Genomic DNA, 44,418 nt, shown 5'->3' on the forward strand with positions numbered 1-44,418 from the left:
ACGATGCCGAAGATTAAATCCAACAGCGGTGCAAAAAAACGTTTTTCCCGCACGGCCTCTGGGCGGCTAAAGCGTGCGCATGCGTACAAGAGTCATATCCTGACCAAAAAGAGCCGTAAGCGTAAGCGGGAGCTAGGGAAAAAGACGTTGATCGATAAAAGTGATGAACCGCGCATCAATCGCCTGTTAGGATCCTCCTAGTGATCGAAACATTCTTGAATTATGCCACGCGCACGTAATAGGGTCGCCTCCCGCCAGCGAAGAAAAAAAGTCCTTGGTATGGCCAAGGGATACTGGGGGAGTCGAAGTAAAGTATATACCGTAGCAAAACATGCGGTTGATAAAGGACTGGAGTATTCCTACAGGGATCGTCGTAAGCGTAAGCAGCAGTTCAGGCGACTCTGGATTGCTCGTATTAATGCAGCCGCACGCCTCCACGGTACAACCTACTCACGCCTGTCCGGTGCACTTCGTAAACAGGAAATTGCCCTGAATCGAAAGGTTCTCGCGGATCTGGCCATGAACGAGCCTGCAGCCTTTGCACGCGTTGTGCAGGAAGCCCATCAAGCGGATGACGCAATACCTGCCTAACGCATTTTTCTTTTTCGGTACCTTACCTGGCTAGGGGCCGAATGTATGAAGGTGAGCACATTCCCGCCCCTGTGAATGCAGGCATGGCGGGTTTTTTTTTGCAGTAAAATGGATACAAATTTAGAAAAGCTCAAAACAGCTGCTGCAAACATAACAGAGGAAATCTCCAGCGCCAAGCTTACGACGGCTTCAGACAGGGAGGCATTCCGGATCCGTTTCCTCGGACAAAAGCGTGGGTTGATTACCCATCTCTTTAAAGAAATTCCGCATTTACCAAAAGAGGATCGCCGCTTTGCAGGACAGCTTTTGAACGCACTGCGGAAAGAAGCACAAACTACACTTGACTCCGCCAATCAAAATCCCCCCCTAGATCCGATTAATCTCTCCGAAATCGATCTTACACTTCCTGGCCGGCGGAATCAATGGCCGGGATCCCGACATCCCATCACGCTTGCCCTGTCGAAAATCACGGACATCTTCCATCGCATGGGATTTACCATTGCAGAGGGCCCTGAAATGGAAGACGACTGGCATAATTTCACCGCGCTGAATTTTCCCAAGGATCATCCTGCGAGAGACATGCAGGATACGCTCTTCATTGATGAAAAGAGTCCCGATCAACCTCGGATCATGATGCGGACTCATACCTCACCTGTACAGATCCGTACGATGATGGCCGGAGAGCCTCCATTTCGGTTGATTGCTCCGGGCCGGGTCTACCGTAATGAAACGATTACGTACAAGTCCTATTGCCTTTTTCATCAGGTTGAAGGGTTGGTCGTTGATGAGGGGATCACAATGGCCGACCTGAAGGACACGCTTTACCGGTTTGCCCGTGCATTCTTTGGCGAAGATGTGAAATTACGCTATCGCTCCAGCTTTTTCCCATTTACCGAACCTAGCGCAGAACTGGATATCTGGTGGGATCTGCCCGACCACCCGGACGGAGGTCGCTGGATGGAAATCCTTGGCAGTGGCATGGTGCACCCCAATGTCTTGAAAGCTGTGGGGATTGACCCTGAGCGTTACACTGGATATGCCTTTGGCATGGGAGTTGAACGTCCCGCCATGCTTCACTACGATATCAAGGACATACGACTCTTTTATGAAAATGACGTGCGCTTCCTAGCACAGTTTCAGGGAATTCCAGGATGAAGATCTCATATAACTGGCTGTCTGAATACGTAGATCACGGATTACCCCCCGGAGAGCTTGCAGACTCCCTGACCATGTCCGGGCTGGAGGTTGAACATATAGAACAAAGTGACCTCTCTCTGGATGGTATCATTGTCGGACATGTGGTATCCGTCCGCTCCCACCCAGAAGCGGATCGCCTGAGGCTTTGTGATGTTGATCTTGGAGATGGTGAAACCAAACAAATTGTCTGTGGTGCTCCCAATGTTGCTGCGAATCAACGGGTTCCCGTTGCAACCGTCGGTACTAAACTGACCATCAACGAAAAAACCGTCAAAATCAAGAAGTCACAAATCCGCGGGCAGGTGTCTATGGGGATGATTTGCGCAGAAGACGAACTAGGGCTATCTGAGGACCATCGTGGCATTATGGTCCTCACCGGCACTTCCACCGTCGGCGAGTCCCTGAAAGATTATCTACGTCGGGAGCATAGTCTTACCGGTGACACCACACTTGATTTGGCTATCACGCCAAACCGCCCCGATGCGATATGCCATTTTGGAGTTGCCCGAGACCTCTCTGCACTACAGAATGCACCCCTGAAATTTCCTGACATCACTACTCCACCTTCTGGGGCTGAGGCTGAAAAACACATTGATATCCAGATCCAGTGTCCGGAAGTATGTTGCCGATACACTGCAATGATCGTTCGGGGAGTCACGGTTGGACCTTCTCCTGTATGGCTAAAACAACGTCTGGAGTCGGTTGGACTGCGATCCATTAACAATATCGTAGATGTGACGAATTTCGTGATGTATGAGTGCGGTCAGCCGCTGCATGCATTCGACTATGATCGTATCGCTCAAAAAAAGATCGTCGTTCGCGAATCTATGGAGGGCGAAAATTTTGTCACGCTTGATGAAAAAGAGCACACCTTAGGGAGTGGAGTTGTACTAATTTGTGACGGAGAGCAACCAGTGGCCATTGGGGGACTGATGGGGGGAAAAAACTCTGAAGTCGATGACTCGACCACGAATGTATTGATTGAAAGTGCCTGGTTTGATCCAACGCGCACAAGACGTTCTTCCAAAGTACTGGGCATTTCGACTGATGCATCCTACCGATTCGAACGCGGAGTAGACACCGCACTCCAACCATGGGCAGCTATGCGCACAGCCATGCTTATTGCAGAATTGGCTGGAGGATCCATCGTCCCAGGGATGGTTGATGCACACCCAAAACCGATCCCTCCTTCTACCATTGATCTAAGGATCTCCCGCATAAGCAAAATTCTTGGTATCCAGATTGAGCGCCGGAGAATCCTTCAAATTCTCGAATCCCTAGGGTTTGCACCACGTGAGACTGCGGAGGGGATAGTTTCCTGCGTCATCCCCACGTACCGTCCCGACGTTCATCTGGAAGTTGACCTGATTGAGGAGATTGCACGAATTTATGGTCTCGAAAATATTGCCTTGCCTAAACAGACCTTGCTACAGTTATCTATTCCCCTACCCCGCCCGGCCGATCTGTTGCGAGAACATGCACACGCCCATTTGACCGGTCATGGATTCCGGGAGATCTATACCAACAGTCTGTTACCGAATGATGTAGCCACGCAGTTCAGCCAGCCAGTACTTGATTCTGATGATCCTCCGGCTCGTACCCTGAACGCAGTTTCCAAATCTATGGCAACCCTACGACCCTCGCTACTGCCTGGTATGCTGATGGCCATGCAGCGGAATGTGAACCATTCGCAACGGGTATTGCGGTTTTACGAGTTTGGCCATGTCTTTCATCACAGCAAGCGTGCAGCGGCATACATTGAAAATTTTTCAGAATATGACGTACTTCTGTTAGGGATCTGCGGTGCAGTCCGTCCCATAGGTTGGGATAGCGATCCGCGTGCCGCAGATTTTTTTGACCTAAAGGGGGATGTGAGTCAGCTACTCGGTGCATTGCAGCTCGACACTTTGAACATGCAACCCAACTATGACCCGACAGAGATCACTGACTATCACATTATCCTCCACTCTGACAGCGCCCGCATCGGAATCATTGCAAAACTATCTGGAGCGATCCAGGAATCCTTTGATCTTCCCGACCCCGTCTTCTTTGCGGAATTCAACTGGACCCGACTCCTTCTTTTGCATGAAAAAAATCCTCATCAAACCTATACTCACATCTTGCCCTTTCCTGCTGTGGAGCGAGATCTTGCAGTGTCTGTAGACCAGTCACAACCCGTTGGACCCATGATCACCACATTGCGTGAAATAGGTCAACCACTTCTAAGGAATGTGGATGTCTTTGACATATACACAGGAGATCGAGTCTCTGCGGGCAAAAAAAGTATTGCCTTTGCGCTCCGCTTTGGAGGAAATCGAACCCTGCGCGACAAAGAAATTGATCATGTGATGGGAGCTATTGTTAATGCTTTTTCTGAACAATTTGGTGCCACCTTGCGCAGTTGATCCATAGTTGATAATCTTAAATTGAACCTTTACCTTACCTTGGGTAGTTCAAAGTCGCTCAGGAATACTGCATCATGCCCGCCGAAAGAAAAGGTCAGCCCCAGGAACCTGGATCGCGTCAACTTGAGCACGAGTTTGATATTCCCTCGTCTATTGTTTTGCGGGGATCCGTATCCTTAAGGCAGTTGCGCGATCGTGTACAAGCTGTGGTGAAAGAGCTTGACCACCTCAGAGAGAAAAATCGAAAGCTTGCAAAACAAATTTCTGATCTTGAATCTGCTCCGAGCCAGACTTCCAAGACAACGAATCTTACGTTTGAAGAAAACAAAGAACAGTTGCTTAAAAAGGTCAACTCCTTCATAGAAACAATTGACCATTACTTGAGCATTAATGAAGAAAGGGCCGATTAAATGAAGCATGAATCCATTACAGTGCGAATTCTAGATCGGGACTATCCCCTCTTGGTACAGAGCAGTGACGTTTCGACGATCTACAGCGTTGCTGAAAATGTAAATCAGCGGATGAAGTCCTTCAAGGAAAAACATCCAGAGCAACCCGATTTGGTGGCTGCTGTATTCACAGCCATGGAATTATCTGAAGAACTGCTTGGTGCAAAAGAAACATCTAATGTTCTATTGAACGCGATCGATCGGGAGGCAGATTATCTTGGCAGGGAGCTCACAAAGGCCCTAAAACACCCCGATACCTCCGAGCAATAGCGGAACCGCAGCACTCCAACACTGTATCCCCTACCCGCGGGCACCCGTAGCGGTCCAGGCACGTGAACCGTCAATTTTATTCATAGGGAGTTGACTTCAATTCTGGACGCTAGGCCTCAACCTCTATTGGTCGTGTTTCGCGCAGAGGATCGTGGAAGGGTTTGAGCAGCACCCAATCGTATGAAAAAGGGTTCACACCCGCCGCTGCGGACGCTCGCGCCCCGTAAAAGGAACCCTTGCGGGGTGAGGTGGTATCGCTATTCTAACGAAACTGTAATAATATGGACGGCATGCAAGCCGTCCTGTTGTTGTCGACATTTGGGGTGGGACTAAGCGTTGCTTGGTTAATCTCTCGCTTGAATGCTCGGAGTACGCTAAATCGGGCACGCCAAAAGGCATCGTCGATCTTAACCTTGGCGGAGGAAGAATCTGAATCTCTAAGAGAGAAGGTTATAATTGATGCTAAATCAACACTCGATCATGAACGCCGTGAACTTGACTCCAATAAAGCTGCACTCAATCAGGAGCGGGAGGCTCTAGAGCGGGACAAACGACGGCTCAAGCTAAAAAGTGACCGCCAGCGAAAAAAACTCAACAACAGGAATCGGCGCTTAACAAAAAAACAGGACGTACTACTTGAAGCAACTCAGATAATTGAGCTTCTTCAGAAAGAAAGTGAGAGGGTCAACCGTCAGGCTGAGAAGCTGCATACGGAGGTTGCGAGGTTGTCCAAGGACGCATCTCAGCGTCTTGACAGGTTGGATGCCCAAAAGCGAGGGCTGGATTCCCGGGAGTCGCGCGTCAAGGCTCTCACCCATGAACTAGTCCATAAACTGGAAGGAGTTGCCGATCTAACGCAGGACGAGGCCCGTCAACACCTGCGCGAAGAACTCCTCGAGAAAGCACGGGAAGATATCTCACTGGAATTAGTGGAATTGCGAGATCAGGCACAGATCACTGCAAAAGAGGAGGCGTGCAAGGTTATCCTCACCACCATGCAGCGCCTCGCGTCTGATGAAGCCGAATCCCATTCCGTATCCGTTGTCCCCATCACTTCTGAAGATATTAAAGGACGTGTAATCGGCCGGGAAGGTAGGAATGTCATTGCGTTCGAGGCTGCCACGGGAGTTGACCTGCTTGTTGACGATACCCCAGGTGCCATCGTCGTCAGTTCATTTGATCCCTATCGACGTGAAGTTGCGCGAACCGCCCTGTCCAATCTCATACGGGATGGGCGTATTCATCCTGCCAGTATTGAGCGCTTTGTTGCGAAGGCTGAGGAGACCCTCACAGATGAGATCCATAGAACCGGAGAACGTACACTCCTTGACCTGAAATTACGCGGGATGCACAAGGAGCTCGTATCCATCGTTGGGAAAATGAAGTATCGCACGAGCTACGGCCAAAATCTGCTCAATCATAGTATTCAGGTTGCGAACCTTTGCTCCATCATGGCTTCCGAGATGGGGCTCGATTCCCGGATGGCTCGGCGTTCAGGCCTATTGCATGACATTGGGAAGGTGCTCCAGGAATCAAATGATCAGCCCCATGCACTCGTGGGGATGGAGTATTGTAAACGGTACGGAGAACATCACCTGATCTGTAATGCCGTAGGGTCTCACCATGACGAGACCGAAATGACTTCCCTTTATGCCCCAATCGTGCAAGTGTGTGATGCAATCAGTGGGGCACGTCCGGGGGCGCGACATATACGCCGCGACGAATACATTGAACGCTTGCAGGATATGGAAGCGATTGCAATGTCCTTTGACGGGGTCACCATGGCATATGCGATCCAAGGCGGGCGAGAACTCCGTGTGATTGTCCAGTATTCCAAAGTATCCGACGAAAGGACACGAGAACTCGCGGTAAATATTTCCACCCGGATCCAGGACGAACTCACCTATCCGGGCCAGGTCAATGTTACGGTGATTCGTGAACTTCGAAAAACATCCGTTGCCCGATAATAATGAATCGACTCTTCCTTCTTTTTATTTTTCTACTTTTTCCTGTGAGCTGTACTCAGGATACAACTATGGACCATGCCCACAGATTGGCCCAGGAGCATCTTATCATTGACGGTCATATTGATGTCCCATATCGCTTATCGACGTACATGGAAGATATCAGCCAAGAAACCGTAGGCGGAGATTTTGACTACCCCAAGGCAGTGGCCGGTGGACTCAACGCGCCGTTCATATCAATTTATATTCCGAGCGTACGCCAAGACATTCCGGGATCGGCAAAATCACTGGCGGACTCGTTGATTGATATGGTCGAAGGGTTTGTGACCCACGCACCCGACAAATTCGCCATCGCGACTCGATCATCTGACTTGGCCGAGCACAAGGACGCTGGCTTAGTCTCGCTTCCTATGGGCATGGAGAATGGTGCACCGATTGAGAGTGTGGAAGATCTGGAACATTACTACGAACGCGGGATCCGCTACATCACACTCACACATGGCAGAGATAATCATATTTCTGATTCTTCCTATGACTCTACTCAGACTTGGGGAGGTCTCAGTCCATTTGGTGTGGAGGTCGTTGATCATATGAACCGAATGGGAATCATCGTGGACATTTCGCATTTGACTGACAGTGCGATCGAACAGGTATTACAACACACCGCAGCACCTGTACTCGCCACCCACTCTTCCGCCCGACACTTTACTCCCGGCTGGCAACGCAACATCAGTGATAATCTGATTAAAGCAACCGCCGCCAACGGTGGTGTGATCATGGTCAGCTTTGGCTCCTTGTTTGTGCGTGGAGAATACTATGTCCAAAACCAAGCCTTAAGTGCTGCGATTAACGCCTATTTAGAAGAAAACAATATTGACCCTGAAAGTGAAGAGGGCTTTCTTTACCGCGAAAGACAGCGAAAATCAAATCCAATAGGCACAGTGGGTGATCTCGTTGACCACATTGATCATATCGTTGATCTTGTTGGGATTGACCATGTAGGCCTTGGTAGTGATTATGACGGAGTCACCGGACTTCCAGAAGGTCTAGAAGATGTTTCTACGTACCCCAATCTGATTGCCGAGTTGATACGCCGCGACTACACTGATGAAGATGTTGCCAAAATTCTTGGAGGAAATGCACTCAGGGTCTGGCAACAGGTGGAGGAGGTGGCTGCAAATTATGCTCCCCGAACAAACTCTGAGACGAACGCCGACACCTGATCATCAGCAACCCGCACCTGCTCCAATGTGTCCCGGTTACGAATCGTAACCCCTGCCCCGCCAAGAGTCTCACTGTCAATGGTGATGCATAGTGGCGTACCTGCTTCGTCCATTCTGCGATAACGCTTGCCGATTGAGCCCTTTTCGTCGTAAAACACATTCCATTCACGGCGAAGGTCAGCCGTGATAGTACGTGCACGCTCTGGCATCCCATCCTTGCGTAGAAGTGGAAAGATCCCCACCTTGATGGGAGCAATGGACGGTGCAAATGACATGACTGTACGGCTCTGCCCCTCAATCTCGTCCTGTCGGTAGGCCTCACAAAGTAGCATTAGAACCGTTCGATCCAGACCAACCGAAGTTTCCACCACAAATGGAATAAACCTGCTGCCGGATTGTTGGTGGAAAATCTGCATCTTTTTCCCGGAGTATTCCTGATGCCTTCTAAGATCATAGTCGGTACGTGAATGGATTCCTTCAACCTCCTGCCATCCGATCGGAAACTCATACTGGATATCCACAGCGGCATCTGCATAATGGGCTGGCTTTTCATGGACATGCCAACGTAATTTGGATTCTGGGATTCCATTCTGGACGTGCCAGTCCCATCTTCGTGAGCGCCATAGTTCATACGCCTCCGCCTGTGTTCCCGGCTGGACGAAGTACTGCATTTCCATTTGTTCAAACTCACGCATCCGGAAAATGAATTGCCGTGCTACAATTTCATTGCGGAATGCTTTGCCAATCTGGGCAATCCCGAACGGAATCTGTACGCGTGAGGTTGCCAGTACATTCTGGAAATTAACGAAGATGCCCTGGGCCGTTTCTGGACGCAGAAATATAGAGGAATCTTCACCTGCCAGCGCTCCCACTTTCGTTTCAAACATCATATTGAACTGGCGAACATCTGTCCAGTCAAATGCACCTGAATCTGGCCCACGAATTTCTTCAGCCAGGATAAGTGCGTGAAGTGCTTTCGGCATGTCGTCCGCATTGAGTGCCTGCGTGAACTGCTCATGCACAGCATCCGCTCGCTCCGTGTTTCCTTTTGCCCTCAAACGATCAATATGCTGTTCAATTAACTGATCCGCCCGGTAACGCCGTTTAGAAGCCTTGTCATCAATGAGCGGATCATGGAATGCATCTACGTGCCCGGACGCTTTCCACACCTTCGGATGCATCAGGATTGCGGCATCTACCCCTTCAATATTATCGTTGGCATAGACCATATCATGCCACCAACGTTCCTGTACATTTCGCTTCAACTCTACGCCCAGCGGACCGTAGTCGTAAGTTGCCCCCAGCCCACCATAAATCTCCGAAGACTGGAATACAAAACCGCGACGCTTACATAGCGCCGTAATCTCATCAAATCGCTTGCTGCTCATGAGGCATAAATTTATTCGCGCAGTAAACCCCTAGAACCCGTCAATGATCAATCCAGTCAGACCTGGCAACCAGTGGCATTGATCACCATTCTCACAAAATACGGAACGTTGCAGATCGAGCTGTCCTGGGAAATGCCGGGCCATGGGAACCCCTGCCTCCATTTCAAGAACTCTTCACATGTCAATAGTCACGCACCAGGGCAGTGAGAAGCGCATCATTGGTTGGAAAAGTCCGCATGTGACGGGTGAGCGCCTGCATAGCCTCCATGGGACGACGACTGTTGAGTACCTGGAAGAGTCGATTATGCTTCTCCGCTGAGCTGCCCAAAAGCAAATCCTCGTTGCGCGTTCTTGATTTTCGAAGATTGATCGCCGGCCATACACGACGATGAGCCATCTCCCGATCTAGGACAATCTCCGCATTCCCCGTGCCTTTGAACTCTTCGAAGATCACCTCATCCATTCGGCTGCCTGTTTCAATCAAAGCCGTAGCGATCAATGTCAGTGATCCTCCATCTTCGATATTGCGAGCACTGCCGAACAATCGCCGAGGAATTCGCATCGCCCCGGAATCTAGGCCTCCAGACATCGTTCGCCCCGTACCTTCCCCCCAAAGATTAAACGTACGCCCGAGACGTGTGAGTGAATCCAAAAGAAGAACGACATCGTCTCCCAATTCAACAAGACGCTTTGCATACTCAAATGCCAGTACGGATACACGTACATGATTGAACTCCTCCTGGTCGCTGGAACTCGCGAATACCGTCGCTTTTGTGCTACGCCGGAAATCCGTTACCTCTTCGGGCCGCTCATCAACCAAAAGAGCCACCAAGTGAATGTCGGGATGATTCTGGGTTAATGACGCAGCAATTTCCTTAAGGATTAATGTTTTTCCTGTTCGAGGCGGAGCCACAATTAATGCCCGCTGCCCCTTCCCAATTGGACACGCAAGATCCACAACCCGCATGGTAATATCATTCGGGGTTTTGACTAAATCAAGCTTTGTGTCTGGATAAATAATCCGCCCCTCTTCAAACTCGTGCAGGCGTGACCATGCTTCTGGCGCAATATTCATCACCTTGGTCAAGCGAGAGACCTGTAAATCTCCTTTCTTGCCTGGACGCAGAAATCCCTCCAGAACAACACCATCACGTAACCTATACCGACTGATCAGGGACGGTGGGCAAAATGGATCACCGTCATTTTTCGGCATACCTGATCGTAATTCTCGAATAAAACCGAACTTACGATCTCCAATAATTTCAAGCATCCCTTTGAAGGGCTGCTCAGGCAACTTCGATCTTGAAGCCGCAACTCGCCGTTTTGGCATCACTGCCACACAGAAATGCGTTTTAGGTGTGAAAGATGCGCACCGAGGAACGACTGTGCGCGTAAGAGAGGATTACTACCTGCGAGTCCTACTGAATGCCGTACCCTCCTGTTCCCATCAACGCGTCATGCTAAAATTTGAAACGATTTTATGGAATCAGAGGCTGATGCATGTTGCTGGAATCGATGAAGTTGGTCGTGGTGCATTAGCCGGTCCGGTTGTAGCTGCAGCCGTAATATTTCCCCCCAATCTAATCATTGATGGCGTTCGTGACAGTAAACTGTTGCGCAAACACGCGCGTGAGGATATCCTGAAAAAAATTCGGGAGAAGGCCGTTGATCTCGGAATCGGATACGCGAGTCCGAGCGAAATTGATGCGCTTAACATTGTTCAAGCATCTCTACTTGCCATGCAACGTGCATTGGATGCCTTGAACTGCACGCCGCAGGCCCTCCTAATCGATGGCAAACAATATCTACCCAATGCGTCCTGTACACAACTGGTACTTGTGAAAGGGGACAGACGGAGTCATTCTATCGCTGCAGCATCCATCGCTGCAAAGGTGACCCGGGATCACTTGATGCAAGAGCTTCACTTTGAATGTCCTGAATACGGATGGGACCGTAACGTTGGATATCCAACCAACGGGCATTACACAGCACTTCGCGAAACCGGATCCAGTATGCATCACCGTCAAACATTTCGACTCCGATAAGCCTCCCAGCATTTTGCTGCCGCAACCTCTGGTGTCAACCCATCAAGGTCGAAGGTTTGGTGTGCCTGATTATATATCGGCTCACGTTGTCCGAGCAAATCACGGACACGTATCTCCATCTGAATCGGGGAAAGCATGCTACCATCACGGTCCTGTAACAATGGCCGCACCGTCTTGTCCTCCTGGAGCCTGCGTACCAGTTCCGTCAACCCTACCCGTAGATAAACCATCCAGGATTCTCTCAGCGCCCAAGCCAAATTCGCAGGTCTCACCAGTGTACCGCCTCCCAACGCACAGACAACGTTGTTCGGCAGCGACCTCAAAGCCCTAGATTCCAGTTCCCGAAAGGCATCTTCCCCCTGTTGTGAAAAAATCTGCTCTACGGTCATCCCAGCTAGATTGACAATGCGATCATCCAGGTCAATGAAATCAACCGAGAGCCGGGTAGCCAACCTTGCTCCGATTGTACTCTTGCCGCACCCCATAAAACCTGTAAGCAAAACTCTGGACATGATCAACTACACAATAAAAACCAGAACGTAAGCATGAGCAACTTTTGACGCAAAATACATCAGGATAAGCTCCAATAAATTTGGCAATGAGAAATTTCACTTCGTCCCTTCAAGGTACAGAGTAGTATTTCGCTGTTGGTATGGGGGATATTAGTAGGCCATGACCTGCCACCTATTTATTACAAATTTTGACAATTATGATCCGACGACTATACCTTCCTCTAAACGACTGCATCCGTGTGTAGGTGTGTACAAACTTTACGAAGCACATCGCAGATCATGAAGATCTCCGGGCATATGGATGTTTACGTGCAACCACTGTTTCGGAACCAACAACCACATTTTTCTCCAGTGGATGCAGTAATTTGCCATCACTATACCTGAACCCAATCTGCCCCAAACTAGTTTCGGGACGATAATTGATCATTATTTGAAGGCCCCGTCAGTGTCTGCCGACAAATCCCCCCAGCTTCTCAAGGTATCCGTAGTCATCGTTAATTACAACGTAAGGGACTTACTACGCCAATCCCTTCGAAGCATTGAACGGTCCTTGGCAGGTATTCCATCCGAGGTGATTGTAGTGGATAACAACTCGGTGGACGGGTCCGTGGGGATGTTGGCCAAGGAATTTCCGAATATCACCGTGATCGCCAATCGTGCAAACATTGGATTCTCTGCTGCCAACAACCAGGCCATGCGTCTGGCAACTGGAAAATATTTCTTTATCCTGAATCCAGACACTATTGTCGAAGAGGAAACGATCAAGGTATTAATAGACTTCATGGATACCCATCCTGACTCTGGAGCCGTAGGATGCCGAATCCTGAATCCTGACGGAACTTTCGCGCTGGAAAGTCGCAGATCATTCCCAACCCCCGCAGTTGCATTTTACCGGATGACGGGGCTGAGTCGACTATTTCCGCGTAGCCGAATCTTCGGCCACTACAACCTTACATTTCTGCCCGAGAATCAGGTTGCGACCGTTGATGCTCTGAGTGGCTCTTGCATGTTTTTGCGAAGTGCTGCACTGATCGCCTCTAAAGACACTGACGCAGGCCGCGGTAAAGCCGGCCTCTTTGATGAAGACTTTTTTATGTATGGCGAGGATCTTGATTTGTGTTATCGAATCCAAAAAGCCGGCTGGTTGATCTACTATACTCCAGATACTCAAATCATACACTACAAAGGAGAGAGTACCAAGAAAGGGGATCTCAGGTACGTACGGCTCTTCTATGGAGCAATGGTCCGATTCGCACAGAAACACCTGAGCGAAGAGTATCCAAAAGTCTTTCTGTGGATTTTACACCTGGCAGTAATTGTACGCGGGTCCATGACTATACTGGGCAACGCGCTGCAACATCCAGCCGCGCGTGACTTGGTGACTTGCTTCGGGGTGATGACTGCACTGGGACTTTTCCGGTCATTTCAGACTGGATTACAGTTCCCTCCTGTCTTCTACTGGGGCCTGGCTCCACTCTTTGCAATCATTGTTACCGTGGTGATTGCAGCTTGGAACGGGTACCGGGGCAGCGGACCCCGCCTAGGACTGGTATTTCTGGGATCCCTAGTTGCCGTGACAGCGCTCTCAGCACTGTCATTCTTTGTCAAGCAAATCGCATTTTCACGTATGGTCGTGATTGCAAGCCTGCCTGCATGCTTACTGCTTCTTTCTGCCGTGCGCCTGATCCCTAAAGCCAGCAAACGTCTGGGAAGAAGAACTCTCGTGGTCGGTGACCTCCATGATACAAATGTGCTTGCCCCGCAGCAGCTGTCGCAACATGTGGTCGTAGGAATCGCAACGCACACTTACAATCACGATGCCCCATCGAACCTTCCTCATCTGGGGACCTATGACCAATTGCGCGATATTGCGCGCGTCCATGACATCGAATCCGTGATTTTTGTGTCCTCCAGCCTGACCAACAAGGAGATTTTTGCACTCATGCAAAAACTTGCAGGAACCCCGGTGCATACGTACATCCTGGCAGAAGAAAAAGATCACTTGATCGGAAAAGCATCCATTGAAAACCTGGGCAGCCGAATGCTGCTGGAAGCGGAAGACGTCATTGGCACATTGCGGTCGCATACCGCCCGGCGCGTGTCCGATATTGTTGCAGCCCTTGTGGGAGCTCTCATTCATCCAGGTGTTCTGCTGATCTCCAAAATTGCGGGGCCACACTCTAGATGGGCACGCAGATATGAGCGCATCCGTCAGTGGACTACCGTTCTACTTGGCAAACGATCCCTGATCGGCTTTGACGAAAGGGATGAGTTTGTCCCGGCGCCTGAATGGAAACTGCAAACGGGCGTCTTTGCAGCCAGCGAAATGCTGGGACCCCGCCTCAAACGCCCGCCTGAAGAAATTGAGCAGGCGTACTGGTACTACGTACGAAACCAGTCAGCCGTGATGGATTGGCTGATCGCCGTACGTGCGCTGCGTGGACTGGTGTAGGAACCGTCTCTCGATGCACTTGTTGACTCGCTCCCCCCTTACAAGGATAAGGCACGTATGACCAAGAAGTCGGATAAATTTCTGCTGGATTTTGAAAAACCGATTATCGAATTGGAAGATAAGCTTGACGAATTGCGCGAAATTGACGCAGGCGAGATTGATCTTTCTTCTGAAATCGACGCGCTCTCCGCACGGATTGAAGGTCTCCGTAAATCCATCTACGGCAGCCTGACCCGCTGGCAGCGGGTACAGATCGCCCGGCATCCACTTAGACCCTACACGAACGACTATATCGGTGCCCTTACAGAAGGGTTCGTCGAGCTGCATGGGGATCGATGTTATGGAGATGATCCTGCCATCGTCAGTGGATTTGCCACTCTGCGTGGGGACCATTACGGATATAAAGATCGTACGGTACTGATCCTGGGACACCAAAAGGGGCGAGATACAAAGGCACGCCGGCATCGTCGCTTTGGTATGCCCAATCCTGAGGGATACCGTAAGGCCCGACGGCACATGGAACTGGCTGCAAAGTTTGGCAAACCAATTATCTGCCTTCTTGATACACCCGGTGCCTATCCCGGTATGGAAGCAGAAGAGCGAGGGCAGGCGGAGGCAATCGCCCGAAACCTGTTTATCATGGCACGGCTTCCAGTTCCGATCATCGTGGTTGTGATTGGAGAAGGAGCATCTGGAGGGGCGCTTGGGATTGGAGTTGGTGATCAGATGCTGATGCTGGAAAATGCTTGGTATTCTGTTATCTCTCCAGAAAGCTGCTCCTCAATACTGTGGAGATCCTGGGACTATAAAGAGGAGGCCGCACGGGCCCTGAAACTCTCTGCATCTGATCTCACCGAGATCGGCATTGTTGATCAGATTATCGAAGAACCCTTGGGAGGGGCCCACCACGATCCAAGTGCAACCTTTGACCTAGTCGGCCAAGCGATTTGTGATACGCTGCAAGATCTGGCCCAATTGCGTAAAGATGCCCTTCTCAGTCAACGCGTGAAGCGTCTCGACCGCATTGGTGAGTTCAGCGCAGCCGCATAAACCCCCATGTCTGATCATGAGCAACTGCCCCACTATCTGCCATCCAAGCAGTTAGAGCAGATCCTTCAAGGTGCTCTACAAGAGGATATTGGCGCAGGAGATATTACCTCACAAATACTCGTGCCGGAGCATCAACAAGGCCGGGCAACTCTGCTGACGCGAGAAAGTGGCGTGATCGCCGGCCTTGCCGCCGCCCGGCGTGTATTTCACTTGGTCGATCCAGCGATACAATGCAACTGGACTGTAAACGACGGTGATCACGTACCAGCTGATTCAATCATTGGTGTGGTGGCTGGGGCCATGCGCTCTATCCTGACCGCAGAGCGTCTGGCATTGAACCTGCTGCAGCGAATGAGCGGAATCGCGACTGCAACCGCCAAAATGGTTGCCAGTGTAAAAGACTATCCAGTACGTGTTCGGGACACGCGAAAAACCGCCCCTGGATTGCGTCTCCTGGATAAATGGTCTGTCCTGCTGGGAGGTGGCACGAACCATCGAATTGGGCTGTTTGACCGGATACTGATTAAAGACAATCACATTGAAGTGGTGGGAGGACTTGCTGAATCCGTCCAACGCGCCGCGAATCAATTACCCGGCTATCTAATTGATGTGGAAGCCCGAACCATGGCAGAAGTAACCGAGGCATTATCAGTTGCGTCAATGATTGACGTACTCCTTCTTGATAATATGACAACCACCCGCCCTGACGGCTCCTATGATTGCTCGCGCCTGAAACAGGCCATAGATTGCATTGCCGGCCGCATCACGACCGAGGCAACCGGTGGGATCACGCTGGAATCAGCACCATTCATCGCTGCAACAGGAGTCAACTATCTCTCCTGTGGTGCCCTCACGCACTCCTCGCATGCGACTGATATCTCGTTGTCCGTGGACCCACTCTGAAGAATTGAGCGTACATCCGATCACGTTTGAACCGAATCTGCTACATCGCTGTACTTGGGGGATACTGTCGCATAAAATATGACGTTTTCTGAGAGTACCTTACGGGTAAACGAGGCCAGATTCCGGGAGGATTACGAGCGCTTAACCTTGGATGGAGCTACGTCAGACGGTGGACTCAACCGACCCGCTCTCAGTGAAGCGCACTTGGCTGCGCGGGAGACATTCCGGGGTATGATCCGACAACGAGATCTCACGATCCGAGAAGATGATGCAGGAAACCTTTCTGCCTGTCATTCCCCTTCGGGCAAAACGAAACCGGTACTGCTCCTGGGATCTCATCTCGACTCCGTGGCGAATGGCGGGCGCTTTGATGGGACGCTGGGCATCGCAGCGGCCTTTGAAGTGATCCAGGTTCTACGTGAACACTACCCGGATATACCGCTCGAGGTCATTGATTTTACCGATGAAGAAGGAACATGGGTGTCGCTTCTTGGGAGCCGTGCTGCATCTGGACAGCTCACTCAAAAAGATCTTGACCATCCGAGAGGAGATCCTGAAGCTTTCCAGAGAGCACTCGAAGGAGCGGGGCTCACAAGCGAAGGGATCTTGTCCGCTACACGGAATTCAAAGGATCTACATGCCTATCTCGAACTTCATATTGAACAAGGTACCCGGCTTGAGAAAAGCCAAACAGATATTGGAATCGTAACCGGTATGGTCGGTATTCACATGTACCTCGTTACCTTCAGCGGGCAGGCCAACCACGCCGGAACCACCCCGATGAACGAGCGGCATGATGCAGCACTGGGAGCCAGTAAATTTTGCCTGATGGTCCAGGAGACGATCACCGAACAATTCCCCGATTGTGTCGCCACCGTAGGGCGGATGGACTTTTCACCGGGTGCCTTCAATATCGTGGCCGGTCAGGTAACCGCATTCATGGAGCTGCGTACTGAAGATTCTGGTCGTGCCGCACAGTTACAGCAAGCACTGTACGAGATGGCAGAGCGTTCTGCAAAAGAATTTGGTCTGAATGTTAACTTTCAATACCTCGAGTCCGTAATTGAACGTAAGATGGATTCTTCTATCATCGAAGCACTTGAGTCAGGAGCACTTGCTCTTGGGTTGACCAGTCGGCGCCTCCCCTCGCTGGCAGGGCATGATGCACAGTCTATGGCACTGCTTTGCCCTTCTGGCTTAATTTTTGTCCCCTCCGTGGGAGGATTCAGTCATTCTTCGCGGGAGTATACCCACTGGAATGACTGTGTGAGGGGAGCGAATGTGCTCCTGAATGCCGCAAAACAACTTGCTGCGTCTTTGAAGTAATGTCTCGCTCTGTGACCCGGCACCAAACTCATCTGATCTAAACTCCGTCATGCTGCAGGAACAGAGTAGATTTTATCAGCAATTGCTATTCCTTGCGGATATGATCCTCGTGGGGAGTGCCTGGATTGCTGCATACTATCTCCGTTTTGAAGTATTTGATACCTGGCCAATCCCCCTCCCTGAATGGGAGCCGCTGAGCAGATATCTGACCTTTTTCCCGTGGATACTGATCTCTGCCGCTCTCACGTTCTGGGCATCAGGGCTTTATGTGCCTGACCGGGCACAGCGGTGGACCAGTCTCATCCGAAGTGTTGCAAAATCCGTCGGACTAGCTCTGATCATTTCCATGGCATTTTTGTCATTCTATCGCGATTTTAATGTTTCACGACTGACCATCATACTCTTTGCCGCACTCACACCACTCTCCATGCTGGGTTTGCGGCTCTGTATCTACTTTTACGTACGCAATGCCCGCAAACGTGGACGTAATCTGCGCCGCGTCCTCATTGTTGGGGCTGGTCATGCAGGTCGGCGTTTGGCAAAATCCTTTGAGCTGTATCCGTGGATGGGTTTTCAGGTGGTTGGATTTCTGGACGACCATAAGACCGATGAGCCGGATGTCCTGGGCAAAGTCGATGAGATACTACCGCTTCTAGACTCAGCATCCAATCCGATCCATTACGTGTACATTGCTCTGCCCCTCCATGCTGTAGGAAAGATTGAGCAGCTCATCAGCTCGCTTTCCTCACGTCTGGTACATGTCTGCCTCGTGCCCGACCTCCTGCAGCATGATATCATCAACAGCCGAATTACGGATGTAGATGGGCTCCCTGTCCTGCACATCATCGACGAGGCACCCATGGATTTTCGCCGATTTGTCAAACGAAGCCTGGATGTTGTGTTCTCCCTCATGGTTCTGATTCTCTTGTCACCTCTGCTGCTCATTATTGCTCTGTTGGTCCTTCTATCCTCCAAGGGACCGGTTCTTTACCGGCAGGAACGTATGGGGCTCAATGGTAAATGCTTCCACATGCTGAAATTTCGTTCCATGCCGATCACCGCGGAGCAGGAATCGGGAGCTGTCTGGGCAAAAAAAGGTGAAAACCGGGCAACCCCGGTCGGAAGAATCCTCCGGCGTACATCTCTGGACGAACTGCCCCAGTTCATCAATGTACTCAAAGGGGATATGTCTGTGGTTGGCCCACGGCCCGAAAGACCGGTATTCATTAAAGATTTCAAGGACCGTATCCCCCGCTATATGCTCCGTCATAAAATGAAAGCAGGCATTACCGGTTGGGCACAGGTCAATGGATGGCGCGGAAATACCTCCCTGGAAAAACGGATCCAGCACGATATCTACTATATTCAAAACTGGTCTCTGCGTCTGGATGTGAAGATTATGATCCTAACAGTCTGGAAAGGATTTATCAATCGCAACGCATATTGATTTAGGGCCTTGATTCAGTTACAGAACATTGCAATTACGCTCGGGGGAAACCCGATTCTTGAGGGACTCACCTGGACCGTTGGCGATGGGAAGCGTATTGGATTGATTGGCCCCAACGGTGCCGGAAAGACAACCCTGTTACGGGTGATTGGAGGGTATTTGGAAACCGATGGCGGCGAAATTGCCCACTCCAGCTCCGTCGGTTATCTGGCACAGGATGTGCAGGAGATGAGCTCCGGCCGATCCGTCATAGAGGAAACCCTGACCGCATTTGAAGCCATCGAGGCACTCCAAGAACGGGAAGAAGAATTGACCCGTGCCCTTGAAACCCCTGGAGCCGATCAGGAAAAAATTTTGTTGGAGTTGGACCTCATCCATGAACGTCTCGCCGTTCAGGGAGCACATTCCGCACAAGCACGTGCAGAAGCAGTCCTTGAAGGCCTGGGATTTGTCTCCGACGACCTTGATCACCCCATCGATACGCTCTCCGGAGGGTATCGGATGCGGGTAGCACTTGCACGCATTTTGCTGCAAAATCCAGATGTACTACTCCTTGATGAACCCACCAATCATCTCGATATTCTCAGCATTGACTGGTTGGAGAAATACCTGAAAAACTATGCCGGCACGGTTATTCTAGTGTCCCATGACCGCTACTTTCTGAATCGCATGATTGACACGGTCGCTCATCTATACCGTGGACGGGTTACGGAATACGCGGGGAACTATGACTACTTCCTAGTGGAGCGGGAAAAACGACGTGTACTTGAACAGGCTGCCTACGAAAATCAACAGCGCGAAATCCAACAAGCTCAGCGGTTCATTGAACGCTTTCGATACAAGGCCTCAAAGGCGCGACAAGTCCAAAGTCGAATTAAACACCTGGATAAACTTGAGCATCTTCCACCGCCGGAATCCCCGGATGCACAAATCCGAATCCGATTCCCTTCGCCCAACCCGTCTGGACGGACGGTCTTGTCACTCACCACGTTCTCAAAGGTATACACTAGTGCGGATACACCTGCAGTGCGCGTGTTCAACCAAGCCGGTCCCTTGCAAATCAGCCGCGGGCAAAAAATTGCTCTCATCGGTAAAAACGGCGCCGGCAAATCCACTCTGGCACGGATCCTCTTTGGAAGCGAAGCGATTGAGGGCGAGCGCAAGGAGGGGCATAATGTAAATGTACGGCTTTTCGCTCAACACCAGGCAGATGCATTGACTGAAACCGATACCGTACTGGAATCCTTGAACCGGGAAGCCGTCGGACGTGAAGAGGTCTACCTCCGCACGCTGCTGGGGGCATTCCTGTTCACCGGAGACGATGTATTTAAACCGGTCAGTGCACTCTCAGGAGGTGAGAAGAGTCGTTTGGCACTCGCCCGAACCCTCGTAAACCCAGCTAATTTTCTGATCTTGGACGAACCAACCAACCACCTGGATATTCAGTCCATCAAAGTGCTCATTGAAGCACTCCGTCAGTACGATGGCACATTTGTGGTGGTGAGTCATGACCGTCATTTCCTCGACCATGTAGCCAATGTCATCTGGCATGTTGGGAACCAGAAAGTACGTACCTATGAGGGAACCTACTCTGAATACCAATGGGCTTTGGATCATGGCTCTCTCAAACAGGTCAGCCGCGTTCGGCAGACTCCATCCAAGTCAACTGCCAAAACACGCTCCCGATCTGGTGGCCCCAAAACGAAAGATGAAAAGCGACGCGAAGCGGAGGCACGTAACCGGGCCTATCGTGAAGCGAAAATAAATGGCCATTCAAAACCGGATAAACTCACCCCTCACCAGCGAAAACAGCTCTGCGACCAAGCGGAAGCAGCCATCGCGGAGGCAGAAGCACGGAAACTCGTTGCTGAAAAGGCTTTGGCCGACCCGGACACCTATTCAGATCCAGTACGTTCCCAGGAAGCAACCAGTGCCTATGCAACCATTAAGAAAGAGTTGGATGAGCTGTATGCAAATTGGGAGACACTCATGGAGTCATTGCAATGAAAGATTCTCGTATGCGCACCTGCCTAAGATTCGGCGCAGTACTTTTCTGGGGGTTTAGCCTCACATTCTGTGTACAGGGGCAGATCACGAAGCTGCCGCACGCCGACACAACCAGTGGAAATTACTTTGGAACTGCCGTCGCACTGGATGGGAAGCGGGCAATTGTTGGGGCCAGCGGTGAAAAATCCTGCGGTGATGGAGGTGGAGCCGCTTATATCTTCGAACTGACCGATTCTACCGGGTATTGGGAGAAAACTGCACGGCTTCTGCCCAGGGACTGTGTGGCGGGACTTACTTTTGGACGAAAAGTGGCGATTGACGGTCGCGTAGCTCTCGTCGCTGCCAGCCAAGAATACTTTGCAACCGAGCGCTCGAATGCAGTCTACGTGTATGAGGAAAATGACGCAGGTGAATGGAACCAAACTGCACGCCTGACTGGTGGAGAGAGCCGGGGGGCTGTCGGTGCGGCCGTCGCCATCCACAACAACCGTGCACTCCTTACCACTGCCGGAGACCCGACACCCGGCAGCCAAAAGGATGGCGCTGCCTACGTCTACGAGAAAGAAAACGAACGCTGGGGACTGGAACATCAATTAACCGGCTCCGGAAATATCCGACGAGGCGTTTTTGGAGGGAATGCAGCACTTCATGATAATATTCTGGCCGTAGCAAGCAGTGCCTATTTCAGTCGGCGGGCCGGATCCGTATATATCTTTGAGCTCGATCAGAATGGATCCTGGTCTGAGTCCGCCCGGCTGGAGGGGATTGAGGACTTTTATATTTCGTTGGACCTCTATGGGAATGAACTACTCGTCGGGCAAGCTAGGGCTGGTTCTCGCGAGTCTGGGCAAGCGACACTCTTTACACGGGATTCGACAGGGGCCTGGCTGAAGACGGCCACTTTGGAACCTCCGACCCCCTACCGAAAAGGAGCTTTCGGCACCGAGGTAGCACTTTATGAGGATCGTGCGCTGGTGGTCGGCTACGATGAACAGTTGCGGCTGAATTTCAATGTTGATCGTGTGGTGTACATCTACGCCCGCCACGATGGGCAATGGACCTACCAGGGAATTATTGATATTGGAGAAGCCACATTTGGCAACTCTATTGACCTTTATGAAAATACCGCACTCGTCGGTGCCGCAGGGAGCTCCGGCGCGGGTAGAGCCTATGTCATCAGAATCCCATGAACCCAGATATGCTACTTGAGAGCGTTGCTGTCCTGACAGGTATCCTGTGCGTATGGCTGAACGTTCGGCAGAATATCTGGACATGGCCGACTGCCATCATCAGCAGCATCCTTTTTGGAATTGTGTTCTTTGAAGCACGGCTCTATACCACAATGCTCCTGCAAGGGCTCTTCATTGGAATATCGGTCTATGGATGGAAATCCTGGTTAACCGGTGGCCCAGGGGGCGGAATCCTGTTCGTGACCCGACTTCGCCAAATAACGGGATTAACCCTGCTTCTGCTCACGCTAGTGGGGACTACGGGACTTGCCCTGGCCCTCAACTACATCACCGCATCCGACTATCCGATCCTTGAAGGCCTCACCACTACGCTGAGTGTGATCGCCAGTTGGATGGCGGCCCGGAAAATTCTTGAAAGCTGGGTGATCTGGATCGTCACCGACACGATTTATGTTGGGTTGTACCTCGCAACCGGGCTCTATCTCACGCTTCTCTTATACCTATTGTACCTGGGTTTGGCAACCGCAGGATTTATCGCCTGGCGTGATTCTTACCGCAACAACACCATCCTTCGCGAGGCGACCTGATGCCCCGCGCGTAGCTGGTAGAGATAAGTCCCGCCTGGGAGACCATTTGCATGAAACCTGATCGTGTGTTTCCCGGCAGGTAGATGTTGATCCACCAGCGTGCGTACCAATCGACCAGCTACGTCAAATACATGAAGGGTAACCGAACTGCTTTCATTGAGCTGATACTCAATGACTGTTGCCGGATTAAATGGATTTGGATAATTCTGGTGCAGCACCAGCGTGCTGGGAATTTCATCTAGGCGCTCAGTGCTAGTATACACCGGATCAGCCGGGCTTGCAATGATATCAAGCAGATCAAATGATTGTCCCAGGATTTGTGAGTTGACGGATTCTGCAAATCCAAACCAGTGCTGCAATACGCTAGCATAAACTGCGCGGAAATCAATCCCATGCTTAAGATTGCCATGTTCGTCCAGATCCTTCAGCGAAGGGGATTGTCCAAATAAACCCCCTTTTGCCCCCGGACCAAACAGAAATAGTGGTGCAGCAGTGCCATGGTCCGTTCCATCAGAGCCATTTTCGTGCACCCTGCGACCAAATTCGGAGAATGTCATAATCAAGACATTCTGGCTGAGTTCGCCCAAATCTCTCAGAAATGTATTGACCGTTTCGGACATCGCCCGCAGCAGTGTGGCATGCCGACCATAGACGCTACCCTGCGATCCATGCGTGTCAAACCCACCCAGACTGACATGGTATATCTGGGCACCAAGATCTCCTTTGATGAGCCGGGCAACCGTGGAAAGTCTATCGGAAAAATAATATGGCTCAAGCCGTGGATACGAAACGGTATTCTCACCCCTGGAAGCAGCTTCCTGAACGGCCTTGCCATAGATAAACGCATCATTAGCAATGCGACGCATGAATTTAATCTCATTGCCGTACGCATTGTCGGGAGCTTTTTGTTCGTCAAACAGTCCCCCCGTACGAATGAGCCTCCGAAATACTTCTACATTGGCCATAGCCATGCCCATCGCTTGCGCCTGACCATCAAACAAGCGGGAGGTAATGCCACCGACCTGTACAGCCAGAGGATACTCGCGCAGCTTTGTCTCGAAGTCAGGAAATTGGAACTCCAGTTTTCGCCCAATCCACCCGGAGGTATCCTCTGCTCTTTCCCCCACTCCCGACATCCAGTTATCTGTACCCTGAAAATGAGATAAACTTGAATTCTCATACCCTACCCCATGGATGATTGACATCTGTCCCTCTTCATAAAGCTCGCGCAGCGTAGCCATCGCGGGGTGAAATCCCAATTCGGAGGTCAGTGGTAATGCAACGTGCTTTGGAATCGCCAACGTTGGCCGTGCCTTAAAATATTGATCGTCCTCCACGGGGATGATTGTGTTCAGTCCATCATTGCCCCCATCAAGCTGCAGCAGAACTAGAATTCTTTCCGAATCACTCTGGCTAAGCGTATTCAGAACAGACGAATGTGCCAGCGCGTGAACCGCGGTGGAGCCGAGGACGACCGCAGAACCTGCGGCGCGTCCCAGACTGCTGAGAAAATCTCTCCGAGACCACTGGCTATGCTCATCGGTATGCGCGCAACCATGCTCCAGACAACTCCCAAACCGTTCACTCACATTGTATTTCATCACATTACATGAGTTGATACTCCGGTAATCCGACCAACCACCTGACATACTCCATGGTCTGGTATGCAATCCCCTGCCGATTGAGATCCCAACTGTACCAGGGGAAGCCGCGAAGAAAAATGCGGGTCAGGTCCAAAACATAATCGGGGCCGTTTTGCACTTCGTCCGGAATTGGATGGACCATCAGGTCGCCAGCAAACTCCGGGGGTGCATCAATGACAATGCTCTCAAGCGGTACTGCCAGAAAGAATTCAGCCAGCGCTACGGGTACTTTGAATACAGCCATCGGATCATCGCTATCCACCAGCTTACGGGTAACCGTGACCGCATTCACCTTGAAAGATCCAAATTGACCTGGCCACAGTGCCATGGTTAGATTTGACCAGCGCTGCGGCAGGGAAGAGGTTGAAATCCAAGTCCGATACCCTGGCCATCCGGCGACGTTGGGAGGGTCCAGCAAACGCTGTGACTGCTGTTCCATCCACCATCGGATCCTATTCCAACCGGAACGTCCCGGAACCCCTTGCCCAAACGCTCTGAATAATCCGGCAAACAGGGCAGCCGGGCTTTTAACCTGCGCCCCAATCACTTCTTCGGAGTAAAAATGCTGACTCGAAAACAGAGCTTCTAAAACCGGTACAATTTCGAAGTCGTGATCAATAAAACACTGGGCAAGCTCTTCTACAACCGCCTCATGGGGCGTAACGTACACGAATTCTGTATAGAGCTTGCTCGCCATGAAATGCGCGATCTGGGTTGGACGCTCTTCAAATAGCACCTTATGCGCACCCCCGAAATCAAATTTTTCCGCTCTGCCAAAGATGGTTTTTTCTTTGTTGTCCCTCAGACTCTGCGTCAGATGAACGGAGAAATTTCTGAAGTCAACCTGATATCCGGTGAGTGCACGTGACAATTCGACAATATCTGTCTGGGTATAATTGGGATTGCCATGCTGATCAAACTCCCCCATGGTGAAGAGCTCAAGTAATTCTCTCGCATAATTTTCGTTTGGACTTTGCCTCGTACTGAGTCTGCCATCAAGATAGTCCAACATCGAGGGGTCAACGCCGACCGCAATGGTAAAATCTTTGAAATTGCCCAGAGCGTGTTGATGAAGCGTGCTCAAGTACTTGTAGGCCAGAATGGAAAAGAAGTACGTATCGCGCTCTGTTGCAAAATGATCATGCCAAAAAAGCATCATTCGATCCCGGAGACCTCCCATAACCATCCTAGTCATCCAGACCGCCACCAGCTCTGAAGCCCATTCAAACTGCTTGTCAAAGTAAACCTGCCGATCAGCCTCCGTTCCGGTCCAGGGCGGCCAATCCTCATGCCACGAAGGAGGGTCGGGGGCAGAACGCTCTAGGCCTTCCTGAATGATCTGTTTCGTAACCTGGGAAGCCAGCTGACCGGTTGCTTCGCTGACCTGCTCGACACTGCCTCCAAATGTGGCTCTTCGAAACAGGTGTGCGGATTCGCGGAAGGATAGAGGCTGATCGTAAGGCTCCAGACCTGCAGTCGTTTGCACCGGTGGCGGCAATGCCATCTTCTCTGAAGATTTTGCACCACGTTCCTTGAAAAGGTGACGAAAACGCTGAGGGGTTTCAAAAATCGAATCCACCGGACAACCTCTGTGAGACGAGTAGATAAATTACGAAATAGTTTCCCCAATATGTTACAGGAGCAAGATATTACTCTGAAAACCAGTGCTGCTTCTACGAATGGCCAACCCAATTTGAGGGGATTGACCTTCTTCCATTCCATTTCGTTCGAGGACAAGTTGCCCGCTCAAGAAGATAAAAATCCATAATTTCAAGGGACCATGGAATACCTACGTTTGGGCAATAGCGGCATGATGGTTTCCCGGCTTGCACTTGGATGCATGTCATTCGGAGACCGTTCCTGGCAATCCTGGGTATTGAACGAAGAAGAATCTCAGCCAGTGTTCAGGCGTGCGGTTGAACTTGGTATCAATTTCTTTGATACCGCTGATATTTACTCCCATGGAGTCAGCGAAGAAATCACCGGCCGCGCACTCAAGCGCTACGCCAACATGGATGAGATCGTACTGGCTTCTAAGGTCTTTTTCCCGCTTCGGGATGCACCGAATTCTGGCGGCCTCTCAAAAAAAAATATCATTCAGTCATGCGAGGCCAGCTTGCGCAGACTTGATGTGGAAACGATTGACCTCTACCAGATTCACCGCTACGATGTGAATACTCCTATTGAAGAGACTCTGGAGGCGCTAGATATGCTGATTCAGCAGGGCAAGGTGCGCTATATCGGAGCCTCCAGCATGTATGCATGGCAACTGGCTCGGATGCTGGGTGCCGCAGAACTCAATGGGTGGACCCGGTTCGTCAGTATGCAAAACCACTACAACCTCCTGTACCGTGAAGAGGAACGGGAAATGATCCCCCTATGTCAGGAAGAAGGGCTCGCGGTTCTCCCCTGGTCACCGCTGGCCCGAGGCCTACTGGCCCGCGCAGAATCCTTGCAAGACCCCCTTTCTACTCCTCGGGCAAACAGTGACGTGCTCATGCACGAGCGCTATACTACTCCTGAGGATGCAGATGTCATCTCCGCCTTGCGAACCCTCGCCGAAAAGCGTGGCGATCCTCCCGCAGAAATCGCCATGGCATGGCTGTTGTCCAAACCGGGCGTGACTGCCCCGATCATTGGCGTTTCGAAGCTTCCCCATCTGGAGAGTACTGTTCGAAGTCTCTCGCTGGAACTCTCTGCCGAGGAGATTGCCACGCTCGAAGCGCCTTATGTGCCACACCGCATTCTTGGGCATGAATAGGATCGCTCTCACAATCCATCGAAGCTCCACGGCCTGCTTCTTCTTGGAAAATTCACCACTCCAGGCAGTTTTCAGTACCCGATCTTGCCGATGCGATCATGCAGAGACCGCACGGACCTCTTGATCCGCCATGAGACGGTCTTCCTGCTCCACATCAATCTACCCCCGATGGTCATTTACCATCTGTCGCACCCGGCGAGACATGCAATCTTCTGCATGCATCTCCATCAGAGTATTCCACATCGTTTTGGCTGCCAAACTGCCGCTGATTCTGTCATTGGGGCTGCTTTTTGGGGCGTGCACGCGGGATATCCCACTCTTTGAACTCATGAGCCCCGAACAAACCGGGATTACATTTGCCAATATGCTAACTCCCGCGGAAACCCTCAACACCTATGTCTTTCGCAATTTCTATAATGGAGGGGGCGTTGCCATTGGCGATCTGAATCATGACGGGCTGGCAGATGTTTTTCTGACTGGTAATCAGGTGTCCAATCGACTGTACGTTAATCTCGGTAACTTCCGCTTTGAGGATGTCACGGAAGAAGCAGGACTGCATTCAGCTGGTGCCTGGACCACAGGGGTCAGTATGGTAGACATTAATGGAGATGGCTGGTTGGATCTTTATCTCAGCAAATCTGGACCGCCGGGGGGACCCAAACGTCATAACGAGCTTTTTGTGAATCAACACGACGGAACCTTCGCGGAGATGGCCCATGAATACGGGATCGCGTTTCAGGCCCTTGGAATTCACGCGTCCTTTTTTGATTACGACGGAGACCGGGATCTGGATGCCTACATACTAAGTAATCCGGTGCGCTCACTGGATGACCTACAGCCCGCCCCAAACCTTCGACAGCTTCCTGATCCGGACGGCGGCAATCGTCTTTTGCGGAACGATGATCGGCAATTCACAGACGTAACCACAGCTGCAGGGATTTTCAGCAGTAAGATCGGATTCGGACTGGGCGTGTCCGCCGCAGATCTTAACAGAGACGGATGGACCGATCTCTATGTCTCCAACGATTTCTTCGAGCGCGATTATCTCTACCTGAACCAGAATGGGACATTCATCGATGCGGGAACTAGTGCAACCCATACCATGAGCCTCAGCTCTATGGGGGGAGACATCGCGGACTATAATGGGGATGGATGGCCAGATATCTTTATCTCGGATATGCTCCCTGACCTACCTTGGCGCTATCAGTCTCGCATTGCGTTTCCATCTTGGCCAGAGTATCAACGAAGCGTGGCCGACGGGTACCACCACCAAGCAACAAGAAATACCCTGCAGCTGAACCTGGGCCCGTTGCCCGACGGACAAATACGATTCAGCGAGGTTTCCCGCATTGCAGGACTGGAAAGTACCGACTGGAGCTGGGGAGGATTGATTGCAGATTTTGATCTGGATGGCCACCGTGATATTTTTGTTCCGAATGGCATCTTCAAGGATCTTTTGGACCAGGACTTCATTTCCCGCGCCTCAAATGCTGATTCACTTCGAAGCCTCTTTCTTGCCCATGAACAACCGATCCTAAAGCTTCTCGAGCAGGTACCCTCGCACGCCCTCTCAAACCATATGTTTGCCGGTAGTTCAGACCTCCTCTTTGAAGATGTAAGCCAACAATGGGGGCTCGCGACTCCCGGCTTTTCAAACGGGGCAGCCTACGGGGACCTTGATAATGATGGGGATCTGGACCTAGTCATCAATAATGTGAATATGCCAGCATTTATCTACCGTAACCATGCGACAGAACTCTTTCCCGAGCGGGGCCGACTGCAAATCGATCTCCAAGGAAAAGCACCCAACACCGTTGGAGTCGGTGCACAGGTGAGCGTGTGGGCAACTGGGCGCCAGTGGTATACCGAACAATACCTGCAACGTGGATTTCAGTCCAGCGTCGACCCGGTATTGCACTTTGGCTTCCCCGGAGGGTTAGACTCGGTCATTGTCCAATGGCCACACGGCAAACGACAACTCATCACCGATATCGAGAGTAACCGCCGCCTGATCGTTTTGGAATCTCAATGAGCAGATTACACCTTTCGTTATTGTGCCTTTTGACCTTCATCACCGCAGCCTGTGAACGGCCCTCGGAGTATGAAGTAATGTTAGCTCGCGAGACCGCCCGCCCTGATACGATTCAAACACTCTTTTTTAATTATGAACTCGGAATGTCTCGTCAAGCATTCTATGACTCAAGCTGGGCATTGAATCGGCAAGGACTTGTCACCCATGGTCCCAATAACATGAATGTCCAGTATGACCTCACGGATCAGATGCCCTACGAGGCAACCATGCTGTATTATCCTGACTTCAAAGATGATCAAGTCGTTCAGATGCGTATCAGCATCTCGTATGATGCCTGGGCACCCTGGAATCGACATCTCTGGTCTGACAGTCTGATTATTGATGTCCGGGACCTCATGGAAGCATGGTATGGAGAAAGATTTTTGACTCGGCAGGTTTCCCTGCCATTGATTGGCCCCACGAATGAGTTTGTCAAGATTGATGCGAACCGACAGATTACGATTCAGCGCAATTCTGACAGCGAAGTACTGGTAAACATCACCGATCTGCGAGCCCTTCCTCCCGAAGACAATGAATAGAACGGTGTCCGTCCTGTTGGCTGTTTTTCTGGGGGCATGTACTGCAGAGAAGGGACCGCTCTTTGAGCAGATTGATGTAAAAGAAGCGGGGATTAATTTTGAGAACGCTCTCCGATATGAAGACGAATTCAACGTATACCGGTACCGCAATTTTTATAATGGAGGTGGCGTGGCTATTGGCGACATCAACAATGATGGGCTCCCCGACGTGTTTCTGACGGGCAATCAGACCCCGAACCGCCTCTATCTGAATAAGGGAAATTTTCAGTTTCAGGATATATCCGAAGAAGCTGGCATCATGGGAACGCGTGCCTGGAGCACCGGGGTCAGCATGGCCGATATCAATGGAGATGGACTCCTGGATCTCTACGTCTGCAACTCGGGAATCGTATCTGGAGACGACCGGCGCAACGAATTATATATCAACCAGGGAGATGGAACCTTCCAGGAACTCGGGCACACGTACGGACTGGATGATGCCGGATTATCCACACATGCTACCTTTTTGGACTATGATCGTGACGGCGATGTGGACATGTTTCTGGTCAATAACTCGTTTCGGAGCATCATGGACTTCAACCTCGAAGTCAATACACGCCATGTGCCGCATATGGCTGGGGGCGATAAGCTGTTTCGTAACGAAGCTCCCGATGCACATTTTACAGATGTCACTGTAAGCTCCGGGATCTATCGCAGCGAGATTGGCTTTGGCCTTGGTGCCTCTGTCGGTGATTTGAACCGTGACGGATGGCCTGATCTCTATATCTCGAATGATTTTTTCGAATACGATTATCTCTACATCAACAATCAGGATGGGACCTTCTCCGAATCACTTCAAAAGAGCATCAAAAGCGTGAGTGCAGCTGCAATGGGAGCCGATATGGCGGATCTCAATGGAGATGGCTATCTAGATATTTTTGTCACAGACATGCTCCCGGCAACAGACTACCGCCTCAAGACAGTATCTGCATTTGATAGCTGGGAACGTTACAAGGCCTACGTACGTGACGACTACTACCATCAATTCACCCGCAATACGCTGCAGATGAACCGGGGCAATGACCTGAACTCCACGGTACGTTTCGCCGAGGTCGGGAGGATGCTTCGCCTACACGCGAGTGATTGGAGCTGGGGAGCGCTGATCGCCGACTATGACCACGACGGAACACGGGATATATTCGTGGCAAATGGGATCTATCGTGATCTGACCAATGCAGACTATCTGGAAGAGATCCGGGATGAAGACACCCGAAACATGCTAACCAGCGAAAACTATGTGGATTGGAAAACCCTGATCGAAATGATTCCAACCCAACCCATCCCGAACCACATGTTCGTTGGGAACCCAGCGCAGCCCTTTGAGGATCTTACCGAAGCTTGGGGGCTTTCAGTACCCGGTTTTTCGAATGGCAGCGCCTATGCGGACTTGGATTTGGATGGAGACCTGGACCTTTTGATCAACAATATTGGGGGAGCACCAATGCTGTTTCGTAACTGGGCCACCGATCAGTTCCCCAACCATGAGTGGCTCCAGATTGTGCTTGAAGGCAAGCCTCCCAACACCCAGGCCGTGGGTGCGCAGATCAGCGCCTGGCAAGACTCTAAGCTCTGGTATACTGAGCAACAGCCTGTCAGGGGATTCCAAAGTAGTGTGGACCCGGTTCTACACCTCGGACTTGGCCCCGACACAAAGACGATAGACTCCCTAGTCATCCACTGGCCCAGTGGTGCTGTGACTCTCCGCGAAAATGTCCGCACAAGTCAGCGCCTTGAGTTTCAAGAGCCTTCGGCCTCTTCTGAATCAACCCCTGCTCCCCTTCCTGCGCAGCTATCAAGGCAGGATCCACTCCTGATCCCTGTTGACGCAGATTCAATTGGATTGGGGTGGCGTCACCGGGAAAACGTGTTCAGCGATTTTGATCAACAACCCCTGCTTTTTCATATGCGCTCGACCGAAGGGCCTGCCATGTGTAAGGGAGACTTCAATGGAGACGGACAACAGGACCTGTATTTCGGTGGAGCACGTGGTCAAGCCGGAGCCGTATTCGTACAAACGAATCACGGATCCTTTGAACAGATTCCTCAATCCGTACTGGAGGAGGATGCCACCTCGGAAGATGTGGATTGCGAGTGGCTAGATGTAGACGCAGATGGCGATCAGGATTTGTTTGTGGCAAGTGGCAGTAGCGAACTGCCCAGCAGCAGCTCAGCACTGGTAGACCGGCTATATCTCAACGATGGCACAGGATCCCTCTCCCGCGGCGAGTCATTGATCGGACTCAGTCCACGCGGATTTTCTCCCACTTCAACGGTCTGCGCCCTGGATTTTGATGTGGACGGGGACCTGGATCTCTTCCTTGGCGGTCGATTGCAACCGTTCGCGTACGGGGTTCCCGTTCGTAGCCAACTGCTAAGTAACGACGGAACCGGAACCTTCACCGATGCCACCTCCCGCTTTGCGCCCAACCTTGAGTCCATTGGACTCATCACCGATGCTGCCTGTGCAGATTTTGACGGAGACGGCCGCCCAGACCTACTCCTCAGTGGAGAATGGATGCCGTTGACTTTATTGAGAAACGATCAGGGGGCCTTTGTGCCAGCAACTGCGGGGCTGGAAAATTCCGCTGGATGGTGGCAATCGATCCTGATCCTGGATCTGGATGAGGATGGAGATCTGGACTTTATTGTGGGCAATCATGGCCTCAACTCACGGTTCAAACCTCCTGTAGACATGTGGATCGCCGATTTTGATCGTAATGGGAGCATAGAGCAAGTTTTTGCCAGAACTGTAGATGGGCTGCAACTACCCTGGCATTTACGCCATGACCTAGTTGCACAAATCCCCCATCTGGTCCGGACTTTCCCAACTTATGCATCGTACGCTGAAGCTACGATCCAGGACATCTTTTCGCAAGAGGAGCTGAGCCGGGCAATACACCTGCGCGTGAATGAACTCCGTAGCATGATCGGAATCAATGACGGAACCGGAAACTTTACCGTCAACCCGGCACCACAGGAAATGCAACTCTCTCCTGTATATGGCATGGCTGACCTTCCTACGGCAAATGGGCATCTGATTCTGGCCGGAGGCAATCTGCACGAGGTGAAGCCGGAGGCAGGAAGGTATGATGCCAGCTACGGTACTGCGTTCATGACTCCCTCCATGGAACCGCTAACCTGGCACGCGTCCGGCTTTTTTGTTGAGGGACAGGTACGGCAAATCCTAACGATTGAGATCAATGGTCGTACCCATGTCATTGTTGCCCGCAACAACGACGCACTCAGTATCTTTGCATATGCGGATTAGCCTCGTCCTGCTTCTGGTCCTCCTTCTGGGCTGCAGGGGTGAACCGAAATCTGAGGACAGATTGTTCACCCTTCTGGACAAGGCCCGAACCGGTGTAGATTTCGAGAACACACTGGTGCCAGAAGATGATTTCAATATTATTGATTACCTGTATTTCTACGATGGGGGTGGAGTCGCCATCGGAGATATCAACAATGACCGCCTGCCCGACCTGTTTCTGACCGGCAATCAAGTCCCTGACCGTCTCTACCTGAATCGGGGAAGTTTCCGGTTTGACGATGTGACTACCGCTGCAGGCATCCTTTCCGAGGAAAATACCTGGTCCACCGGTGTCAGTATGGCGGATGTGAACGGGGACGGCTGGCTGGATATTTATGTCTGCAGAGTCAATCATCTAATCAAAGCCGGACATAATCAACTCTATATCAACCAACAGGACGGAACCTTCAAGGAAGAGAGCCAGCGCTATGGGCTGGACTTTGAAGGCCTCTCCACGCATACAGCCTGGCTGGACTATGACTTGGATGGAGACCTAGATCTATATCTGCTCAATCACGCACTTCACTCACGGGAGTCCTATGTCCATTCCTGGAGGAGAATGATTGATGCACCGAGAGTGGGGGATAAATTTTATCGCCAGGATGATGGATACTTTGTAAGCATTGCAGCGGAGGCCGGTATCTACAGCAGTGCATTGGGATATGGTCTGGGGATTGCGACCAGCGACCTGAACCAGGATGGTTGGCCAGATCTATATATCGGCAATGATTTTCATGAAGATGACTACTTATATCTAAATACCGGACTGGGGACATTCACGGAATCGCTCTGGAAGACCACGGGACAGACCAGTCGCTCAACCATGGGAGTTGATATTGCTGATCTGAACAATGATGGCCTGCCGGACATTGTTGCACTGGATATGCTACCCCCAGACCTGGCAACTCAGCGTACCGCTGGCAATGCAAATGCGGATGCACGGATGCGAATTCTGGCAGATTTTGGTTATGGCCCGCAGGTTGCAAGGAACACGCTGCAACTGCATCGGGGAGTCGCTCCCGAAGGGACGCCCTTCTTTAGCGAGATTGCATCCTTCGCCGGGATTACCGCAACCGACTGGTCATGGGCTCCTCTGGCGGGAGACTTTGATGGGGATGGCTGGAAGGACTTGTACATTACGAATGGGATTCCTGGCAGGCCCAACGATATGGACTATATCGAGTATGTTGCTGCACCGGACATTCAGCGCATCCTGCATGAAGGATCCCCTGCCCAGGAAGCCGAGATTGCACTGAAAATGCCCGCGGCGACCGTATCCAATTATGCTTTCAAGGGAGGACGCAATCTCCAATTTGAGGATGTCAGTACCACCTGGGGGATCGCGGATCCTGTCATTGGCAATGGTGCCGCGTACGGTGACCTAGATCTGGATGGAGACTTGGACCTAATTGTCAATGCATTGAATCACCCCGCCCTGATCTACCGCAATGAATCCACGAATAATCACATCTCCGTCATTCTTCGCGGTACCGGGCGCAACACATCTGCCATCGGTGCCAAGATCAGCGTATGGGCATCCGGCATCCCGATGATGCAGGAGCAATTCCCTTCCCGCGGATTCCAGTCCTCCGTAGACCACATACTGAGTTTTGGAATTGGTGACGCATTGATCGCAGACTCTGTTGTTGTGATCTGGCCTTCCGGCCTTCGCTCGCACAGAGACCACGTCTCTGCCGGGACCCGCCTGGTTCTGGATGAAACCGATGGCCGAATACCTCCTACAGAAAAGGCGGAGGACCCGATCCCCCTGATAGAACTGGTAACAAATCATGGAATTGCCTTCACGCACACCGAAGATGAGGTATGGGATTTTGAAATTCTTCCGCTACTGCCCTATGGGCGCAGTACACGAGGTGCTGCACTGGCAGTTGCAGATGTCAACGGGGACCAGCTTGAAGATATCTATTTAGGCGGTGCGCGCGGCCAGCCAGATGTTCTTTATCTACAGCTTCCAGACGGGACCTTCAAGAATACACCGTTTCCGAATTCGGGTCAATCTAGCGAAGCCAATGCTGCACTCTTCTTTGATGCGGATGGAGACAAAGATCTGGATTTGTATGTCGTAAACGGCGGATGGACTGGCCCTGCCGAACTGCATCAGGATCAACTGTATATCAATTCGGGGAGCGGAGATTTTTATGCTGATTCCACCAGGCTGCCGGTGCTGTACTCCAACGGGACCGCTGTGGCAGCAGCGGATATTGATCTTGATGGAGACCTAGATCTCTTTGTGGGGAGCGATACTCCCCCTGATAGTTATGCCGAAGCAGGAAAAAGCAGTTTGCTTTTAAACGACGGGACCGGACATTTTCGCGATGTCACGGAAAGTTATTCCGCCGTCCTCCAACACGTCGGACATGTAACCGGAGCGGCTTGGGCTGACCTGGTGGGAGATTCACTGCCCGACCTTGTACTCGTTGGAGAGTGGATGCCTGTCACCATTTTTGAGAATCGCGGGACCGAACTGATTCACCGAACCGACTCTCTGGGCCTCTCAAATTCCACCGGCCTGTGGCAAAGCCTGGCTGTACTGGACTTGAATGGGGATGGATTCAACGACCTAGTGGCGGGGAATCTTGGCCTGAATACAGTACTTGACGTACCCATTGCACTCTTTGCTGATGATTTTGACCAAAATGGGAAGATTGACCCGGTGATTGCTCAGTGGGAGCATGAAGAGTGGTATGCATGGGCATCCCGCGACGCGCTACTGCAGCATTTACCAGCGCTCTCAGCGAAAATACCCACCTATAATGCTTACAAGGACCTATCGATTACTGATTTATTCGGTGAGGATATTCAACCAGACCAGATCGTCCAAACCCTCCATTCTACCGTCTACTGGAATCGTGCCGCGGAACACTTCACCGCGGAAGTAATGCCCCATGAAGTCCAATGGGCCCCCGTGATGTCCCTGGAAGCCGCCAGGATGGAACTGGGTACAGGATTATTTTTGGCGGGGAATCTGTCTGCAACCTCGGATGCGTTTGGCGCCTCGAATGCGAGCTGGGGCCTGCTATTGAATTTTACGGAAACGGGCAATATGCACATCATGCATGACAGTGGATTCCATGTTCCAGGAGAGGCTAGAAACATCCGCCTCGTCAAGGGCGACTCCAACCAGATCATAGTTGCCCGATCAGATGACACACCAATTATCTTCAAACTCAACGCCCCACTTACCCGATAACTTCTATCTCCCTCGACTCACAAAGAAGTACTCCCTAGGCATAATTTATTCTGCCACTAAGGGACGGCGATTTTAGTGCTTCAATGACCAAACCATGTGATCCTACAGATTCGGTGTTGGAGGCGCAGTCACGTTCTCAGAACCCCCCGCATTCTTTACGTAAGCGTCTAACCAGCGCGTCGTTTCCCAAAGCACATGCCCAACAGATTCCCGCGCACGATATCCGTGGCTTTCATGGGGAAGCATGACTAGGCGTGCAGTCTTACCAAGTCCCTTTAATGCTCCATAAAAGCGGTGGCTCTGAAGTGGAAACGTTCCTGAATTATTATCTGCTTCACCATGAATGAGCAAAATTGGCTCATTCACCTTATCCGCATGCATGAACGGTGACATCGTATAGTACGTCTCTGGTGACTCCCAGAACAGACGCTCTTCCCGCTGAAATCCAAAGGGGGTCAGTGTACGGTTATAAGCGCCGCTTCTCGCAATTCCAGCCCGGAAGAGATCGGAATGGGCCAAGAGGTTTGCGGTCATAAATGCACCGTAGGAGTGTCCCGCAATTGCCACACGATTGGGATCTACAACTCCCCGTGTTACGCCAGCATCAATCGCCGCCTGTGCATTGGCTACCAGCTGTTCCCTAAATGTGTCGTTAGGCTCCTCTTCCCCCTCCCCAATCACGGGCATAGAGGTGCCATCAAGTACAGCATATCCTTGAGTTACGTAGGGGATCGCCCCTGAATAGCTCATGTACTTGAATCGAAATGGACTGCCGCTTCGCTGACCAGCGAAGGCAGCATTTTTGAATTCACGCGGATAAGCCCAGATAAGTGTTGGAAGCGGACCATCCTGCTCACTATCATAACCCGGTGGGAGATACAGTGTTGCCTTCAAGGGGACTCCATCTGCACGCGTATAATTGAGTTCCTCTTTTGTCATAGCAGCCAGCTCTGGATAAGGATGTTCAAAGTTTGTCACGGCCGCCAGAGAACCCTCTTCCAGATCACGTACAAAGTAATTCGGCGGATCGTCAACCGACTCCCGAACAGTCAGAATGCGGGAGTCATCAATAATTGAAACAGGACGTTCATAGTATGGCGCCTCGCTTCGGAAGAGCGTAACGGTTTCGCCCGTGCCCAAATTCAGCTTTCGCAAAAACGGGTGGTCCCCATCCTCCGATGCTCCGGTACCGATAAGCAGGAGTTGATTCCCATCCATCCGAAGCACGGACGTCCCCTGTGCTGTGCGTATCCTCTGAAAGGTCCCCGGGTTACTATAACGATCTTCCGTGGAGCGATCAAACACCACCTTGGTGATCTCCCCAGGATTTGAAGGATTCAACAGAGATGTCTTTTGTTGCCGGGTAGACCACCATGTTTCCATAACCAGAGCCAGTGATTCATTGCCCCACAGGATTCCACCGTACCGGAGTTGCAACTTTACCAGGGACACGGGATCGGATTCAAAGGGTGCATCCAGTAAAAAAACTTCGTCTCTTAGCATTGCATCTACTCCTGCATCGCCCCCATCTAATGCTTCAACCCAAACAAGCGTAGCGGGCACATCTGCTCTCCAAGCCATACTGCGGGGCCCTTTGGTGGTGGACCCAAATGCAACCGGTACATTATCTGCCAGAGGCAACCGTGCTACTTCTTTGACAGGCTGTCCCTGTGTGTCATAGATCGTATAACTGTGCGGAAAACGACTTGCCGGGACCAGATAGGAAAATGGGCGATGCATTTCGCGAATCAGAATATATTGCCCATCTGGAGACGGTTCCGGGGTCAGGGCTAATCCCACTGGCCCTAGCGGAGTAACCGTGCCCTCAAGTGTGATATGCAAGATCTGAGATGTCATGAACCATGCAAAAAGATCTTCGTCATGCGGATTCGAGAGTAAATCCTGGTACGTCCGTGCTGGTGCCTCTTCTCCCAGGTTCTCCTGCACCACCGGACCTTCTGGAGCTAGCGGCTGGGTCGGCATGTCTGCCTGATCCTCTGGAATAGCACGGACCAGCAGGGACTGTGAGTCCGGATGCCAGTTCAGGCTGCCATAGGTCACATCGTTAACCGCAACGTCTGCTAATTTATGAGCGATCCCAGTGGATACTTCAGCGACATACAAATCTATCCGGTCAACCATGTCCACGGTAAATGCTAAATGTGTCCCATCCGGTGCCCATGATACATTTCGAACTCCACCAGATTCCGGAATCCCCGTTACGGGACGTGCCGGACTTGCGTCAAATGACTTGAAGCTGATTCCTGAATAAGCGGTGCTCCGGCTTGGACCATGAATCCTCGGATTGATCCGCATCCCGGCAAGGCGCATCTCTGGCGCAGCAACGTCTGCAATCGAGGGAAGCCCCGGCCTGTGTAGCAAGGCTATGAGCATACCATCGGGGCTCAACCGGACCGATGGGGTGACGGGGGCATCAAGTAACCGATCTAGCGGTGCGGGCGGGGCTTGATAGTCCAGTTGTGCCTCCGCGGAGCGCACACTAAGAGTAACCATAAACAGTATACATAGGAGGATAGGTGGATATTTCATGATCTGGCCTGAACTTGATTTTACCGAAAATACGACCGAACCAACAACCTATCCGAATCCTTTATTGTTCCGAAACCTGAAAGAATATTCTCCACAACCTTTTATGGCTTACGGCACAGATTTCAGATGACGCTTTGAGTCAGGCGTATATCCTGCCGCCCCTTAACAATACAGTTCTTTCGACTCTGGAAGATTCCCTATCTGGCTTCTTGTACTGGCTCACTATCACGGGACTCGGATTGGGCTGCCGAATCGTTTCCGAATCGACGTGAAGGACATACATCCTGTTGTACATACATCAATCAGGGCACCATCAAATCACCTATTCAGTCCCTCCAAAACAAAATATTTTCCTGAAAAATCATTCAATCTTAACAAATAATTCACATTCATGACCGATGCATTTCAACCGAAATATCAAAAAAATATCGTATCTTACCTTGCACGTGAGGCTGCACTTGCCTATTCGGCCTTTTTTCAATCATATTTCATCTTACAACATGAAGATAAAATTACTTCTATACGCGCTGATCCCGCTCGTAGCTTTTTCGGCGGGAAGCGCTTTCGCCCAAAGCCAGGTTCAAGGTACGGTGCGTGACGCCTCGTCAGCTGAACCTCTGCCTGGTGTAAACATCATTATTAAGGGGACCTTTGAGGGGACCACTTCCGACATCAATGGAGCTTACAGTCTCACTGTGGCTTCGCTTCAGGACACCTTGGTCTTTTCCTTTATCGGATTTGACACGCAGGAAGTCGGAATTGATGGCCGGTCAACTATTGACGTAGACTTGGTCGAGACGGTATTCGAAATCGGCGAAGAACTTGTCGTAACAGGTTATGGATCCCAGGAACGTCGAACCATTACAGGTTCCGTTTCTAACCTTGGAGAAGATGATTTTTTAACTGGCAACGTGAATTCTGTCGAGGAAATGATCCAAGGCAAGGTTGCCGGGCTTCAGATCACCACCCGCAATGGGAACCCGAATGACCTCCCAGATGTCCGGCTCCGAGGAATTTCTTCCTTTGGGGCAAACCAGTCTCCTCTGGTTGTCGTGGACGGTGTTGTTGGTGGTAGCATCGACAGCATTGACCCTACAGACATTGAGTCCATCGATGTTCTTAAGGATGCCTCGGCCTCTGCCATTTATGGGACTCGGGGATCCGCTGGTGTGATCCTTATCACTACCAAAACTGGTGAGGCCCGCGAGGGGGTATCTGTTGACTACAACGCCTACTACACCTTTGAAGGAATTGAAAATCGCCTGGATGTCCTTTCGGGTGATGATTTCCGTCGGCTGTCCCAGGAAAGTGGTTTTGCCGCCCCAGATCATGGCCATAATACGGACTGGTTTGAGGAAGTCACCCAGCAAGGCTCAAACATGGTTCACACCCTTGCGCTCAGTGGTGGAAGTGAAAACTCAATTTACCGGGTTTCCGGGAATTTCCGCGACCGCAATGGAATTCAGCGCTATACCGGCTTCCAGGAAATCGGTGGACGGCTAAACTTCACGCAGTGGACGCTGAATCGCAAGTTGGAAATTACCATCCAGCTGTCAGCGAATAAGAGGGATCAAAACTTCGGTTTTGCAGATGCCTTCAAGTTCTCCGGCGTTATGAACCCGACCGCACCGGTCACAGCAGACGGATTTGAGAATACTGGTGGATTCTTTGAACAGCCACTGTTTAACTATTTCAATCCGGTTGCAATCATTGAAGAAGGAAGCCGGACGGGTGAAAACAAGCTTTTCACCAGTGTATTCCGGGGTGAATACGATTTGTCTGTGCTCCTGCCCGGTCTCTCGGTCGCAGCGCAGTATTCCTATCAGAACAACGATGTGGTCGCGAGAAATTTCTACTCGCGGCGGCATAAAGTTGGTGGTGGTGCCACTGCTGCTTCGCTTGGACCTGGATTCGCTTCGCAGTCCTATGCAGATTTGGAGAGTGAGCTTTTTGAAACAACTCTTCACTATGCCGGAGATTTGACCAGCGACGCTGCACTTGAGCTTATTGCAGGTTACTCTTACAATGACTTCATCAGTGAAGGCTTCGATGCTGGCGGAGGTGACTTTGTTACGGATAACGTTGAAGTGAACAACTTCTCTTTCGCACAGGACTTCAACCAGGGAGAAGCCAGTGTTGGTAGCTTCCGGGATACGAATCGTCTGATCGCCTTCTTTGGCCGTGCGAATGTGAACTACGACGGAACCTTCTTCTTGAATGGCAGCATTCGCCGGGAAGGGTCCTCCCGCTTTGGGGTTGACAACAAATGGGGCCTTTTCTGGTCCGCCGGGGTTGGGGTTGAGTTGGCCAACCTTGTAGATCTCCCTTACTTCAGCGAATTGCGCCTCCGGGCCAGTATTGGTAAGACCGGTCAGGACGCTCCCACCAGCGGCCTTTCCCTCTCCAGACTGGGACCTGCAGGGAGTTTCTTTGTGAATGGTCAGTACATTCAAAGCTTCAGTCCGGTCAGTAACCCAAATCCAGATCTGAAATGGGAAGAAAAGACCGAAATCAATATTGGGCTTGACTTCGTTGCTCTGGACAATCGTCTGAGTGGTCGTATAGATGCCTACCAGTCGACGACCAGTGACTTGCTCTTCCAGATCGCCGTTCCTGTTCCTCCGAACCTGTTTCCAACCACCTGGAGCAATGTTGGAGAATTGTCAACCCAAGGTCTGGAGCTGTCTGTGGACTATGATATACTCCAAGCCAGTTCTCCCTCTGGCTTCTCATGGAATTCAGGGATAATTGCTTCCTTCTACTCAGAAACAATGCTGGATGAGTACCTGACGGAAGATGTCCAGTTCATCGCTGAGCCTGGTGCTCCGGGACTCAATAATGTCCAGATGATTCGGATTAAGGAGGGTGAGCCCATTGGACAATTGTGGGGCCCTGTTTTCTCGAGAATTGGTGACAATGGCCGGTGGCTCTTCCATGCCGCAGACGGCTCGGAAAAAGAGTATGAAGACTTGGCTTTTGGAGCTGATGGGGACGAACAAATTCTCGGAAATGGCCTTCCTGATTTCCAACTGGGTTGGTCAAACCGGATGTCCTACGGAGATTTTGATGCGAGCTTCTTCTTGGAAGGAGTATTTGGCCATCAAATCGCGAATATGTTCAGCACATTCTACTCAGTACCAAAGCAGATTTCATCTTACAACGTCTTGCAGGATGCTTTCGATTTGGCTAATCTTAACGATGATCCACGCTGGTCCAGTTACCATGTTGAGAACGGGGACTATATTCGTCTGAGCAACGCCTCGATTGGATATACTCTTCCTGCTTCTGTGCTTGGTAACTCCCCCATCCGGCGAGTGCGGATCTATCTGTCCGGGAACAACCTGTTTACGATCACCGGCTATTCCGGCCTGAATCCTCAGGTACGGTATGTGGACAGGAATCAAGGACAGTCAGGTCAGGGTGCCACCGTTGGTCCATTGGGGCCAGGAATTGAACGGCGTCTTGAGTATTTCACTACGCGCTCCGTCAGCTTTGGCGTGAACATCAACTTGTAACCAAGACCAACAAATGAACAGAGTTAAAATGAAAAAGACATTTACACGTCACTCGTTGGTCCTTGCATTGGGCATGTTGCTATTTGCTCCAGCCTGTACGGACCTCGGGGAAACTGTTGACAGTCAAGTTCAGCCCTCCGACTTTTTCCAGAATGACCAGCAGTTCATCTCAGCGATGGGCGATGCGTACAGCAACCTGGGATCGGTTGGAGGAAGTGGATCTCCTGGACAGCTCAATGAAGTCACAACCGATGAGTTAATCGTCCCAACTCGAGGACAGGACTGGTCCGATGGCGGCTTCTGGGTCCGGCTCCATACCCATGCATGGTTACCCAACGAAGGTACATTTGAGGGATTCTGGAATGGATACTTTGGCGGTGTTAATAACGCCAACCGTCTCATTTTTCAGTTTGAGAGTGCTTTGGATGAAGGAACCGCGAACGCTGACCTTGTCGTCCCGTTCGTATCTGAGCTAAAGGCGCTTCGGGCGTTCTACTACTTTTGGCTTCTTGACGCCTTTGGTAATGTACCGATCGTTACCAGCTTCATTGACGCAGAAGAACAGCCGTCTCAACCATCTTCGAGTTTTGCAGAAGGCCGGCGTATGGTTTTTGAATTCGTGGAGAGGGAACTCCTGGATAACCTACCCAACCTGAGCTCAGACGCACGGGGCACTTACGGTCGCATGAATGCATACGTGGCGCAGATGACCTTGGCAAAGTTGTACATGAATGCCGAAGTCTATACGGGAGTACCTAGATGGAATGATGCGCTGACCCACCTGAATGGGATCATTAATTCTGGAGTCTATAGTTTGGCAGTAGATTACCATTCCAATTTTGCGGTTCAGAATGATGGATCACCTGAAAATATTTTCGTTGTTCCCTACGACAAAGTATTCCGGGGCGGGCTCAATATCCATCAAATGACCCTGCATTATGGAAGTCAGAACACCTACAACTTCCAGAATCAGCCATGGAATGGTTGGAGTGCGACGCAAAAGATCTATGAATCCGTCATCAATCCCGATCAAAACCCAGGCCCCCAAGGTGAAGTTTGGGGAGTCATGCCTACTAGTGATGATGCCGGCGTGGAACGCGTTATGGGAACGATGGATGATCGTCTCGGCAATTTCCTGGTTGGCCCCCAGTATACAGCTGGTGGTGATCGCGTGTTGGATTCTGGTGTGTTCAGTGATTTTGACAAGAATGGGGAACCGCTCTCCTTCGTACCTATGATCACTGAGTTTGATGATGACGAATTTCGGGGGCTTACCTGTCGCCAGTGCGGTGCCCGGATTGGTAAATACGAGTTCGAGAATGGAATCGGCGCAAGTGGGAGCAATGACTTTGTGATCTTTCGGTACGCTGATGTCCTGCTTCTCAAAGCCGAAGCTCTATGGAGGCAAAATTCTGCCAGTGCCGAGGCATTAGCTCTGGTCAATCAGGTTCGTATGCGCTCTGGGGTTGATCCATTTGACAATCTCACTGCTGATCGTCTGTTGGCTGAGCGTGGACGGGAATTGTTCTTTGAACAGACTCGGCGACAGGACCAGATTCGATTCGCTGGGGCAGAAGGTGGTGAAACGCGTTATAACGATCCTTGGAGATACAAGGGACTCTCCGATGCATTTCGTAACGTGGCACCGATTCCCGAAAACCAATTACAGGCTAATCCGAATCTAGTCCAGAACCCCGGTTACTAGATTTTGCGAATTCCCTTGGTATAGTAGGACGGCCGTCAGATAAGGCTACGGGGCGCTATGTATTTCGTAAA

Annotated in this window: 30 protein-coding genes; 24 read left to right on the top strand and 6 right to left on the bottom strand. The window is 51.1% G+C overall.

Annotated features, from left to right (window positions below):
- Nucleotides 1-3: 3 nt before the first annotated feature.
- From rpmI to F4Y64_10270, 8 genes are all read left to right on the top strand, one after another.
- Nucleotides 4-201 carry a 50S ribosomal protein L35 gene (rpmI, locus tag F4Y64_10235; protein MXX97976.1) on the top strand — a complete coding sequence of 66 codons (198 nt, stop codon included), beginning with the start codon at nt 4-6 and terminating at the stop codon, nt 199-201.
- Between the two features lie 21 nt (nt 202-222).
- Nucleotides 223-591: a 50S ribosomal protein L20 gene (rplT, locus tag F4Y64_10240; GenBank protein ID MXX97977.1), complete on the top strand. Its 369-nt coding sequence runs from the start codon at nt 223-225 to the stop codon at nt 589-591.
- 108 nt (nt 592-699) lie between these two features.
- Nucleotides 700-1,746, top strand: a complete 1,047-nt coding sequence (gene pheS / locus F4Y64_10245) for a phenylalanine--tRNA ligase subunit alpha (protein ID MXX97978.1) — start codon at nt 700-702, stop codon at nt 1,744-1,746.
- Nucleotides 1,743-4,193, top strand: coding sequence for a phenylalanine--tRNA ligase subunit beta (locus F4Y64_10250; protein MXX97979.1), 2,451 nt, complete (start codon nt 1,743-1,745; stop codon nt 4,191-4,193). Before pheS ends, F4Y64_10250 begins: the two co-directional genes overlap by 4 nt.
- Before the next feature lie 74 nt (nt 4,194-4,267).
- Complete coding sequence (locus F4Y64_10255; GenBank protein MXX97980.1) at nt 4,268-4,603, top strand: hypothetical protein; 336 nt, start codon at nt 4,268-4,270, stop codon at nt 4,601-4,603.
- Nucleotides 4,604-4,912 (top strand): cell division protein ZapA, encoded by a 309-nt coding sequence (locus F4Y64_10260; GenBank protein MXX97981.1) that lies wholly within the window; start codon nt 4,604-4,606, stop codon nt 4,910-4,912.
- A gap of 281 nt (nt 4,913-5,193) precedes the next feature.
- Nucleotides 5,194-6,879, top strand: coding sequence for a ribonuclease Y (rny, locus tag F4Y64_10265; protein ID MXX97982.1), 1,686 nt, complete (start codon nt 5,194-5,196; stop codon nt 6,877-6,879).
- A complete protein-coding gene (locus tag F4Y64_10270) occupies nt 6,876-8,099 on the top strand; it encodes a membrane dipeptidase (GenBank protein MXX97983.1) in 1,224 nt (407 codons plus the stop codon). Before rny ends, F4Y64_10270 begins: the two co-directional genes overlap by 4 nt.
- On the opposite strand, the gene F4Y64_10275 is transcribed toward F4Y64_10270, so the two are convergent.
- Complete coding sequence (locus tag F4Y64_10275) at nt 8,057-9,487, bottom strand: glycine--tRNA ligase (protein MXX97984.1); 1,431 nt, start codon at nt 9,485-9,487, stop codon at nt 8,057-8,059. The two genes, F4Y64_10270 and F4Y64_10275, sit on opposite strands and share 43 nt — an antisense overlap.
- Nucleotides 9,488-9,668: 181 nt before the next feature.
- A complete protein-coding gene (locus F4Y64_10280) occupies nt 9,669-10,781 on the bottom strand; it encodes a transcription termination factor Rho (protein ID MXX97985.1) in 1,113 nt (370 codons plus the stop codon).
- A gap of 163 nt (nt 10,782-10,944) precedes the next feature.
- Here F4Y64_10280 and F4Y64_10285 point away from each other — a divergent pair, with 163 nt between their 5' ends.
- The gene (locus tag F4Y64_10285) at nt 10,945-11,532 is read left to right on the top strand and encodes a ribonuclease HII (GenBank protein ID MXX97986.1); all 588 of its coding nucleotides are present in this window, start codon (nt 10,945-10,947) and stop codon (nt 11,530-11,532) included.
- Here the strand turns inward: F4Y64_10285 and F4Y64_10290 are convergent.
- Nucleotides 11,511-12,044, bottom strand: coding sequence for a shikimate kinase (locus F4Y64_10290; protein ID MXX97987.1), 534 nt, complete (start codon nt 12,042-12,044; stop codon nt 11,511-11,513). The genes F4Y64_10285 and F4Y64_10290 overlap by 22 nt on opposite strands.
- 445 nt (nt 12,045-12,489) lie before the next feature.
- Here F4Y64_10290 and F4Y64_10295 point away from each other — a divergent pair, with 445 nt between their 5' ends.
- The 8 genes from F4Y64_10295 (at nt 12,490) to F4Y64_10330 (ending at nt 23,006) form a co-directional block, all read left to right on the top strand.
- Nucleotides 12,490-14,496 carry a glycosyltransferase gene (locus F4Y64_10295; protein MXX97988.1) on the top strand — a complete coding sequence of 669 codons (2,007 nt, stop codon included), beginning with the start codon at nt 12,490-12,492 and terminating at the stop codon, nt 14,494-14,496.
- A gap of 57 nt (nt 14,497-14,553) precedes the next feature.
- Nucleotides 14,554-15,546, top strand: coding sequence for an acetyl-CoA carboxylase carboxyltransferase subunit alpha (locus F4Y64_10300; protein MXX97989.1), 993 nt, complete (start codon nt 14,554-14,556; stop codon nt 15,544-15,546).
- Nucleotides 15,547-15,552: 6 nt separating this feature from the next.
- Nucleotides 15,553-16,449: a carboxylating nicotinate-nucleotide diphosphorylase gene (gene nadC, locus F4Y64_10305; GenBank protein MXX97990.1), complete on the top strand. Its 897-nt coding sequence runs from the start codon at nt 15,553-15,555 to the stop codon at nt 16,447-16,449.
- 78 nt (nt 16,450-16,527) lie between these two features.
- Nucleotides 16,528-17,775 carry a Zn-dependent hydrolase gene (locus F4Y64_10310; protein ID MXX97991.1) on the top strand — a complete coding sequence of 416 codons (1,248 nt, stop codon included), beginning with the start codon at nt 16,528-16,530 and terminating at the stop codon, nt 17,773-17,775.
- Nucleotides 17,776-17,824: 49 nt separating this feature from the next.
- On the top strand, nt 17,825-19,222 hold the full coding sequence (locus F4Y64_10315; protein MXX97992.1) for an undecaprenyl-phosphate glucose phosphotransferase: 1,398 nt from the start codon (nt 17,825-17,827) through the stop codon (nt 19,220-19,222).
- Nucleotides 19,223-19,231: 9 nt separating this feature from the next.
- Nucleotides 19,232-21,229 carry an ABC-F family ATP-binding cassette domain-containing protein gene (locus tag F4Y64_10320; GenBank protein MXX97993.1) on the top strand — a complete coding sequence of 666 codons (1,998 nt, stop codon included), beginning with the start codon at nt 19,232-19,234 and terminating at the stop codon, nt 21,227-21,229.
- Nucleotides 21,226-22,419, top strand: a complete 1,194-nt coding sequence (locus F4Y64_10325) for a hypothetical protein (protein MXX97994.1) — start codon at nt 21,226-21,228, stop codon at nt 22,417-22,419. The genes F4Y64_10320 and F4Y64_10325 overlap by 4 nt, the downstream gene beginning before the upstream one ends.
- Nucleotides 22,416-23,006 carry a nicotinamide mononucleotide transporter gene (locus tag F4Y64_10330; protein MXX97995.1) on the top strand — a complete coding sequence of 197 codons (591 nt, stop codon included), beginning with the start codon at nt 22,416-22,418 and terminating at the stop codon, nt 23,004-23,006. Before F4Y64_10325 ends, F4Y64_10330 begins: the two co-directional genes overlap by 4 nt.
- Here the strand turns inward: F4Y64_10330 and F4Y64_10335 are convergent.
- Both F4Y64_10335 and F4Y64_10340 read right to left on the bottom strand, forming a co-directional pair.
- Entirely contained in the window at nt 22,970-24,676 is a 1,707-nt protein-coding gene (locus F4Y64_10335; GenBank protein MXX97996.1) for a DUF1501 domain-containing protein, read from the bottom strand. The genes F4Y64_10330 and F4Y64_10335 overlap by 37 nt on opposite strands.
- Complete coding sequence (locus tag F4Y64_10340; GenBank protein ID MXX97997.1) at nt 24,612-26,228, bottom strand: DUF1800 domain-containing protein; 1,617 nt, start codon at nt 26,226-26,228, stop codon at nt 24,612-24,614. The genes F4Y64_10335 and F4Y64_10340 overlap by 65 nt, the downstream gene beginning before the upstream one ends.
- Before the next feature lie 201 nt (nt 26,229-26,429).
- Between F4Y64_10340 and F4Y64_10345 the strand changes: the two genes are divergently transcribed.
- The 5 genes from F4Y64_10345 to F4Y64_10365 all read left to right on the top strand — a co-directional run bounded on the left by F4Y64_10345 (nt 26,430) and on the right by F4Y64_10365 (nt 36,577).
- Nucleotides 26,430-27,410 (top strand): aldo/keto reductase, encoded by a 981-nt coding sequence (locus F4Y64_10345; GenBank protein ID MXX97998.1) that lies wholly within the window; start codon nt 26,430-26,432, stop codon nt 27,408-27,410.
- 130 nt (nt 27,411-27,540) lie between these two features.
- A complete protein-coding gene (locus F4Y64_10350; GenBank protein MXX97999.1) occupies nt 27,541-29,442 on the top strand; it encodes a CRTAC1 family protein in 1,902 nt (633 codons plus the stop codon).
- Entirely contained in the window at nt 29,439-30,020 is a 582-nt protein-coding gene (locus tag F4Y64_10355) for a hypothetical protein (GenBank protein ID MXX98000.1), read from the top strand. The genes F4Y64_10350 and F4Y64_10355 overlap by 4 nt, the downstream gene beginning before the upstream one ends.
- Nucleotides 30,013-33,327 (top strand): VCBS repeat-containing protein, encoded by a 3,315-nt coding sequence (locus tag F4Y64_10360; GenBank protein ID MXX98001.1) that lies wholly within the window; start codon nt 30,013-30,015, stop codon nt 33,325-33,327. The genes F4Y64_10355 and F4Y64_10360 overlap by 8 nt, the downstream gene beginning before the upstream one ends.
- Entirely contained in the window at nt 33,260-36,577 is a 3,318-nt protein-coding gene (locus F4Y64_10365; protein MXX98002.1) for a VCBS repeat-containing protein, read from the top strand. Before F4Y64_10360 ends, F4Y64_10365 begins: the two co-directional genes overlap by 68 nt.
- Nucleotides 36,578-36,679: 102 nt before the next feature.
- On the opposite strand, the gene F4Y64_10370 is transcribed toward F4Y64_10365, so the two are convergent.
- Nucleotides 36,680-39,127 carry a S9 family peptidase gene (locus F4Y64_10370; protein MXX98003.1) on the bottom strand — a complete coding sequence of 816 codons (2,448 nt, stop codon included), beginning with the start codon at nt 39,125-39,127 and terminating at the stop codon, nt 36,680-36,682.
- Nucleotides 39,128-39,525: 398 nt separating this feature from the next.
- Between F4Y64_10370 and F4Y64_10375 the strand changes: the two genes are divergently transcribed.
- Nucleotides 39,526-42,642: a SusC/RagA family TonB-linked outer membrane protein gene (locus F4Y64_10375; GenBank protein ID MXX98004.1), complete on the top strand. Its 3,117-nt coding sequence runs from the start codon at nt 39,526-39,528 to the stop codon at nt 42,640-42,642.
- A gap of 28 nt (nt 42,643-42,670) precedes the next feature.
- Nucleotides 42,671-44,347, top strand: coding sequence for a RagB/SusD family nutrient uptake outer membrane protein (locus tag F4Y64_10380; protein MXX98005.1), 1,677 nt, complete (start codon nt 42,671-42,673; stop codon nt 44,345-44,347).
- Nucleotides 44,348-44,418: the final 71 nt, after the last annotated feature.

It is taken from the genome of Rhodothermaceae bacterium, from assembly GCA_009838195.1.
Lineage (GTDB): Bacteria > Bacteroidota > Rhodothermia > Rhodothermales > Bin80 > Bin80.

Excerpts from the sequence above, each read along its gene's own strand:
- rpmI (MXX97976.1), top strand. The coding sequence starts at position 4 with ATGCCGAAGATTAAATCCAACAGCGGTGCAAAAAAACGTTTTTCCCGC.
- rplT (MXX97977.1), top strand. The coding sequence starts at position 223 with ATGCCACGCGCACGTAATAGGGTCGCCTCCCGCCAGCGAAGAAAAAAA.
- pheS (MXX97978.1), top strand. The coding sequence starts at position 700 with ATGGATACAAATTTAGAAAAGCTCAAAACAGCTGCTGCAAACATAACA.
- F4Y64_10250 (MXX97979.1), top strand. The coding sequence starts at position 1,743 with ATGAAGATCTCATATAACTGGCTGTCTGAATACGTAGATCACGGATTA.
- F4Y64_10255 (MXX97980.1), top strand. The coding sequence starts at position 4,268 with ATGCCCGCCGAAAGAAAAGGTCAGCCCCAGGAACCTGGATCGCGTCAA.
- F4Y64_10260 (MXX97981.1), top strand. The coding sequence starts at position 4,604 with ATGAAGCATGAATCCATTACAGTGCGAATTCTAGATCGGGACTATCCC.
- rny (MXX97982.1), top strand. The coding sequence starts at position 5,194 with ATGGACGGCATGCAAGCCGTCCTGTTGTTGTCGACATTTGGGGTGGGA.
- F4Y64_10275 (MXX97984.1), bottom strand. The coding sequence starts at position 9,487 with ATGAGCAGCAAGCGATTTGATGAGATTACGGCGCTATGTAAGCGTCGC.
- F4Y64_10285 (MXX97986.1), top strand. The coding sequence starts at position 10,945 with ATGCTAAAATTTGAAACGATTTTATGGAATCAGAGGCTGATGCATGTT.
- F4Y64_10290 (MXX97987.1), bottom strand. The coding sequence starts at position 12,044 with ATGTCCAGAGTTTTGCTTACAGGTTTTATGGGGTGCGGCAAGAGTACA.
- F4Y64_10300 (MXX97989.1), top strand. The coding sequence starts at position 14,554 with ATGACCAAGAAGTCGGATAAATTTCTGCTGGATTTTGAAAAACCGATT.
- nadC (MXX97990.1), top strand. The coding sequence starts at position 15,553 with ATGTCTGATCATGAGCAACTGCCCCACTATCTGCCATCCAAGCAGTTA.
- F4Y64_10310 (MXX97991.1), top strand. The coding sequence starts at position 16,528 with ATGACGTTTTCTGAGAGTACCTTACGGGTAAACGAGGCCAGATTCCGG.
- F4Y64_10315 (MXX97992.1), top strand. The coding sequence starts at position 17,825 with ATGCTGCAGGAACAGAGTAGATTTTATCAGCAATTGCTATTCCTTGCG.
- F4Y64_10325 (MXX97994.1), top strand. The coding sequence starts at position 21,226 with ATGAAAGATTCTCGTATGCGCACCTGCCTAAGATTCGGCGCAGTACTT.
- F4Y64_10330 (MXX97995.1), top strand. The coding sequence starts at position 22,416 with ATGAACCCAGATATGCTACTTGAGAGCGTTGCTGTCCTGACAGGTATC.
- F4Y64_10345 (MXX97998.1), top strand. The coding sequence starts at position 26,430 with ATGGAATACCTACGTTTGGGCAATAGCGGCATGATGGTTTCCCGGCTT.
- F4Y64_10350 (MXX97999.1), top strand. The coding sequence starts at position 27,541 with ATGAGACGGTCTTCCTGCTCCACATCAATCTACCCCCGATGGTCATTT.
- F4Y64_10355 (MXX98000.1), top strand. The coding sequence starts at position 29,439 with ATGAGCAGATTACACCTTTCGTTATTGTGCCTTTTGACCTTCATCACC.
- F4Y64_10360 (MXX98001.1), top strand. The coding sequence starts at position 30,013 with ATGAATAGAACGGTGTCCGTCCTGTTGGCTGTTTTTCTGGGGGCATGT.
- F4Y64_10365 (MXX98002.1), top strand. The coding sequence starts at position 33,260 with ATGGTCGTACCCATGTCATTGTTGCCCGCAACAACGACGCACTCAGTA.
- F4Y64_10370 (MXX98003.1), bottom strand. The coding sequence starts at position 39,127 with ATGAAATATCCACCTATCCTCCTATGTATACTGTTTATGGTTACTCTT.
- F4Y64_10375 (MXX98004.1), top strand. The coding sequence starts at position 39,526 with ATGCATTTCAACCGAAATATCAAAAAAATATCGTATCTTACCTTGCAC.
- F4Y64_10380 (MXX98005.1), top strand. The coding sequence starts at position 42,671 with ATGAAAAAGACATTTACACGTCACTCGTTGGTCCTTGCATTGGGCATG.